This is a genomic window from Mucilaginibacter sp. AK015 (assembly GCF_014200785.1).
Lineage (GTDB): Bacteria > Bacteroidota > Bacteroidia > Sphingobacteriales > Sphingobacteriaceae > Mucilaginibacter.
Genome location: NZ_JACHCV010000004.1, coordinates 57,672 through 115,342, shown reverse-complemented (window position 1 = coordinate 115,342; position 57,671 = coordinate 57,672). Strand labels below are relative to the sequence as shown.

General features: G+C 44.9%; 44 protein-coding genes (2 of these 44 cut by a window edge). 23 read left to right on the top strand and 21 right to left on the bottom strand.

Annotation, left to right across the window (positions count from 1 at the left end; genetic code table 11):
* Both HDC91_RS15440 and HDC91_RS15435 read right to left on the bottom strand, forming a co-directional pair.
* Window positions 1-1,132 carry the 5' portion of a S8 family serine peptidase gene (locus HDC91_RS15440; RefSeq protein WP_183553685.1) on the bottom strand. Its footprint begins 512 nt before the window's first position, so 1,132 of the gene's 1,644 nt are visible here — the first part of the coding sequence; its start codon is at window positions 1,130-1,132; its stop codon lies beyond the left edge, outside the window.
* Window positions 1,133-1,259: 127 nt separating this feature from the next.
* On the bottom strand, window positions 1,260-2,801 hold the full coding sequence (locus HDC91_RS15435) for an aldehyde dehydrogenase family protein (protein ID WP_183553684.1): 1,542 nt from the start codon (window positions 2,799-2,801) through the stop codon (window positions 1,260-1,262).
* 237 nt (window positions 2,802-3,038) lie between these two features.
* Here HDC91_RS15435 and HDC91_RS15430 point away from each other — a divergent pair, with 237 nt between their 5' ends.
* The 5 genes from HDC91_RS15430 to HDC91_RS15410 all read left to right on the top strand — a co-directional run bounded on the left by HDC91_RS15430 (window position 3,039) and on the right by HDC91_RS15410 (window position 8,526).
* Window positions 3,039-4,442, top strand: coding sequence for a lipopolysaccharide assembly protein LapB (locus tag HDC91_RS15430; protein ID WP_162429837.1), 1,404 nt, complete (start codon window positions 3,039-3,041; stop codon window positions 4,440-4,442).
* Window positions 4,443-4,834: 392 nt separating this feature from the next.
* A complete protein-coding gene (locus HDC91_RS15425; protein ID WP_183553682.1) occupies window positions 4,835-5,014 on the top strand; it encodes a hypothetical protein in 180 nt (59 codons plus the stop codon).
* Window positions 5,015-5,293: 279 nt separating this feature from the next.
* Window positions 5,294-7,249, top strand: a complete 1,956-nt coding sequence (locus HDC91_RS15420) for a sensor histidine kinase (protein ID WP_221262203.1) — start codon at window positions 5,294-5,296, stop codon at window positions 7,247-7,249.
* A gap of 1 nt (window position 7,250) precedes the next feature.
* Window positions 7,251-7,883 (top strand): response regulator transcription factor, encoded by a 633-nt coding sequence (locus HDC91_RS15415; RefSeq protein WP_183553678.1) that lies wholly within the window; start codon window positions 7,251-7,253, stop codon window positions 7,881-7,883.
* A gap of 115 nt (window positions 7,884-7,998) precedes the next feature.
* Entirely contained in the window at window positions 7,999-8,526 is a 528-nt protein-coding gene (locus tag HDC91_RS15410) for a hypothetical protein (RefSeq protein ID WP_162429833.1), read from the top strand.
* 51 nt (window positions 8,527-8,577) lie between these two features.
* On the opposite strand, the gene HDC91_RS15405 is transcribed toward HDC91_RS15410, so the two are convergent.
* The 9 genes from HDC91_RS15405 to HDC91_RS15365 all read right to left on the bottom strand — a co-directional run bounded on the left by HDC91_RS15405 (window position 8,578) and on the right by HDC91_RS15365 (window position 24,850).
* Window positions 8,578-9,375, bottom strand: a complete 798-nt coding sequence (locus HDC91_RS15405; protein WP_183553676.1) for a prolyl oligopeptidase family serine peptidase — start codon at window positions 9,373-9,375, stop codon at window positions 8,578-8,580.
* A 95-nt stretch (window positions 9,376-9,470) separates the two neighbouring features.
* Complete coding sequence (locus tag HDC91_RS15400) at window positions 9,471-10,856, bottom strand: glucoamylase family protein (protein ID WP_255476747.1); 1,386 nt, start codon at window positions 10,854-10,856, stop codon at window positions 9,471-9,473.
* Window positions 10,857-10,909: 53 nt separating this feature from the next.
* Window positions 10,910-12,586 carry a glucoamylase family protein gene (locus HDC91_RS15395; RefSeq protein ID WP_255476746.1) on the bottom strand — a complete coding sequence of 559 codons (1,677 nt, stop codon included), beginning with the start codon at window positions 12,584-12,586 and terminating at the stop codon, window positions 10,910-10,912.
* A gap of 91 nt (window positions 12,587-12,677) precedes the next feature.
* Complete coding sequence (locus HDC91_RS15390; protein WP_162429830.1) at window positions 12,678-13,508, bottom strand: LamG domain-containing protein; 831 nt, start codon at window positions 13,506-13,508, stop codon at window positions 12,678-12,680.
* Window positions 13,509-13,527: 19 nt separating this feature from the next.
* The gene (locus HDC91_RS15385) at window positions 13,528-15,015 is read right to left on the bottom strand and encodes a RagB/SusD family nutrient uptake outer membrane protein (RefSeq protein WP_183553674.1); all 1,488 of its coding nucleotides are present in this window, start codon (window positions 15,013-15,015) and stop codon (window positions 13,528-13,530) included.
* A gap of 17 nt (window positions 15,016-15,032) precedes the next feature.
* On the bottom strand, window positions 15,033-18,074 hold the full coding sequence (locus HDC91_RS15380; protein ID WP_183553672.1) for a TonB-dependent receptor: 3,042 nt from the start codon (window positions 18,072-18,074) through the stop codon (window positions 15,033-15,035).
* Between the two features lie 257 nt (window positions 18,075-18,331).
* Complete coding sequence (locus HDC91_RS15375) at window positions 18,332-21,217, bottom strand: triple tyrosine motif-containing protein (protein ID WP_183553670.1); 2,886 nt, start codon at window positions 21,215-21,217, stop codon at window positions 18,332-18,334.
* 69 nt (window positions 21,218-21,286) lie between these two features.
* Window positions 21,287-22,246, bottom strand: a complete 960-nt coding sequence (locus tag HDC91_RS15370; protein WP_183553668.1) for a rhodanese-related sulfurtransferase — start codon at window positions 22,244-22,246, stop codon at window positions 21,287-21,289.
* Between the two features lie 123 nt (window positions 22,247-22,369).
* Window positions 22,370-24,850, bottom strand: coding sequence for a DUF5686 family protein (locus tag HDC91_RS15365; protein ID WP_183553665.1), 2,481 nt, complete (start codon window positions 24,848-24,850; stop codon window positions 22,370-22,372).
* Between the two features lie 130 nt (window positions 24,851-24,980).
* Between HDC91_RS15365 and kbl the strand changes: the two genes are divergently transcribed.
* The 10 genes from kbl (at window position 24,981) to HDC91_RS15315 (ending at window position 34,930) form a co-directional block, all read left to right on the top strand.
* Window positions 24,981-26,171 carry a glycine C-acetyltransferase gene (gene kbl / locus HDC91_RS15360; protein WP_183553663.1) on the top strand — a complete coding sequence of 397 codons (1,191 nt, stop codon included), beginning with the start codon at window positions 24,981-24,983 and terminating at the stop codon, window positions 26,169-26,171.
* A 43-nt stretch (window positions 26,172-26,214) separates the two neighbouring features.
* Window positions 26,215-27,249 carry a phenylalanine--tRNA ligase subunit alpha gene (pheS, locus tag HDC91_RS15355; protein WP_183553661.1) on the top strand — a complete coding sequence of 345 codons (1,035 nt, stop codon included), beginning with the start codon at window positions 26,215-26,217 and terminating at the stop codon, window positions 27,247-27,249.
* Window positions 27,250-27,660 carry a hypothetical protein gene (locus HDC91_RS15350; RefSeq protein ID WP_183553659.1) on the top strand — a complete coding sequence of 137 codons (411 nt, stop codon included), beginning with the start codon at window positions 27,250-27,252 and terminating at the stop codon, window positions 27,658-27,660.
* Between the two features lie 3 nt (window positions 27,661-27,663).
* Window positions 27,664-28,245 carry a TetR/AcrR family transcriptional regulator gene (locus HDC91_RS15345; protein ID WP_162429822.1) on the top strand — a complete coding sequence of 194 codons (582 nt, stop codon included), beginning with the start codon at window positions 27,664-27,666 and terminating at the stop codon, window positions 28,243-28,245.
* A 65-nt stretch (window positions 28,246-28,310) separates the two neighbouring features.
* A complete protein-coding gene (locus HDC91_RS15340) occupies window positions 28,311-28,949 on the top strand; it encodes a hypothetical protein (RefSeq protein ID WP_183553657.1) in 639 nt (212 codons plus the stop codon).
* 44 nt (window positions 28,950-28,993) lie between these two features.
* Window positions 28,994-29,299: a transcriptional regulator gene (locus tag HDC91_RS15335; protein WP_183553655.1), complete on the top strand. Its 306-nt coding sequence runs from the start codon at window positions 28,994-28,996 to the stop codon at window positions 29,297-29,299.
* A 54-nt stretch (window positions 29,300-29,353) separates the two neighbouring features.
* Window positions 29,354-30,709, top strand: coding sequence for a cell envelope integrity protein CreD (gene creD / locus HDC91_RS15330; RefSeq protein ID WP_183553652.1), 1,356 nt, complete (start codon window positions 29,354-29,356; stop codon window positions 30,707-30,709).
* Between the two features lie 61 nt (window positions 30,710-30,770).
* Window positions 30,771-31,325, top strand: a complete 555-nt coding sequence (locus HDC91_RS15325; protein WP_255476744.1) for a ferritin-like domain-containing protein — start codon at window positions 30,771-30,773, stop codon at window positions 31,323-31,325.
* A 235-nt stretch (window positions 31,326-31,560) separates the two neighbouring features.
* Window positions 31,561-32,991, top strand: coding sequence for a 23S rRNA (uracil(1939)-C(5))-methyltransferase RlmD (rlmD, locus tag HDC91_RS15320; RefSeq protein WP_183553651.1), 1,431 nt, complete (start codon window positions 31,561-31,563; stop codon window positions 32,989-32,991).
* A gap of 148 nt (window positions 32,992-33,139) precedes the next feature.
* On the top strand, window positions 33,140-34,930 hold the full coding sequence (locus tag HDC91_RS15315) for an ATP-binding protein (protein ID WP_183553649.1): 1,791 nt from the start codon (window positions 33,140-33,142) through the stop codon (window positions 34,928-34,930).
* Here the strand turns inward: HDC91_RS15315 and HDC91_RS15310 are convergent.
* Window positions 34,927-35,904 carry an NAD-dependent epimerase/dehydratase family protein gene (locus HDC91_RS15310; protein WP_183553647.1) on the bottom strand — a complete coding sequence of 326 codons (978 nt, stop codon included), beginning with the start codon at window positions 35,902-35,904 and terminating at the stop codon, window positions 34,927-34,929. The genes HDC91_RS15315 and HDC91_RS15310 overlap by 4 nt on opposite strands.
* A gap of 155 nt (window positions 35,905-36,059) precedes the next feature.
* Here HDC91_RS15310 and HDC91_RS15305 point away from each other — a divergent pair, with 155 nt between their 5' ends.
* The 3 genes from HDC91_RS15305 to HDC91_RS15295 are packed head-to-tail and all read left to right on the top strand — an operon-like array spanning window position 36,060 to window position 39,647.
* Complete coding sequence (locus HDC91_RS15305) at window positions 36,060-37,241, top strand: formimidoylglutamase (RefSeq protein WP_183553645.1); 1,182 nt, start codon at window positions 36,060-36,062, stop codon at window positions 37,239-37,241.
* Window positions 37,242-37,293: 52 nt separating this feature from the next.
* The gene (locus HDC91_RS15300) at window positions 37,294-38,466 is read left to right on the top strand and encodes an AhpC/TSA family protein (protein ID WP_183553643.1); all 1,173 of its coding nucleotides are present in this window, start codon (window positions 37,294-37,296) and stop codon (window positions 38,464-38,466) included.
* A gap of 50 nt (window positions 38,467-38,516) precedes the next feature.
* Window positions 38,517-39,647 (top strand): TlpA disulfide reductase family protein, encoded by a 1,131-nt coding sequence (locus HDC91_RS15295; protein WP_183553642.1) that lies wholly within the window; start codon window positions 38,517-38,519, stop codon window positions 39,645-39,647.
* A 119-nt stretch (window positions 39,648-39,766) separates the two neighbouring features.
* Here the strand turns inward: HDC91_RS15295 and purD are convergent, their stop codons facing one another.
* Entirely contained in the window at window positions 39,767-41,041 is a 1,275-nt protein-coding gene (purD, locus tag HDC91_RS15290) for a phosphoribosylamine--glycine ligase (protein ID WP_183553640.1), read from the bottom strand.
* 390 nt (window positions 41,042-41,431) lie between these two features.
* Between purD and secA the strand changes: the two genes are divergently transcribed.
* The 3 genes from secA (at window position 41,432) to HDC91_RS15275 (ending at window position 46,534) form a co-directional block, all read left to right on the top strand.
* Window positions 41,432-44,740: a preprotein translocase subunit SecA gene (gene secA, locus HDC91_RS15285; RefSeq protein ID WP_183553638.1), complete on the top strand. Its 3,309-nt coding sequence runs from the start codon at window positions 41,432-41,434 to the stop codon at window positions 44,738-44,740.
* Window positions 44,741-44,889: 149 nt separating this feature from the next.
* Window positions 44,890-45,357: an SPOR domain-containing protein gene (locus HDC91_RS15280; protein ID WP_183553637.1), complete on the top strand. Its 468-nt coding sequence runs from the start codon at window positions 44,890-44,892 to the stop codon at window positions 45,355-45,357.
* Entirely contained in the window at window positions 45,350-46,534 is a 1,185-nt protein-coding gene (locus HDC91_RS15275) for a M20 family metallopeptidase (protein WP_183553635.1), read from the top strand. Before HDC91_RS15280 ends, HDC91_RS15275 begins: the two co-directional genes overlap by 8 nt.
* Before the next feature lie 73 nt (window positions 46,535-46,607).
* Here the strand turns inward: HDC91_RS15275 and HDC91_RS15270 are convergent, their stop codons facing one another.
* The 3 genes from HDC91_RS15270 to HDC91_RS15260 all read right to left on the bottom strand — a co-directional run bounded on the left by HDC91_RS15270 (window position 46,608) and on the right by HDC91_RS15260 (window position 49,242).
* Window positions 46,608-47,081, bottom strand: coding sequence for an SRPBCC family protein (locus tag HDC91_RS15270; protein ID WP_183553633.1), 474 nt, complete (start codon window positions 47,079-47,081; stop codon window positions 46,608-46,610).
* 98 nt (window positions 47,082-47,179) lie between these two features.
* On the bottom strand, window positions 47,180-48,616 hold the full coding sequence (gene asnS, locus HDC91_RS15265) for an asparagine--tRNA ligase (RefSeq protein ID WP_183553631.1): 1,437 nt from the start codon (window positions 48,614-48,616) through the stop codon (window positions 47,180-47,182).
* A 134-nt stretch (window positions 48,617-48,750) separates the two neighbouring features.
* A complete protein-coding gene (locus HDC91_RS15260) occupies window positions 48,751-49,242 on the bottom strand; it encodes a DUF6252 family protein (RefSeq protein WP_183553629.1) in 492 nt (163 codons plus the stop codon).
* Window positions 49,243-49,430: 188 nt separating this feature from the next.
* Here HDC91_RS15260 and HDC91_RS15255 point away from each other — a divergent pair, with 188 nt between their 5' ends.
* Entirely contained in the window at window positions 49,431-49,916 is a 486-nt protein-coding gene (locus tag HDC91_RS15255; protein ID WP_183553627.1) for a hypothetical protein, read from the top strand.
* Window positions 49,917-50,013: 97 nt separating this feature from the next.
* Here the strand turns inward: HDC91_RS15255 and ruvC are convergent, their stop codons facing one another.
* From ruvC to HDC91_RS15235, 4 genes are read right to left on the bottom strand one after another with little or no spacing between them, the layout of a single operon-like run.
* Window positions 50,014-50,610: a crossover junction endodeoxyribonuclease RuvC gene (gene ruvC / locus HDC91_RS15250; protein WP_183553625.1), complete on the bottom strand. Its 597-nt coding sequence runs from the start codon at window positions 50,608-50,610 to the stop codon at window positions 50,014-50,016.
* An 18-nt stretch (window positions 50,611-50,628) separates the two neighbouring features.
* Window positions 50,629-51,267, bottom strand: a complete 639-nt coding sequence (gene aat, locus HDC91_RS15245; RefSeq protein WP_183553623.1) for a leucyl/phenylalanyl-tRNA--protein transferase — start codon at window positions 51,265-51,267, stop codon at window positions 50,629-50,631.
* A 9-nt stretch (window positions 51,268-51,276) separates the two neighbouring features.
* Entirely contained in the window at window positions 51,277-53,217 is a 1,941-nt protein-coding gene (locus HDC91_RS15240; RefSeq protein WP_183553621.1) for a DUF3857 and transglutaminase domain-containing protein, read from the bottom strand.
* Window positions 53,217-55,151 carry a DUF3857 domain-containing protein gene (locus tag HDC91_RS15235; RefSeq protein ID WP_183553619.1) on the bottom strand — a complete coding sequence of 645 codons (1,935 nt, stop codon included), beginning with the start codon at window positions 55,149-55,151 and terminating at the stop codon, window positions 53,217-53,219. The genes HDC91_RS15240 and HDC91_RS15235 overlap by 1 nt, the downstream gene beginning before the upstream one ends.
* A 166-nt stretch (window positions 55,152-55,317) precedes the next feature.
* Here HDC91_RS15235 and HDC91_RS15230 point away from each other — a divergent pair, with 166 nt between their 5' ends.
* On the top strand, window positions 55,318-57,168 hold the full coding sequence (locus tag HDC91_RS15230) for a PAS domain-containing sensor histidine kinase (protein ID WP_183553617.1): 1,851 nt from the start codon (window positions 55,318-55,320) through the stop codon (window positions 57,166-57,168).
* Here the strand turns inward: HDC91_RS15230 and hisS are convergent, their stop codons facing one another.
* Window positions 57,169-57,671: the end of a histidine--tRNA ligase gene (hisS, locus tag HDC91_RS15225; protein ID WP_183553615.1), read on the bottom strand. Its footprint extends 931 nt past the window's final position; the window shows 503 of its 1,434 coding nt (coding positions 932-1,434); the start codon falls outside the window, past its right edge; it ends in the stop codon at window positions 57,169-57,171.

Below are 57,671 nucleotides of genomic sequence, written 5' to 3'. Positions count from 1 at the left end.
CGGCAGCATATTTAAAAGCTTCGTCAACCCAGGCCTTATGGGGCGATAATTTTTTACCAAAGCTCATGTTAATGATCTTTGCGCCGTTATCAACCGCGTAGTGTATAGCGTTAGCGATATCCTTATCATACTCGTCGCCATTTGGCACCGCTTTAATAGCCATTATCCTTACATTGTCGGCCACGCCGTCAATACCGTATTTGTTACCGCGTACAGCGCCAATAAGGCCAGCTACACCGGTACCGTGTTCGGCATCCGGAAATTTAAGCAGATTGCTGCCATACGGTTTGCCATCCCTTACGTCGGGGTTATCACCTACAATATTTTTGCGGGCGTCAAGGTCGGGGTTAATGTCGTTATTTAACTTTGCCAGGTATTCACTTAACTCTTTAATGATGCCGGCGTTAGTTTGGTCTCCGCCCTGCTGCTCAAAAACCGATATCCAAACCGCCTTGCTTTTGCTTACCGTATCGCTGGCAGTGGTAATTTTTGCCAGGTCGGCCTTTTTGAACGACGCGCCCGCGCTTAAGCTAAGTGCTTTTTTGATATAACCACTGGTGGCCATCAGGGCGTTCATTACCGGCTGTAGCTGCTGCGTTTCGGTTTTGGCTTTATTTACCGTGGCATCATGAGTAAGCTTTACTTTTTCCCAGTAGGCAAACTCTTTTTCGCTGCCGGCAGGGGCGGTGGTAAGGTTAATGTACTTATCCTTAAGCCGGTTATACTCTCGTACCTCCTCGGTAGTTTCGGTAAAATCACATTTGCCGCCCGGTCCGCCTAAAAAGTTCCAGCCGTGTATATCATCCACATAATCGTTCTTATCATCATCAATGCCGTTACCGGGTATCTCTTTTGTATTTACCCACAATACAGGCTTTAGGTCGGCCTGGGCGGTATCAATACCGCTATCAATAGTGGCAACAACTACAGTTTTGCTTTTTTTGCCTTTTACAAACTGATAAGCCTGGTTTAGGCTGATACCGAAATAACCATCGGTTTTAAGATCAAGCAAGTGCCAGTTTTTCGGCGGGTCGGCGGGTGCTTTTTGAGCTACCTGTGCTGTAGCGGTAAAGCCTGTTAATACGGCACCGCTTAGTAATAGTGCCGTAAGGGTTTTGCAAATTTTATACATATTTAATGGTCGTCTTTATAATTTAATATCGAACACCGAATGCCCAATACAGAATGATGAAGTTAAATTCGGCGTTCGATATTCTATATTCATTATTCGATATTATCACTGGTCGGTTTAATTGCTTTTACAGGTCAAATTTAATGCCCTGCGCTAATGGCAACGTTTTAGAATAGTTTATAGTATTGGTTTGGCGCCTCATATATACTTTCCATGCGTCCGATCCGCTCTCGCGCCCGCCGCCGGTTTCCTTTTCGCCGCCAAATGCGCCGCCTATCTCCGCGCCTGACGTACCGATGTTAACATTCGCTATACCGCAATCAGATCCCGAGTACGACAGGAACCTCTCGGCCTCGCGCAAATTAGTTGTCATAATAGCCGACGATAACCCCTGCGGCACACCATTCTGCAGCGCAATAGCCTCGTCTATATCCTTGTATTTTATCAGATACAATATCGGCGCGAATGTTTCGTGCTGTACAATTTTAAAATGATTTTCAACCTCTGCAATGCATGGCTTTACATAACAGCCGGATGAGTAAGCCGCACCCTCCAGCTTACCGCCTTCAACAACAAACCTTCCGCCTTCGGCCTTGCATTTCTCTATAGAATCGAGATACGAGGCTACCGCGTCCTGATCGATCAGCGGGCCCATGTGGTTGTTCTCATCCAGCGGATCGCCAATTTTTATCTGGCTGTAGGCGTTAACTAACTTTTGTTTAAAAGCCTCGTAAACGCTCTCGTGAATGATCAGTCTGCGGGTGCTGGTACAGCGTTGCCCGGCAGTGCCTACCGCGCCAAACACCGCGCCAATAAGCGACATATCCAGGTCGGCATTTTCTGTGATGATGATGGCGTTATTGCCCCCAAGCTCTAACAGGCTTTTGCCCAACCGCGCGCCAACCGCAGCGCCAACTGCCTTGCCCATACGGGTAGAGCCGGTAGCCGATACCAGCGGCACACGGGTATCGTTGCTCATCAGCTCGCCAATACTGCGGTCGCCTATAACCAGGCAGCTTACGCCTTCATCAATATTATTACGCTTAAAAACTTCCTGTGCAATATGCTGGCAGGCAATAGCCGTTAAAGGTGTTTTTTCGGAGGGTTTCCAAACGCAAACATCGCCGCAAACCCAGGCCAGCATGGCGTTCCAGCTCCATACCGCTACCGGGAAGTTAAATGCCGATATCACGCCAACAATTCCTAAGGGGTGGTATTGCTCGTACATACGGTGTTCGGGCCGTTCGCTGTGCATAGTTAAACCATAAAGCTGCCGGCTAAGCCCAACGGCAAAATCGCAAATATCTATCATCTCCTGCACCTCGCCGTAGCCTTCCTGCAGGCTTTTGCCCATTTCGTACGATACCAGGGTGCCAAGTTGCTTTTTATTTTCGCGCAGCGATTCGCCTATCTGGCGTACTATCTCGCCGCGTTTTGGGGCGGGGATGGTGCGCCATGTTTTAAAAGCCCTGGCGGCCGTTTCAACCACGGCATTATACTCGTCCGCGGTAGCATATTTTACCGATGCTATTTTTTTGCCATCGGTTGGCGATACAATGTTTGCAGTAACTGCGTTAGCGCTGCTACCCCACTGATTGCCAGTACTAAACGCATGGTTTATGTCGTTTATATGTAAATGATCAAGAATATCCTTTATAGGTAAGCTCATAATTGGTACTTTTGTCAAAGGTAAAAATCTTTAGGGCAATTATATTCAACTCATCCCTTGCCGGCTAAAATGCTTTACATTTATTATCAGCCACTTGTATAAACGCTTGTTTAATAATGTTTGTATGTTGAAAACTTAATTGCTTTGAGGATGCTTATTATTGTAATTTGAACTCATGTTTAAGCCTTGCGGATAAACATCCGCAGGGATAATATGGTGTTCTGCAAATAAACTTGAATGGAAGAGGAATTTGATTTTGGTTTTACCGAAGATCCAAAGTTTTCGGTAGAACGGTACGAAGAGATGATTCGCAATCATGACCAGTACTTTTTTGACGCGCAGGCGTTTGAGAACATTATAGACTACTACATAGAAAAGAACGATCCGGCCAAAGCCCTGCAGGTATCCGAGTACGCGCGCAACCAGCACCCTTTTGCCGCGGTGTTCCTGATAAAACAGGCCCAGTTACTGGTAGTTTCAAATCGTGCATCAGAGGCATTTGCCGCGCTTGATAAGGCTGCCATGCTTGAGGCAAGCGACGCGGATATTTACATCATCCGCGGTAACCTGTACGAGAGTATGGAACGCAATGCCGAAGCCTTAGAGAACTACGAAAAGGCGCTTGACCTTGCCGAGGAGACCGACGAGATATTGTTGCATATTGCCTACGTTTACCAAAACATGGGCGATTATGATACCGCCATAACCTACCTTAAGCTTTGCCTTAAACAGAACATGGAAAACCAGGACGCCCTGTACGAACTGGCCTTTTGTTATGATGTGTTAGATAACCAGGAAGAAAGTGTTCAGTTTTATCAGCAATATATAGATAACGAACCATACAGCTATGCCGCTTGGTATAACCTGGGCAACGCCTACACTAAGTTAAGCCTGTTTGAGAAAGCTATCGACGCGTATGATTACGCCATTTTAATAAAAGACAGCTTTGCATCGGCATACTTTAACAAAGGTAACGCGCTGGTTAACCTGGAGAAATATGCCGAGGCCATTGAGGTTTACCGCCAGACGTTTGAATACGAGCAGCCCAATGCCGATACTTATTGCGCTATTGGCGAATGCTATGAAAAGCTGGAGCAAATGGACGAGGCGAGATCGTTCTACAAAAAATCGGTTAAGATGGACCCAAAGCTGGCCGATGCCTGGTTTGGTATCGGGGTGACCCTTGATTTTGAGGAACGTTATTTTGAGGCCCTGCACTTTTACAAAAAAGCTTTGGACCTTGATATTGCCAACGCCGATTATTGGTTTGCCATTGCCGATGCCGAATATAAATTGGGCCATTTGCCCGAGGCCGAAAACGCATACGAGAAAGTAGTTGAGCTGAACCCGCTTGATGTGGATGCCTGGCTTGATTACTCATCTATCCTGTATGAGCAAAAGCGCCTGGTTGATGCCATTGAAGTGATATCGCAAGCCATTAAAAATAATCCGGATGCGGCAGAACTTTACTACCGCATGGTAGCTTATTTGTTTGCCAAAGGCGAATACAACGAGGCGCTTAACTACCTGGAAATGGCCCTGGCATCCGACCCCGAAAAACACTATATTTTGTTTGATTACCTGCCGCAATTACAGGAAAACAAGGTAATTATCGATATTATAAACAGGTACACCAAGTAGGGAGTAGTGAATGCTGAATAGTTAGACGGAGTTAAAATAAACTAATTATAATCAATCAAATACCAAAGCCGGACCGATGCATGTCCGGCTTTTTGATGAATAATAATCCCCTTCTTAGGTGACGAAAGCTCTGCATCCCGTAGTAATGGTGATAGAATACATGCTGTTAGTTAACAGGTTACTACGCAAGCGGTTAATACAAATTTCGAAATGATAAATTGGTGGCACCACCTTGTCAGTAGCTGTTTTTTTAAAACATTGACTTTCAGGTGTTCATGAATGTTCACAGTGTTCACGTGCGCCGAACGTGAACACTTTTGCCTTTTTTTCCCGCTTAAAGTTAAAAACAAGCATGATCTCCATCTGTTAAGCTTTAAACGCAAAGCAACCTCATGAATACTCCCAATAGCCCCGCGCCCGGCAATAAATTCCCTTTAGAGGGGGAAACCGGCGATCCCAAAGTAAATGCCGCCGAACAGGATGTGATCACCAATAAGGATGATACCGAAAAGGTAACCAATAAAGATGGCGCTGTTGCCGATATGGATGGCATCACCGAAACCCTTAGCTAAAGCGAGCCCTCAGCCGGGCTGAATGCCGATAACCAGATCACCAATAACGATAGCGCAGCCACCGACGAGCTTGAACCCGATGAGCAGTTTTAACCGGTTATTGAAATGATTCCACAGCAGCCCTTAGGGCTGCTGTTTTTATTTGTTATTGGCCGGTAACCACCAATAAGTGCCTATATCCCGCAGGTATAAATACGTGATTTACGGTATTTTTCAGAAACGTGCAGAAACTACTTTTATAGCTTTCTCTTAAAGTAAATCTTCAGGTTTTTGGCTAATATGTATAAATTAAAAGCTGCGTTACTACTGCTGCTTAGCATTATGCTCAGTAACGCTTTCGCGCAGGATAAGGTCCGGGTTGATTCGTTGACCAGGGTACTCAAAACCGCTAAATCCGATACCGTTAAAGCCAAGGCATACTATAACCTGATGATGGAGTATGTTGATGCTGATAGCGCCCTGGCCATCAAATATGCTAACCAGGGGATGGCACTCGCGGCCAAAAGCCATGCCGATAAGGTATTAGGCAATATTCAGAATAACCTCGGCGCATTCTATAATTTCAGGGGCGAGCGCCGGATAAGCGATTCGCTTATAAACCTGGCGCTTAAAATCCGTTTGCGCATAAAAGATAGTCTTGGCGCAGCCTACTCGCTCATGAACCTGGGGCACAATAACTACGATCAGAATAACTACGCAGCCGCCCTACGTTACTACACCCAGGCCGCCCGTATTCGCGAAAAGATACATGACAAAAAAGGGCTGGCCGGTTCGTATATATGGATCGGTAACGTGTATTACGAAGGTATCGTCAACTATCCGCGGGCATTAGAATACCATGGTAAGGCCCTGGCCATTTACAAAGAAATAAATGATGAGCTTGGCCAAAGCTACGCCTACTCTAACATGGCCAATGTATATATGGAGCAAAAGGATTACAACCGGTCTTTAAAGTATAATCTGCTTTCGCTTAAATTAAAGTTAAAACTAAATAATGTGCGGGGTATTGGCGTGCTGTACAACAATATCGGCAACATGTATTTTTACAGCGGTAAGGCCGATAAAGCCTTGCCGTACTATTATAAATCGTTAAAGATACGAGAAAGCCAGGACGATAAGGTAGGCGTAGGTACGTCGTATGTGAACATAGCCAATGTTTACTTAGGACGAAATGACCTGCCTAAGGCCGAAGACCTGCTGCTTAAAGCTATTAAGGTCGCTCAAGAAATTAATTTTAAGGCCGCGCTGCGCGATGGTTACTTGTCGCTGTTTACTGTTTATAACCTTAAAAAGGATTATCCTAAGGCTATTGAATACTTTAAGCTGCATACAGATTATAAAGATTCGACGATGAACGAGGCTTCGGCAAAGCAAATTGCCGAGATACAAACCAAATACGAAACCGAGAAGAAAGAGGAGCGCATAAATTTGCTCAATAAACAAACGCAGATACAACAATTAAAAATTGATAAGCGCAATACAACTATATTTATAATATGCTGTATATTTATTGTGATTGTGGCTTTTGGTTACCTATTTTATAACCGTTATCGTTTAAAGCAGGCGGCTATTTTGCAGGCCGAAGTTATGAAGCAGCAAGACATGGCTACCAAGGGTATCATAGCGGCTGAAGAAAATGAGCGCAGGCGGATAGCCGGCGACTTGCACGATGGGGTGGGCCAGCTATTATCAGCTACGCGAATGAATTTAGATACCTTGCTGGAACGATTGAAGCTATCTGATACAGAAAACCGCGAACTGGCCGACAAAACTATGGCCATGGTTGACGAAAGCTGCAAAGAGGTACGCACCATCGCTCACCAGATGATGCCGAACGTGCTGCTTAAACTGGGCTTAACATCCGCCCTGCGCGATTTTGTAAATAAGATAGACTCGCACAGGTTAAAAATAATGCTTGATGTATCCGGCCTGCAAAACAGGCTCGACAGCAGCGTGGAAATAGTGCTTTACAGGGTTGTACAAGAAACCGTAAATAATGTAATTAAGCACGCAAAAGCTTCATTGCTGGATATCCAGCTGCAAATGGAAGGGCACGAAGTATCAGTGACCATTGAGGATAACGGACGGGGATTTGATACAACTGACAGAGAAAAATTTGAAGGCATCGGGTTAAAAAATATTATTACCCGGGTTGAATATTTAAAGGGCACGGTTGATATTTCGTCATCGCCGGGCAAAGGTACACTGGTTGCTATTTTAATACCCCTAAACTGACATGGAAGCTGAAAAAAGGATTTTTATTGTTGATGATCACCAGATGGTTATTGATGGCCTGAGATTGATAATTGATACCATTAACGGATTTACAATAGTAGGCGAAAGCACCAGCGCAACCCAGGCCCTCGATTGCCTTACCGGCCTCAACACAGATATTTTACTTACCGATGTGAGCATGCCCGAAATGAGCGGTATCGAGCTTACCCGCCTGGTAAAAAAGAAATTTCCCAATATTAAAATAATTGCCCTGTCAATGTTCAGCGAAAGCCAGGTGGTGGCCGAAATGATAGATGCCGGTATATCGGGCTACATTCTAAAAAATACGGGCAAGCAGGAACTGATTGAAGCCCTAAACAAGGTATCATACGGGCAAAATTATTTTGGCCAGGATATTACCCTGCAACTCATGAAATCTTTTAAACGCAACCAGGACGAATCATCGCGTCTTACCGATCGGGAGATAGAGATCATACGAATGATAGAGCAGGATTTTGGCAACAAGCAGATCGCTGATATGCTTTTTATAAGCGAGCGCACAGTAGAGACCCACCGAAAGAACATCCTTCGGAAAACCAACACTCAAACGGTGGTGGGCCTACTAAAATATGCCTACGAACGCAAAATAATTTAAACATTTTTACAGTATTTTGCGGCTAATACGTAGTAAAATATGCCATTTTAACGTGATTGTGCGCGATTAAGGTATTTACCAACTTTGTCAATAACAAATAACTAAAAACAAAGTGATGAAAAAACTTAAGCATGCATTTATATTAACAATGCTAATTGCCGTAACCGCGGTTTCATGTAAGAAAGATGATGATGTAAAGGCATCAACAGGCTCGGTAACTGTAACCGCGGCTAATTATGGGTTCGATGGTGTTAACGGATCGAACTTTAAAAGCACCAAGGCAGCAATTGTACAGGTGGGCAACCTGTGGACACTTACCGCGATCAGAGACGGTGGTAACGAATCGATAACAATTGTATTGGGTAATGTTACCGCAGCAGGCACTTTTGATCTGGATGAGGACAACACAGATGGCAACGGCGCGGTGTTGTTAAAAGATTATACCAAAACAGCTGATCCCTTACTGAATTACAGCACTGGTTACAGCGCTACAGGCGGCATGAAAGGCGGGGGCCAGGTGAAAATTACCAAACTGACCGATACCGAAGCCGAAGGAGAGTTTTATATAGTTGCGCATACACAAGCCGGCAAAGAGGCTTTTGTAGAGCAGGGAAAATTTACAGGTAAAGTAACCAAACAATAAACCTCAACTAAATCTTAGCGAAAAAGGCCCCGAACCCCGGGGCCTTTTTTGTTATTTACTGTGCGAGAAAAGCCAGGGTATCAGTTGCGGTTCGGCAAAAGCGTCGTCCCAGCTGTTATGGTCGTCGTTTGGATAAACGGTAAACTTGGGGTCGCCGCCGGCGGCCTTAATAGCATCAACCATTACCTGCGAATGATCAAACGGCACCACGCTATCTTTTGCCCCATGAAATATCCACAGGGGCACTTTTTTAGCATATTTTTCGGCATTGTTTGTATTGTCTCCTCCGCAAATAGTAAAGGCGGCCGCAAATATCTTTGGCTTGCGCCTTAATATTTCAAATGTGCCCATACCGCCCATTGAAAGCCCGCCAACGTAAACCTGCTTATCATTAACATAGGGTTTATCAAGCAATTGGTCTACCAGGCCAAGCAGTGCGTTCATTGCCCGCGTTGGCTCGCCCCCCTCCTGAAAACGGAATATCCTTTTGCCCGAAGTGGTGTCGATATTTACATTTGACCAGTAACTGTCTTTCGGGCATTGCGGATAAACCACAATAGCCGGATAGTTCTGTCTTATCGTATCATTCAAAAATAACTTAGGGCCGTAAGCCAGCTGTGCTTCGTTATCGCTTCCGCGTTCACCTGCGCCGTGTAACACTAAAATAAGCGGGTATTTTTGCGTAGGATTGAATTTTTTGGGAAATAAAATGCGATAAGGCAGGGTGTCGGTTTTATGAACAAACAAGCCCCGGTCAAACGCCGAATTGGTTTGCGCCTGTACAAAAAAAGGCAATCCCAGGTACATGATACCCAGCATTGCCAGTATGGTTAATTTTTTTAAAGTCATATTATACGTTTAGTTCGGTGTGTGCCTATTAAACGTAAAATAACGAGTTTATATTTAGCCTGGATGAAATAATTGCATAAACAGCTGACAGTCAGTTATTTTTTTGCGAACGCCGGGCTCTGAAAATCCAGCTTTTTCAACCCTTGCTGAATTTCGGGGCAACCCATAAACAGGTTCCATAACAAGCCCGAACGGTAGTTTTCTATCATTACAACAATAGGCCCCTGATCGATAGCCAGGTACGATTTTGCATACCAGTTATGCGATTCGCTGAAGGCATCGGTAAAACCATATTCGCCCCATATTTTATCGCCCAGGTCGTAATAAAAATGGCGCAGCGCCTGCATAGAATACTCCGGCGTGTAAGGGAATGCCGATAGGGCGGCTGTTGGGGTTATCACGCCCAGGTCATTATTAGGTGCGTGCGCATTGTAGCCTTCGTAATTATCACTGGCGGTAAGGCCCCAGCAGTTTTCGCCATAGCCCTTAAACTTTTTAGGGTTATCAATGCAATACGCCCTGTTAATAAGGGTGTGGTTTACGTTTTGCTCCCAATAATCGGCGTATCGGTCTTTCAGCCCTTTGGGGTTTAAGCCCAGGAACGAATACTGCGAAAAAAACAGCGGCCCGCCATATGGGAAGCCCAATGGCAGTTTATAGCCGTAATAGGTATGCCCGTTCTTAAAAAAGTCGCTTTGTGCCCAGCCGCGGTGATAAACATCGGCGCTTACGGGGTAACGATCGGCTGATGCAGCCAGGATATAGGTGATCAGGCATTCGTTAAAGCCACGGATAGGGAAGTTCATCGCCCAGCCATTATTCGGGCTCCAGTGCCAGTAAAGGTTATCGCGGCCATCCCTGGTGTACCAATCCCACTCTACTTCGCCCCATATCCAGCTGATTACATCGCGTATGCGGCGTTCTTTTGCTGTGTTGGCGGCGTAGTATTGCTTGGCACATAAAAGGCCCTGAAGCAGGTATGCGGTTTCTACCAGGTCGCCGCCATCGTCTTTACGGCCAAAGCGTATGGTTTTACCGGTTGCACCGTTCATCCAGTGGGGAAACACCCCGTGATAAGCGTCGGCCCTGAACAAAAACTCTACTATTTTGAGCATCCGGTCTACAGACTGCTCATGGGTTATAAATTTACGATGGTCGGCTGCTATCATGGCCATAATGCCAAAACCCGTGCCGCCGGTGGTTACTACTTCGTCGCCATAATCAAAAGACCGGTTGCTGCGTTCGCGGGCAAGGCCACTAACCGGGTGGCCAAAATCCCAAAAGTAACGGAATGTTTGGCGCTGAACCACGTCTAAAAGGGCGCTGTCGCTCAGGTTTTTTATAATGCCCACCGGTTTTATCGCTCCGTCCATAACCGGCGCTTTTTTTTCGGGCGGATGGTTAAAGCCGCGTTTTTGCGCCATACCATTAATAGTAATAGTGGCTAAAAGTATAAAAGCTGATAAAAATATTTTTTTCATTAGTTAATAGATAAATGATGCTGCAGCGTATGCAACCATTAATAATCAGGAGATTACAAGGATGGCCCTGTAAATCCTAAGCCCTTCATCCCTGTTTTAATTTCGGGGCAGCTCATAAATAAATTCCACAACAGGCCGCTCCTGTAATTTTCTATCATTACAATTATCGGCCCCTGGTCAATAGCCAGATACGAATTTGCAAACCAGGGATTGTTGAGATCAAAGGCATCGTAAAACCCGTATTCGCCCCATAGTTTATCGCCCAGTTTGTAATAGAAGAAGCGAAGCGCTGCCATTGATTGTGATGGTGTATACGGCAGGGATGATATTGCTGCGGTGGGCGCTATAACGCCAACATCGTTTGTTGGAGAGCTTGCCGTATAACCGCTTTCAATATCGCTTGCAGTTAATCCCCAGCAATCAGCACTATAGCCGTAATAGTTTTTAGGGTTGGCAACGCAGTACTTATAATTGATAAGGCTGTGCGCTTTGTTTTGTTCTTCATAGTTGGCGTAGGCGTCTTCCAGTCCGTTGGGGTTAATTCCCAGGAAAGAATAATGTGCAAAGAACAACGGGCCACCTTGCGCGGGCCCTAAGGGAAGCTTTACCCCATAATAGGTATTGCCGTTCTTCATGCTGCCGTTGCCGGCCCAGCCATTATCGTAAACAGCTTTAGGTACCCCGTGTGTTGTTGATGATGCGGCCAGCACATAAGCTATCAGCCCTTCGTTCCAGCCGCTTATTTTCATGTTGATGGCCCAGCCGTTGCTTGGGCTCCAATGCCAGTATAAAACGTTTTGGTTGCCTTGCCTGAACCAGTCCCACTCTACGTTGTTCCAAAGGGTATTGATATCGGCGCGTAAGGTGCTTTCGTCCGTCCCGGCGCCGTTAAAATATTGGCGGGCGGTTAGTAGCCCCTGCATCAGGTACGAAGTTTCTATCAGGTCGGCGCCGTTGTCCTGAGCGCTAAAGGGCTGCACTGCTCCCGTAGCGCCGTTTAACCAGTGCGGAAAAGCCCCATGAAAGGTTGCGGCCTTCGTTTTTAAAAAGCCTACTATTTTTTGCATGCGTGCCAGGCCGTTCGCCCGGGTTATAAACCCGCGGTTAACACCAGCCACTAAAGCCATAATGCCAAAGCCCGAACCACCTGTGGTAACCACATCACCAGATGTATTCCGCTCGCGGGCGAGGCCGCTAACCGGATGGCCAAAATCATAAAAATATTTAAGCGTTTGCTTTTGCACCAGATCTAACAGTTGGTTATCAGATATGGCAGTGAATTTATCGGTAGAATCGATGCCGGTAGTAAGGTTAATGGTAAACGCAGATTGTAAGCTGCCGCCTTTGGCAGATTTAAGGCCCGTACTTACATCTACAGTGTATCGGGTAATAACATCCAGCGTGGGTTTTATAACAACCGTATTGTCGTCATCTTCGTAGGTGGCCGCATAGGTAACCGCCGCGCCTGCTTTACCCTTAATGGTTATTGAGGCAGGTACTGTTGTTTTATTCAACGCTGTTGAAAACGTGATCTTGATAACCGGCTTTTGGTTTACGTTGGTGTAAGTAAACCCATTGTTAAGGCCGTTGATCTTCAACCCACTGAAACTGAATGATGCAGGCGTTACGGGCTTAACCGGATCGGGGGTTGGGGTGTTGCCGCCTTTACTGCATGCAAATAACACAAGTAACAAGCTTATCCCCGCAAAAATCTTTAAATCTCTCATCATCTACGTTTAACTATGCAATAGCGTACAACTAAATTCCAAAAAAAGAGGCTGCCCGGCTATTAGCCGAACAACCTCATACTCAATCAAATGTTTACTTTCCTCGATTCTCCAGTTTAACAATAGTACCAACCTGGTCAGGGGTAAGCGCTTTGTTATATATGCGCACCTCGTCAAGCTGCCCAACAAGGTAGCTTGCCCAGTCCTGCTTTCCGGTTGCAGATGTCAGGCTTGGATCTGTTTGAAACTGTACGGTTCCGAATACCATTTTGCCTAAATTGGTGAAGTTGATATCGCCAAAGCCGTCAACTTTTTGCGTGGCTAATTTTGAGCCATTGGCATAAACAATAAAGGTTGATGTTTCGGCCGAATAGCTAACCGCCAGGTTTATCCATTTATCCCATGGCTTAACAACGGCGTAGTTTCCTAACCAGGCTTCTTTTGCACCGTTCCTAACGTGAATTTTCAGGTTGCCGCTTTCGGCAGTACCACCGTTTTCAAAAAACATGGTCATGTTGCCCCAAAACTCAGATGTGTTAGACATATCAACCACCCCTACTATGCCATTGGCATTTATGGGGGTATGCACCCAGCTCATTATAGTAAAGCTGTGCATATTTTTTACGGCCGCAGATGGTTCTACTAAAACGTATGAACTTAGAGCACCCTGCATAGCCTGGCCCTTAACCCCTTTGGCGAAAGCAGTACCTACGCCGGTTGCTTCGGTGTTTGATACGCTGTCGATAAGACTGCCGTTAAACGACCAATACCCTACCAGGCTTTCTGACGCTACCTGGTTAGCTGCGGTAAAGCCGCCAATACTTAAAGGTGGCGCATAGGTTGAAGGGTCGAACTTTTTTTGACATGATGACAACCCTACACTTACCAGCGCGGCTGTAACTATATAAATATTTAATTTTTTCATCTCCGTTGTTGTTTAAAAATCAATAGCCCGGGTTTTGAACAAGTACGCCAGAGCTCTGATCAATTTCTGATTGAGGTATTGGCCACACTTCGTTTTTATTGGCGGTCCATCCTTTAGGGCCAAAAATTTCAGCAGCCCGACCCTGACGGATCACATCGAAATAACGGTCGAACTCCATTGCAAGCTCTACATGTCTTTCATGCCAGATAGCCAGGCGCAAAGCATCTTTATCGGTAGTAGTAACCTTTGGCAATACAGCATTATTGCCTCCCCTTGCCCGTGCCCTAACTAATTCAAGGTCTGCTAAAGCTGTGGTAGCGTCGCCCAATTCGTTAGCCGCTTCAGCATTCATCAGTAAAACCTCGGCATAGCGTAAAACCCTTATGTTTTGTTGTGCACCTTCGTTGTAACCGCTAACATACATGCTAAAGGGGACATAAGACTTTTGGTTATACCTGGGGTTTGGGGCAGTGGGCGAAATTGCATCGCCTTCGGGAGTGGTTTCGCCGGCAAATATAATGGTTGCATCCTTACGCGGATCGCCCGGCTCATAAGCATCTTCAAGGCTTTTTGTGGGGATATTGAAACCCCAACCGCCGCCGGTTTGGCCCCTTACACCCTGAACCTGCGAATACTGGGAATTAGAAGCGTCGGGATTACCTGGTATTAAGGAAGCCTGTATCTCAAAAATCGATTCGGAATTATTCTCATTAGGAACCCTGAACAACTGTTCGTAATTAGGGAATAAGCTATAGCCCAAACCTTTAACCTGGTTGGTCAACGATAAAACATCGGCCCATTTTTGCTGATACATGGCAACTTTTGCATGTAAGGCCAATGCGGCGCCTTTAGTTGCACGCCCCACATCGTTGCCGGCATATGACTGCGGTAAACCGGCGGCGGCGTCTGTAAGGTCCTGCTCTATGGCTGCATAAACCTCGGCTTTGGGCGATTGCGGTAAATTATATTCGCTGGCATCTTTTGGCAAGTGCAAGCGCAGCGGCACATTGCCGAATGCACGCACAAGCCTGAAATAAGCGTACGCCCTAACGAATTTTGATTCGGCTATGTAGCGGTTTTTTAAGGTAGCATCCATATCAATGGTATCAATATGGTCCAATACCTGGTTACAAAGGTTAATGGTTTGATATCTGCCGTTCCAGAAGTCAGAAAGCTGGCCCTGGGTAGAGGTTACCTTGAACTGATCATACATGTTCATGAACGGCACAGAGCCGTCGGACGGGTCACTACCGGTTTCGGTATCATCAGACCCGAGGCTTTCTAACGCGATAGGTGCAAAGGCAACTTCTGTCCAGCCACGCAAGTTGGCATAGATAGAGTTTACAGCCTTGGTTGCATCGTCGCCGGTTTTCCAGAACTGGGTTGCCGCAGGCTGCCCCTGGGGCGGTACTTCTAAAAAGCTCTTTTTACAGCCTGTAACTGCTACTAAGGAAGCTAAGGCTAAAGCCATCGCGTTCCTGGCGTTTATATATTGATAAATTTTCATTTTGTTCTGATAATAAATTAAAAAGTAACATTAACACCAAAGTTGTAAGTAGCATACAGCGGGTACACGTTCACGTCTACTCCGGCTCTTGTGGGGCCACCACCAACTTCGGGGCTAAAGCCCTTATAGCTAAAAAAGTTGAAGGCGTTTTGCGCGTTGGCATACAACCTTACTTTGGCTATCTTAAGGCTGTTGGTAATTGCAGATGGAAGTGTATAACCCAACTGCAGGTTCCTGATCCTGAAATAGCTGCCATCCTCTACATAAAAAGAGTTTGAGCGGTTGTTTTGCCCGCCTGCTATGAAAGCTGACGGATAAGTATTTGAAGTACCTTCGCCATGCCAGCGATTGTTATAGAAATCCTGACTGAAGTTTTCTGTACCAAAACGAAGGCCAACGTTAGCATTATAGATCTGCACACCCGCCACTCCCTGGAAATCGGCGGTCAGATCAAACGATTTGTAGGCGAAATAGGTGTTAAAGCCGTATGTAAATTTAGGGTTAGGGTTACCCAGTACTACACGGTCCTTATCGTCAATTATACCATCGCCGTTGGTGTCCTGGTATTTAAAGTTTCCGGCTATCGCTTCCGGTTGAATCTTACCGCCCGCCTTATTTTTATAAGCGGCAACTTCGGCATCAGTTTGGAATATCCCTACCACTTTTAAACCATAAAACTGGCCAATTGGCTCGCCAACTACAGTACGGGTATTAAAGTTGTTAGACCCCGGTGTGCTTACCGCCTGGTAAATGGGGTTTCTGCCTGATGATACTTCTAATACCTTATTGTCATTTATACCGAGGTTACCACCTATGCTATAAGAAAAGTCGCTTCCTATTTTATCTTTCCAGCTTAAAAGGAACTCAAAGCCCTGGTTTTGGAATGTGGCCTGGTTACCAATTATCGAGCTGCCGCTGGTACCTAATGAACCTAAGATGGGAATATCGAATATTGCTTTTTCGGTTTTTTTGTTATAAAAATCCACCTCGGCAAATAACCTGTCGTTTAGTAACGACGCCTCGATACCTACGTCTGTACCAACGCCGCGTTCCCAATATGTAACCGGCGGGGTAATGGTATTTACGTTTGCGCCGGGGGCTGTATAACCATCAGGGCCTACGTATATAAACTGTGGTGTTTGGGTAACAGTGGTGATAGACAAGTTAGCAGGAACAGACATGTTACCTATTTTACCCCAGCTGCCGCGAAGTTTTAAACTGTTAAATACGTGCTGGTCTTTCATAAAGCTTTCTTCAGAAATTACCCAGCCTGCGCCAACAGAAGGGAAATAACCCCATTTATTTGGATCAGAGAATTTGGAAGAACCATCAGCACGCATGGTAGCGTTTAAAAGGTATTTATTTTTGAAAGAGTAATTTACCCTTGCAAAATACGAGCTTACCGTATTATAGAACGGATATCCGCCACCCGCATCAATATCTTTCAGGTTGTAGTTTTTCCCTTGCGATAGATAATAGCCGTTACCATTATCCGGAACATCTGTTGCCGAAGCAATGGTTTGATTATACCTGTATGATTGCGCGCCCTGGCCTACTAACACTTTAAGGTTATGATCGCCAAAGGTGTTGTCGTAGGTTAAGGTGTTTTCTATGATCCAGTTACGGGTTTTATTATCTGTTAAAGTAAGCAAGCTGTTACTGTTTTGCTGCGCTAACGTAGCCTGGTAAACCGGGGCATAATTAACAACTTGACCCTGGCCGAAATCGCCGCCTACACTGGTATGAAACGTAAAGTGATTAGCAAATTTAAGATCGGCGTAGGCGCTACCGTTAAGCCTGTAGTTTTTTGATCGTTGGCTAAAAAAGTCAAGCGTAACCTGCGGGTTGAACATCGCAGAACTTGTAACATTAAAATCATTCGGGTCGCCGTAGGTGCCGTCGGCATATCTAACCGGTGTAATAGGTACCGCAGCAAATATCTGGTGGAAAATTGAGCCGTCTATATCATGCGAGTTGTTCATTGAGCCGGCCACAGTATAGCCTATCTTCAATGCTTTCGAGATATCAAAATCGTTCTTTATCCTCATGGTGTACCGGTCAAAACTATTGGTTTCAACTGTGCCTTGCTGTTTAAGGTAACCAAATGATACACTGTAGGTTGATTTTTCGCCACCACCGTTTATAGATAGGTTATGGTTGTTTATAAGGCCGCTCCGCAATACCTGTTGTGCCCAATCTGTTGTGCCAAAACTGTTAGGGTCAGCATAACGCGGGGTTACACCGCTTCGCTCGTCCAGTTCGTTAACCAACGTAGCGTATTCAGGGCCTGTTGCCATTTTAAAGTCGTTTGTAACAACCTGTGTTCCTATAAAGCCATCGTAGCTGATTTTAGCCCCCGAATTTTTGGTGCCTTTTTTGGTAGTAATTAAGATTACACCATTAGCAGCACGTATGCCGTAAATAGCTTCGGATGATGCGTCTTTTAAAACGCTGATACTTTCGATGTCATTAGGGTTTAAGAAGCTGATATCTTCATTCCATACACCATCAACAACATATAACGGATTTGCATTACCATAAATAGTCCCGGCTCCCCTTATGCGCACAGTTGGCGAAGCGCCAGGCGCTCCGGAGTTGGTTATCTGCACACCTGCTACCTTGCCCTGTAGCGAACTAATGGGGTTAATAGAAGATTGCTTAGAAATTTCCGAGCCCTTAATTTGCGCCACCGAGCCGGTAACATCAATTTTGCGTTGGGTGCCGTAACCTACAACCACTACGCCCTGCAACTCGTTGGTTGTGGGTTGCAGTTTGATATCTAAGGTTGTTTGGCCGGTTATTGCAATATCCTGGGTGGTGTAACCTATATAGGATACCTGCAAGGTAGCATTAGACGCCGCGCTTAACTGGAACGCGCCGTTAACATCTGTTTGGGTGCCTGTTGTTGTACCCTTTACGCCAACGGTTACGCCAATAAGCGCTTCGCCGGTTTTGGCATCGGTAACCTTACCTTTTATGGTAACGTTTTGTGCAAACACAGCGGTCGACAAAAAAGTGAACAATAGCAATAACCCTGAGATTGAGTAAATTCTCTTCATAGTGGTTAATTAATTTTAAAGTACTGGTTAATTGGTTTTTGTAGCCTCGAAGTTGTGCAGATATTACAATTTAAGCAAATAATGTAACTCTACATTAATACATCAGCACCAAATTACTTTCACAAAATTTTTAAGAAGATTATTTAACGTGCTGAAATACTGATGTTTAATATCGCATAGTGTAACGCCTACATACTACAAAAGCAAGGCGAAGAAGGATGCACAACTTTTTAATTATGAGAGGAAATGATGTAGTATTATAGCTCGATGAGAAACTCTACCAGGTTTTTATCGTGTGCCAAATTTAGCTTTTTACGTAATCTGTACCGACGTATCTCCACGCCTCTCAGCGATATGTTTAATAATGATGCCATTTCCTTGCTACTCATGTTCATGCGTAAGTAAGCGCAAAGTTTCAAATCATTTGGTACCAGGTCGGGGTGGTCATGTTTCAACTTCTTAAAGAAGTTTTCGTGTGCCTCGTTAAAGCTATTTTCAAAAACGTTCCAGTCACGATCGTCGCTCATCCCCTGATCTATAACTTTATGGATCTTTTTTAGTTGGTCTTCCGACAGTTTTTTCCCCGTGCTATCTTTAAAATTATTGATCTCGTCGCTTATTTTTTGTAGCAATTCATTCTTGTACACAATGTTCATGGCTGAGTTGGCCAGTTCGCGGCTTTTACTTGCCAGGTCGGCCTGTAATTGCTCGTTTTTAATGGTAACAATGCGTTGCTGGCTTGCTATGGCCTCACGGCGTAAAAACTCTTCTTTTTCACGTTGTAGTTTTTCCTGTATCTCTTGCCTGTGGCGTTTCAGTTTTAAACGGTAATAATATCTGATAGCGTAATAGAGCAATATAATTAACAACACATACACTGCTATAGCCAATTTACCGGCATACCAGGGCGGCAGTATCTCGAAAGTAAAAGTTGTTACCTCAGATATGTTTGCATCATTAATTTTTGCCCGCACTTTAAAATGATAGGTCCCCTGGCTTAAATTTGTAAATTCTTTCTGCGTTTGAGTAGTCCATTCGCTCCATTGCCGGGAGTACCCTTCAAGATAATACTGGTATTTTATTTTAGATTGTTTATAATATGGCAGCGAGTACGCTATGCGGACATTGTTTTTATTGTATGGGATGGTGATCTCATTCTCAGCGCTGTTCATATCGGTAATTACCGACGTTTTATCCGTAATATTTTCTACCTGGCGTATCAAAACCGGTGGCAGCTTTATCATTGGCTGGCGCGATGCATCCGCATCATTTAAAATCACGAAGCCGTCGTCAACACTTATCAGGTATATCTGGTTGTTTATCAGGTTTATGTTTTCATAGTTTTGCACCATTTGGCCGTTAAGCATGCTAAAACGGTTCGAATCGATAGTGAGCCGGCCCGGTACAGAAAGATCCGCAAGGGCCACCCGCCCATGATTAATAAACCAGTATTTTTTGCCTATGGCAGCTATTACCTTGTTTGATGATGCAAATGTGTTTAACTTTTTATTAAGCTGCTGGTATTTGTAAAACCGGTCGGTTATATCATCGTAAATATAAAAGCCCGAATCTGATGAGAACACGATACGGTTATCAAGGTTAAATACCCCCACATTATAGCTATCTGGTAAACCCGACCGCTTGTCGTAATATTTTTGCGATATCACTTTTTTACTGTCAGCACTTAATGTAACCTTATAAATGCCTTTATAGGCGTGGCTTACCCATATCTGGCCTTTGTTGTCTTGCTCAACATAGCGCGATGGCTCGCCAAAGCCTTCCACCTTGTGATCGAACGCCCAGTTGCCCCCGGCATCCTTACGGTAAATGATAAGCCCCGTGTAAGTGCCCTGTATAAGTCGGTCGGTGTTGAATTTTTTAATGGTCCAGCCACCGCTTAAGGATGTTATTTTTGTGATAGAGCTGCCATTTACCTGGAAGGTGCCGTCGTTATGGCCGCAAAGCAGCCGGCCGTCCTGCAAAGAAAGTTCCCAAACCTGCCCTTGCGAGCCGGGTATAAGCTTAAAATCAAATGGTTGGAGCAGTTGTTTGGAACCGGTATTAGCCCACTCGCTGTAAAATAGACCCTGATTAGTGCCCAGGTATATTTTGTCATTGAAAATTATGCTGGAGTAAACCGTTCCGAACTTGCCGGTTTTGTCAAAATAGAAATAAAGGGGCGAATTTATTTCGATGCGGTCGATGCCATTATCAAGCCCGGCCCACAGGTTTTGCTCGGCATCTACATATAAACTTAATACCGTGTTGTTTTGCAGCCCGCTCGATTTATTGATGTGTTGAATTACGTTGCCCGCGGTATCAATAATAATTACGCCATTTAAAATTGTGCCATACGCAATGTATTTGCCCGGGATAACGGTGCCGTTATTTAACTGAAAGGTTTTCAAGAAATCGTTTGCCTGGTTGGCCCAGGGCTTTATACTGCTGCCGTCATAAATAAATAAGCCGTTTTTGGCAGTGCCAATTAAATATTTACCTTTTTGAAAAGGCAGCACAGATAACACCCGGCTGCCTAATATATTGCTGCCGGCTATATACGTAAGCCTGTCGCCTTTAAGCTCAAACAGACCGGCATCAACCTGTTCAACAAAGTAGCGACTGCCGGTTTTAAACAAAAACAGGAATGGTTTAGGTGCTTTTACTACATTTATTTTACCCTGCGTATAAATGTAAATGGAGCCGAAAGATTGAAATATGACCTTATCATTGTCGATATATATCTTCCAGGTTTCTTCTTTTACAGGTTGAAATTGTTTTGGAACAAGGCTGATAAGCGAGTGATATTTAAGAAAACCTTTTTTGTTGTTCTCCCAATAACCAAATTCGCCAAACCCACCCGAGTATATCTTGCCTTTGCCATCGGCCGCTACCGATCGTACGATAAGACCGTTTGGCATGCGGTTGAGCTGCCAGTACTTACCATCGAACGATAGCAGGCCTTCATCGTTGCCAAAGTACATAATGCCATGCTCATCGCGCGTTACCGACCAATTTTGATTGCCCGATTGATACTGCGCTTTGGTATAGTTTTGCACATAAGGCACACCAATGCTTTTTATATCGGCAGGGTGAGCCCATATACTGGTAAATAAGAATATTGCGAACAGGAAATGTTTACGCATGTTAAGTGGCCCGGTGTATTTGTACGAAAATACAATTTGCCGCTGAATAAACAGTGTGGTGCCTGCCAACTATTCTGCCACCTGTACAGTGCCCTTTTTTGCTGTGTTGATGGGTTGCGGCACTTTTACATAATAGCCTGTGCCGTCGTAAATGCGCCTGCGCGGGTGTGCCTGGCAGGCATCGCTGCAGCAGCCATCCATCTTTAGGCCGCACTCATCGCACTGGGTAAAATGCTCGTTGCATTCGGGGTTGGCGCAGTTGATCATTTTAGGGGTGGTTTTACCGCAATTACGGCAGGTTGATATCACCACCGGGTTAACGCTGTTTACATCAACCGAAAGGCGGTTATCAAACACGTAGCATTTGCCTTCAAAATCCTGGCCGCCGGTTTCCTTACCATATTTTATAATACCGCCGTGTAACTGGTAAACATCGCTAAATCCTTCGTGCAGCAACAGGGCCGATGCCTTTTCGCATTTTATGCCTCCGGTACAATAGGTAAGTATCTTTTTATCTTTGTATTGGGCCAATTCGTTTATCATGGCGGGGAAATCGCGGAAGTTCTCGATGTCCAGTGTCACGGCATTCCTGAATTTGCCAAGTGAGTGTTCGTAATTGGAGCGCACATCCAGTATCACCACATCATCGCGATCTTTCATGGCCAAAAATTCTTTCGGCTCCAAATGTTTGCCCGTTTGTTTTTGCGGGTTGATGATATTTGGGTCGCGCAGGCCTGAGTGCACTATCTCTGATTTATAACGGCAATGCATCTTCACAAACGAAGGCTCAGCCACCTCATCTATTTTAAAGTCTATACCTGCGAAACGCTCATCAGCATGCAAGGTATCCATATAGATTTTGCACGACTCTTCGGTTCCCGATACGGTACCGTTCAAACCTTCGTCGGCAACAATGATGCGCCCGGTTAAACCTAAGCTTTTACAAAATTTTAAATGATCGGCCGCAAACTGCTCGCCATCGGCTATTGTAGAATAACAATAGTAAAGTAGTGTGTTGTATTTTGCCATAACATTCATTGATACCGCTGCAAACGGTGTTAAATGAGGCGCAAATGTAGTAAAAAGTTCCAAGTCCAAAGTCGAAAGTATGTAAGATTAACTTTTGACTTTGAACTTTAGACTTTCAACTCTCTATCTTATTCCGTAAAATATCCTGAAGCCCTGCAGGTATTTTTTGTTGCCTGCATACGATATACCGTAGTCTACCCGGAAGATCAGGCGTTGAACGCCAACATAAAATTCACGGTAATTAGGGTTTTCCTTTGTTGTTAAAAAATTGGCGCCAATTACTTCTTCGAGTTTTAGCTTGCGGACAAACGGCACCTTACTTAATATTGCCCCGGCAAAATTATGCTGGTAATGCGCCTCGAAGAATGCACCGCCTGTGCTGAACTGATAAAAAGGAAGGAAATGAAAACTGCCTATGTACGTTGGATCAAAGGTAGTGCCCTGGTTACCCAAAAAATGATAAAAATCCATGTAGTATAATCTTCGCCTGTTAAAATAATCGCCCCCTACTAATTTAAACGACGAAAATCCGCTGAGGCCAATGCGCAGGTTGTTTTGCGATATATCCGCCGATGCAAAATCGTAATTCACATCCGATCCAAACACGCCATTTATCCCCTTTCGGTAATTAATGGTTAGGGTAGGATATTTTGATGGCAGGTTAAACTTACCTGTTGGCCTGGTGATGTATTGCTGATCGAACGTAAAGGTAACCGAAGTGCTGAACGTTAGCGCCTGGTTCTTGGGGAATAAGAAAGTACGGTCTGTAGGTGGTACCGAATCAGGCACAAGGGGGTTATTAGATGTGTAATCTTTATTTTTTACATCCCGTATATGCCCAAAGGCGGTGTTGTACAATTGTGTACGGCTGGCGTAGTTTAAACCGGCAGTCCATAATACGCCGTTCCACAATTCGCGCTGATAGCCAAAGCCGCCATATTTAGAGCGATAGTATTTTACGTAGTTGTTTTCGTACAGTAAGGTGCTTAAAGTATTAAAATATAAGGACCGTGTACCAACGTTATTCAGGTCAAGCACATCGCTTCCTAAGTCTGTATAAAGTTTGGCATTATGGAATGGGTCATTTAAATATTCTGCATGCACATTTGCACTGAAAAGTTTATTTGAAAACCCATAACGCAGGGCCGGGGTAATGCTGTACGAATGCCAGTCGTCTATAATGTGGGTGTACCGTACTTTAGCATTAATTCCAAACCCTTCAACCGTATTGTAATAAAACGTTTGCAGAAACGGGAAAACATGAAGCGAATCGCGCTCGTCGCGGCTACTGGCATCATATCCAAATATCAGATATCCGGGGTAGTTTATGCCATTCTTCTCGTGCTGCAGCGAATCCAAATACCTGTCGGTTTTTTTGTAAGCTGCAATGCTGTCTTTCTTTTCATAGTCGCGTTTTTCCAGCCGCGTTAATGGTAACAGGCGATGCGTATCCCAATAACCCGAAGATTTGCTGTTGGCAGCAGTATCTATGCGTAATATTTCACCGTTAAAAAATCCGTCAGGAAATTTTGGATTAATTTTATAATTGTTAAAAATCCCCTCATAATAGCCGCCAAACTTAAAGCCTAATACAGACCCTTTGAAGTTAAATTGCACAGCGGCAGGCATCCAAACACTGTCGGTAATCGGGATGTATTGCTGGCTTATACGCATGGTATCAACCAGGTTAAGGCTGCTCATGGTATTGGTCAGGTAAAGGTCGGCGCTATAAATACGCCATTCACCCTGCACTATATATATGTTTCCCTGAAAATACATGCCATGCGCACGCTTTGGTATAATTTCTATCTTATCAATGGTAAGCCCGTTTTGCACAGAACTACCCACTAACCTGTAATCATAATAACTAAACGCATCAGAAGCAAGTGGTGAAATGTACCCACGGGTGCTTAAGCCATTGATCTTAAATACATCGTTGTAAAAATTAACCTGCAGGTCTGATCCTTTGCTGTAGTTGAAAGCCGTATTTACACCCGCCTCTCGTGAAGCTATCGTGATTTCTTTGATCTTATTTGGCCTTTCGAAATTAAAAGCCGACAATAATTCAGACTGGTAAAGTATTCCCCGCCCGTTGGAGTCGAGGTCTAAAGCCTGGGTAACCGCTTTGCTTGTTAACGATTTTGGCGAGCTTAACAGCCGTTGTACCGCTTTAATATATACCGAGCAGGAGTAGCTGTTCACTTCTTCCAGGTGTTGCCTGCGCTTGGCAATAGCCATACGCATTATGGTGTCGCCGGGGTCCAGGTTTTGTTTCCATTTATCAGATACCGCGCTGAATTTAAAAACCTCGTTGGCAAGCTGTACGTTGTGTACCTCGTCGTGGTCGGTAATTGTAATGCTTTCGGTTTGTTGTGTAAAGCCGGTAAAACGGTAAGTAACATTATAGGTACCCGGGCTTAGCTTAAATTGATAACGGCCCTCTTCATTTGCCGTTGTTCCGTAAGTAGAGTTGCGAATATATACCGATGTAAAACCCACAGGTTCGCTTTTAGGCCCGGTAATAAGTCCCGATAATACATATTGCTGCGCCGAAGTGCTTAACGACACAAGAATAAGTATAATAACAGGTAGGTATCTTCTCATACAAGGAATTTTACGTTTAATAGCATCTGAGGGTAAAATGTTTGATGCTACACGTAATTTATATAAAATGTTTTGCATAACCGTTCAATTACAGGTTATTGTTTAATTTTGGGCTTTAAAAATTGTAATTATGTATAAAACATTGCAGCCGGTTTTACAGCAGGAACTTGCCGATATTGAAAGTGCCGGTTTATATAAACGCGAGAGAATCATTACTTCGCCGCAGGGCGCGGATATTACCGTACAAGGCGGTAAAGAAGTTATAAATTTTTGCGCTAACAATTATCTGGGGCTTTCGGCTCATCCAAAGGTTATTGCGGCGGCCAAAGCCACTATGGATACGCACGGCTACGGCTTGTCGTCGGTACGTTTTATCTGCGGCACTCAGGATATACATAAACAACTCGAGCAAAAAATATCCGAATTTTTAGGTACGGAAGATGCTATACTATACGCTGCCGCTTTTGATGCGAATGGGGGCGTTTTTGAACCGCTTTTTAACGATCAGGATGCCATTATATCCGACGAATTGAACCATGCCTCTATCATTGATGGTGTGCGCCTTTGTAAAGCACAACGCAAACGTTACAAACATGATGACATGGCCGACCTGGAAGAGCAGTTGAAAGCTACGCAAGATCTTCGCCACCGCATTATTGTTACCGACGGCGCTTTCTCTATGGATGGCACCATCGCGCAGCTTGATAAAATTTGCGCCCTTGCCGAACAGTATAATGCATTGGTGATGATAGACGAAAGCCACTGCAGCGGCTTTATGGGTAAAACCGGCCGCGGCACGCATGAGCACCACAATGTTATGGGGAAAATAGATATTATTACCGGCACATTGGGTAAAGCATTAGGCGGTGCATCTGGCGGGTTTACATCCGGCCGTAAAGAAATTATTGATATGCTGCGCCAGCGCTCGCGCCCGTACCTGTTCAGTAATACTTTGGCCCCGGCCATTACAGGTGCATCAATAGCTGTATTGGATATGCTGAGCGAAACCACCGACCTGCGCGATAAGCTGGAGAGCAATACCAGATACTTCCGCGAAAAAATGACCGCCGCCGGTTTTGATATCAAACCAGGCGTTCACCCTATTGTACCGGTGATGCTGTATGATGCCAAACTGGCCCAGGAGTTTGCCGCCAAAATGCTGGAAGAAGGCATCTACGTGATCGGCTTTTACTACCCGGTTGTGCCGCAGGGTAAAGCACGTATCCGGGTGCAGATTTCGGCCGCCCACGATGTTGCACATTTGGACAAGGCTATAGCCGCGTTTACCAAGGTAGGTAAGGAATTGGCGGTGATTAAGTAGTTCCATCGTATATTTGTAATTACATTTTTTGAGAGATAAGTTAATGCAATCTAAAATAGACCAATATACTGCCGAGATAAAGGCGTTTACAGCGGCTAAGGCTGATGAACTGGAAGCGTTCCGTATAAAATATTTAGGTACCAAAGGGTTGATAAAGGACCTGTTCGAAGAGTTTAAAACCGTTGGCCCCGAAGAGAAACGCACTTTTGGTAAAGTACTTAACCAGTTTAAGCAATTTGCCGAAAGCAAGTATAACGAAATCAAGGAATCATTAGACTCCGGGCCTAAGACTCAAGACTTAGAACTTGACCTTACGCTGCCAGGCGATGGTTTTGAGGTTGGCTCCCGCCATCCGCTTTCGCTGGTACGTAACGAGATCATCGACATTTTTAAACGCCTGGGCTTTGTTGTAGCCGAAGGACCAGAAATTGAGGACGACTGGCATAACTTTTCGGCGCTTAACTTCCCCGAGGAGCACCCCGCAAGGGACATGCAGGACACCTTCTTTATCCGCAAGGGCGAAGGTAAGGAGGATATTGCTTTACGTACGCACACCTCATCGGTACAGGTGCGCATGATGGAGAACGGCAAACCGCCGTTCCGCGCCATTATGCCCGGCCGTGTTTACCGTAACGAGGCTATCTCTGCCCGCGCGCACTGCTTTTTCCACCAGGTGGAAGGTTTGTATGTGGACGAGAACGTATCGTTCTCTGACCTTAAGCAAACGCTGTATCATTTTGTGCAGGAGCTTTATGGCGAGGGCACTAAAGTGCGTTTCCGCCCGTCATACTTCCCGTTCACCGAGCCATCGGCCGAAATGGATATCTCCTGTACCATTTGCAAAGGCTCGGGCTGCAATATGTGTAAGTACAGCGGCTGGGTAGAGATATTGGGCTGCGGCATGGTCGACCCTAACGTTTTAGAGAATTGCGGTATCGACAGTAAAAAATACACCGGCTTTGCGTTTGGTATGGGCATAGAGCGTATCACCAATTTAAAATATGTGATACGCGATCTGCGTTTATTTTCTGAGAACGATGTGCGCTTCCTGAAACAATTTACAACAGATATTATATAAATGAGGACCCTCCCGGCATTGCTTATGATTTGCCTGCTTTTTTTAGGCTGCGGCAAAATGGAGAATGTAGTGCCGCGCGTACCGGTAAACGTTAAAATAGTAAAAACAGACCCTAACTATACCTCGCTGAATGCCATTGGCGGCCATGCCTATGTTAAGGGCGGAGTGGCGGGTATAGTTATTTACCGGCAGGTAGATGGTTCGTACGTAGCGTATGACCGCTGCAGCAGTTACCAGCCCGAAAAATTATGCGCCATTACGGTTGATGATACCGGCTTTACCGCCACCGACCCATGCAGCGGGTCGAAGTTTTCGTTGTCTGATGGCAGCCCGGTAAAAGCACCTGCTACCAAATATCTCAGGTCGTACGTTGTAAATACCACGCAATTTGAGATATTTGTTTCAAATTGACCCATGGAAGCCGATAAAATCAAAGATAGCATTAAGCGGGCAGCGCAGGATCTGTTCCGCAAATTCGGTTACCACAAAACCAGTGTGAACGAGATTGCCAAACGGGCTAAGATCGCGAAGGCTACTATATACAAGTATTTTGACAGTAAGGAAGCGCTTCTGCACGTTCTACTGATGGATTATATTAAGGTGAGTGTTGATGAATTGATAAACACTAACACCCCTGATATGGATGAGGAAGCACATTTGAGCAACCTGATCATGAAAACCTGCCGGCTATCATACACTGTTTGTAATGAGTTTATCGGCTGGGACTTTATCCGCGAGAGCACCAACTCGCAGGATTTTTTAAAGAACTTATCTAACGAACTGGAAGAACTGCTGGTGCACTCTTTTACCCAACTGGCGGGCATCCGCAAACACGAAACCTATCAACAGCGCATCCGTTTCCTCATCAAATGCAGCAAAAGCATTGTATTCAGCTTCGCGTTCACCTCGGTAAGCGATAGTGATGTCCGTAAAAATTTTGTATCGTTTCAGAAGGAAATATTGCCCTACCTGGTAAAGGCCGCAATTCAGGTTTAACTTTTTGACAATATATTTGGAAGTTCCCTTTTTAATAACTTACTTTGAATAACAAAGTACTTTAAGTGAAAGAAAACGAAATACAAGACGAGCTTACCTCTATCCGCAGCATGATGGAGCGCTCCTCAAAATTCATTTCGCTCAGCGGCCTTAGTGGTGTGCTGGCGGGTATTTACGCGTTAATTGGTGCCGGGCTTGCCTATAGTATCATTTATGGCTCCGGCGGTTTTTATAATTATCGCGAGTATTTAATTACTGATCTGGGCCGTTCCGCCGCCGACTTATATACCTTAATACTTATCGCTTTGGTTGTGCTGATAGCATCCATAGCAACCTGTGTGGTGCTTACCATGCGTAACGCCAGAAAGAAAAATCAACCCATGTGGGGCAACAGCAGCCGGCAGCTATTATTTAACATGGCAGTACCCCTGATAGCGGGCGGCGCGTTAATACTTATTTTAATAAGCCGTGGCTATGTAGGCATTGTAGCGTCAGCAACGTTAATATTTTACGGCCTGGCACTCATAAATGCAAGTAATTTTACTTTTAAGGATGTTAAGTACTTAGGCATTTGCGAAATTGTATTAGGTTTGTTTGCCGCATTACTACCGGGCTATGGTTTGCTTTTTTGGGCCGTAGGGTTTGGTATATTGCACATTGTTTACGGCAGCATTATGTACTTAAAATATGATAGTAAATCTTAAGTTGTTATAGGCTTAATTTTTACGGTATATTAAAAATAATATTGGTGAAAGTTCCATTTGAAAAACTTGATAAGGCGTTTGAGAACAGGCTGCGTTTGCAAATAATGAGTGTGCTGATGGTTAACGACCGGTACGATTTCAATTCGCTAAAGGAGCTGCTGGATACCACCGATGGTAACCTGGCATCGCACCTGAAGGCTTTAGAAAAAGAAGAATATATTACTGTGCATAAATCATTTTTAGGGCGCAAGCCTAATACTAATTACGAGGCAAGTGATAAGGGCAAGCAAGCCTTTAAGCAGCACCTTAACGCTTTAGAGCAGATCATAAAAAATCAGAAATTGTTATAGCTATATTTTTTTATTCAATCACTTTGTAATTCAAAGTACTTTTAATAAATCCAAATGATACAAGAACAACCGTCGGCCTTAAAAGGCGTTATGAATTGGCTCAAGGAGTCGATCACTGTTAAATTAGTTTTTATTGGCTTTTTAATTTTGGTGCTGCTTATCCCATCATCATTAATTGACAGCCTTATCCGCGAGCGCGCCGAACGACAGGATGAAATGGCGAAGAACATAGCCGATACCTGGTCGGGCAGCCAAACCATAAAAGGCCCCGTGCTGGTTATACCTTATCGCAAAACCATAAAATATACTGATAGTGATAAAAAAGAAACTACGCGGGATGTAATAGAGAATTTATACATCCTGCCGGAAAATTTAAAGGTAAAAGCCGATATAAGGCCCGAGAAATTACACCGGGGAATGTTCGAAACTGTGGTTTACAATTCGTCCATAAAAATTACAGGTAACTTTGGCAAGGCCGAACTGGGCAGCCTCTCGTTAGTGCCCGAACAATTGCTGCTGGATAAGGCAAGGCTGGAGTTTAGCATATCAGACCTGAAAGGCCTTAAAAATAATCCGATGGTAACTGCTGCCGGCCAGCAGCTCAATGCCGAGCCATCTTTTAACGCCCACCCTTTATTTAACGGCGGCCTGCAGGCTAACCTAAATTTAACCAATGTTGCAAACGGCGCCTTTACTTTTGATTACACGCTGGATCTGAAAGGCAGCCAGGAACTGCACTTTTTGCATCTTGGTAAAACCACCGATGTTGAAGTGGCAGGCAACTGGTCGTCGCCAAGTTTCGACGGGCGGTACCTGCCAGATACCCGTACAGTAGATACCAGCGGTTTTCACGCAAAATGGCGCATGCTGTATTACAACCGCCCGTATCCGCAGCAATGGGTGGTTGATAACAACTTGCTTACCGACGAAAGTAAGCTTGCTGATGCATCATTTGGCGTTAAACTGCGCCTGCCGGTTGACCAATACCAGAAGATAACCCGTACCAGTAAGTACGCCATACTTATCGTGCTGTTAACATTTGTGTCGTTGTTCCTCACCGAGGTTATCCGTAAGCAAAGGATCCATCCGTTCAACTACATACTGATAGGCGCTGCCATGATCATTTATTACACCTTGTTGCTTTCGTTCTCTGAGCAGGTTGGTTATAATATGGCCTATCTTATAGCGTCCATAGCCACAATTGGGCTGGTATCGGCTTTCATCGCCTCGCTACTCAAAAATAAGGGCGCGGCCGCGCTATTTGCGCTGATACTATCCATCATCTACGTCTTTATTTTCATCATCATACAATTAGAAGACCTGGCACTAATGATAGGCAGTATAGCACTCTTCATCATTACGGGGCTGCTCATGTATTTCTCCCGCAAGATCAACTGGGACAAACAGTAATAATTAAAGAGGCGCGATACTTCGCGCCTCTTTTTCTAAAAACGCTAAACATTAAAAAACTATGCATACAAGTGATTATTGGATAAGGCATTTCAAGGAAAACGCCCGCCATAAAAGAGTGAACTGGACCCTGGCGCCGACCATAACGCAAGACGAGATAGCCACCGTACTTCCATCGTTACAGGCCTGGCAGTTGGGTGAAACATCCGAAGGCGAACACCTGATAGCGGCCTCGACGCGGTATGCATACCGACTGGGCGACCCTGATTATGTTGATGCTGTTAAACTTTTTATAAAAGAGGAGCAAAAGCACGGGTATAACCTGGGCAGGTACATCGACAAAATTGGACAAAAGCGTATAAAACATAACTGGGGCGATACGCTGTTCCGCAAGGTGCGTTATTTTAATACCAGCATGGAAATATGGACGCTGGCGGTTATTGTTGTAGAGAGCACCGCGCAAATATTTTACCAGGCGCTTAAACATGCCACCGGCTGTCGTCTGCTTAAAGAGATATGTACAGATATCTTAATTGACGAAGCTCCGCATATCGTTTTCCAAACCGAGCGGCTGGCTATCATATTTGAGGGGAAGTCGGCATTTTCAAAGGCTTGACGCAAGGTTGCCTACAAATACTTTTTTCAGGCAACATCAAGCCTGGTATGGTTTGCACATAAAAAGCTGTTTATGGCCGGCGGTATCACATTTGAAATGTATGTGAATAAGATGCAATATAAATACAGCAAAACACTTAAAATAATAACAGCACCTGTAGTAATGGAAATTGCCTGAAACTTCAGTCAAAACCCGCGTTCTGAAAATTATAAAATAGGTTTACCTTTGCAGCCTGATGAGTAGATCTGCAAAAAAACCTAAGTTCTTTGAGAACGTAAGCGTAATTGACATTGCCGAAGAAGGCAAAGGGGTTGGCAAGGCCGAAGATTTTGTGCTGTTTATTGAAAAAGCCGTTCCCGGCGATGTGGCAGATGTAGAGGTTTACCGCAGCAAAAAAAGCTTCGGCGAAGCCAAGATCATTAAACTCATTAAACCATCAGAATACCGTGTGCCGGCATTTTGCGAACACTTTGGTACCTGCGGCGGCTGTAAATGGCAGCACATGACCTATCAGGCGCAGCTAAAATTTAAACAAAAGGCGGTGCACGATGCGCTAACCCGCATTGCCAAAATAGATGTGGGGCACATGGAGGCGATTGTACCATCACCGGCCGACCGCTATTATCGCAATAAACTGGAGTACACCTTCAGCAACAAACGCTGGCTTTACGATGGTGAGAACCGCGAAGATGAAACCCTGGATATGAACGCCCTGGGTTTCCATATCCCCGGCCGATTTGATAAGATATTGAATATTAACCATTGCTACCTGCAGGCCGAGCCATCAAACGATCTGCGTAATAGCATTAATGCATTTGCCAAACAAAACGGCATTAGCTACTACGATGTGCGCCAGCATACCGGCGCTTTGCGTAACCTCATTATCCGCACCTCGTCAACCGGCGAAATTATGGTTATCGTCGTTTTTGCTCACGCGGACCAGGAGCAGGTAAACCTGTTGATGAACTATGTTGATGCCGCGTTCCCGCAGATAACATCGCTGTTATACATCCTCAACCAAAAAATGAACGACACTATTTTTGATCAGGAGGTTGTAGCATGGAAAGGCCCCGAGTTTATCCACGAGGAGATGCCCGCTGCCAATGGGGCTGTGGTGCGCTTTAGGGTTGGGCCGAAATCCTTTTATCAAACAAACTCGATACAGGCCCTGCGCCTGTACGAAATAACCCGCGATTTTGCAGCCTTTAGTGGCAACGAACTGGTTTACGATCTCTACACCGGGGCCGGGACCATTGCGAACTTTATTGCCGGACATGTGCGCGAGGTGATTGGGGTAGAGTATGTGCCATCGGCTATTGAAGATGCAAAGGTAAACTCACAGATAAATAATATTACTAATACCAAATTTTACGCCGGTGATATGAAAGACGTGTTGGTGCACGATTTTGTTGCTGCACATGGCAAGCCCGATGTGATCATCACCGACCCGCCACGTGCAGGCATGCATGCAGAAGTGGTTGCCCGGCTAATGGAAATCGAGGCCGGCAAAATTGTGTACGTGAGCTGCAATGCCGCTACCCAGGCCCGGGATATATTGGTGCTGAAAGAGAAGTATGATATAGTGAGGATACAACCTGTAGATATGTTTCCGCACACACAGCATGTAGAGAATGTAGTGTTGCTAAAGCTAAGAACAGCACTATAGGTTAATTAAATTACCGTTCAGTTTAATCGAACGGTTTTTCATCATAAAATAACTCGTTATATACATTTAACAGTACTGTAGGGCAATATTTATTAAAATGTTTTGGTAAATTAGCTTCATAAGCAAACCTATATTAATTGCTGTTACAATGGATATTTCTGTGCCTTTTTTTAATTTCTCGATAAAAAAGGTATTGGCCTTGCAACCCGACAATCTAAAGCGGGCAAGGATAAAAATAGTGTGTACCATTTTATTGCTTAGCCTGCTAAAGATAGCCATAATACTGCCTTTAGTTTATCACGGCATTCAACCAGCACATCTTTACCGCATAATTATTGTATTTGTTTTATACGCCGGTTTGCTTAAATATTTGCTGTACCGCCCTGATGATATCGACGTTATAGCCCATTTGATGATATTGATAGGGCTGGTGGGCATTTGGGTAAACCTCATTGTCATTCGTCAAAGCCTTAACCTGGTTACATTACAGTTTGTATTTATGATAACGTTTGTGGGGTATTATCTCATCAATAGCCGTCATGCCATTGTATACAGCTTTTTTGCTATCGCCCCGGTTATGTACTACCTGCTGATTACCGACAGGAGTAAATGGTACCTGGATGGCATAAGCCGCGAACTGCCCTCGCCGGGCTTTGAAATAATTGTTGTTTTGAACTTTATAACCATTGTACTTATCCATTACCTTTTTTACCGTGCCTTTCGGGATAATGTGGCCGAAAAAGAAATTTTGAACAAACAGCTGCAGGCTACTATTGCCGAAACAAAAGCGCTTGCCGAATCGCGGTCGGTATTTCTTTCAACCATGTCGCATGAGTTGCGTACGCCATTAAACGCCGTTATTGGCATGACCAGCCTTATCAAAGACACAGCCACTCCAGAGCAAACGGAGAACCTTGATATACTGGAGTTTTCGGCGGTTAGCTTGTTGACATTAGTTAACGATATATTAGATTACAACAAAGGAGAAAATGATAAAATAGTATTAGAGGCCATACCCGTACACCTGCCGGTTTTACTGCATAAGGTGTGCTCTGGCTTGCAGCAAAAGGCATCTGAAAAGGGCTTCCATCTGATATTAGATGTTGATCCCCGGCTTAAAGAGCATTGGGTGGTTACTGATCCCACCCGTCTTACGCAAATTATCTATAACCTGGCGGGGAATGCTATTAAGTTTACCGAGTCGGGCCAGGTGAGTGTTAACGCTACCGTAAACCATAAAGACGAAGATCACCTAACCATTAACTTCTCGGTGGCCGATACTGGCATTGGCATCCCTGCCGACAGGCAAGGGGTAATATTTGATCCTTTTATGCAGGCATCAGCAGATACTACGCGCCACTACGGCGGTACCGGCCTGGGATTAGCTATAGTTAAACGTTTGCTGGGCCTTTTTAACAGCGCCATTGAATTAACAAGCCAGGAAAATAAAGGCTCGGTATTTTCATTTACTATTAAATTTGAACTGTATAAGGGCAATGTCAACCCCATATCACTGCATACAGTAATGAATACCAGCCTTGAGGGATTGAACGTGCTGATTGCCGAAGATAACCGCGTTAACGCCCAGTTATTAGTAAAGCTGTTAACTAAATGGCAAATAAATGCGGTAATTGCCAACAACGGGCAAGAGGCGATAGATAAATTGTCGGCACAAAACTTTGATGTGGTGCTGATGGATTTACATATGCCATTAATGGATGGCTACCAGGCCACACAAGCTATACGGTTATTAACCGATAGCAGCAAAGCACAGGTACCAATAATTGCATTGACGGCCTCCGTCTCGCATAATATACACGATAAAATAAAAGAGGCCGGCATGCACGATTATTTGTCGAAACCATTTCAGGCTGCTGCATTATATCAAAAACTGGAAGCTTTAAATGCGGCGAAGCAGGGTAAGGTATTAGCAGGTTAGTGAAGTTTTATTTTTAAAGCCAAACAAACTTCCTTTATCGTTTCGCTTACCGGTTTAAATTCAAAACCTATCGCCTTTCTTATTTTGGTGTTATCAAACTCGCGCGTTACTGATGCCGCACGGGCGCTGGTTTTGTCAAGGGCCGGGGCTTTACCCGTTACCGCTGCCCATGTGGCCGTAGCCCGCCAGGCCATTTCCATCATCCAAGGTTTAGCCAGAGTGGTAGGGGCAGGCACGCCCATGCAGGTGGCTATTTCCTCAAAAAGCTGCTTGTAGGGGCGGTTTTCGGCATTGATAATGTAACGTTCACCACTAATGTTGGTTTCCATCAGTGCTATCATGCATTTTGCCACATCCTGCACATCAACAAAACCAATAGTGCCGCGGGTGTAAAATTTAAGGCCCTTGCGCACGGTCTCAAATATCTGTCCGCTGCCGGCTGTGCCGGCGCTTGCCCCAATAATAATGGTGGGATTTACAATAACGGCGTCCAGGCCTTCGGCGATGCCCCGCCAAACTTCCATTTCACTTTCCAATTTAGATATAGCATAACCATCGGTTTCCGTGGTTGAATCAAGGTGATGGTTCTCGGTGATAAGTTCGCCGGGCTTGGCATCGCCTACCGCTGCTACAGAACTCGTATGCACCATGCGGATACCCTTTTCGTTGCAAAGATCAACAAGTGTAGCCGTTCCCCGTACGTTGGTGCGTATCATGGGTGCTTTATCGGCTTGCTTTAAAGATACAAAAGCGGCGCAATTATAAACCTGGGTGATGTCTTCAAGGGCAAGTTCAAGTGCGGCTTCGTCCATCAGGTCGGCATTAACCCATTCAATTTTAGCTGCGTATGGTGCCAATAGCCTGGGACGGGTTGAAGATTCCCTTTTGGTACACCGGATACTATTTCCGCGCAGCACAAGTTCTTTCGCTAATTCCGCCCCTAAAAATCCTGTTGCACCCGTTACTAAAATCATATTTGCAAATCTGCAATTAGAAATGCGGATGTGCAAATATGCAGACGTACTGACAAAAAAATAAAAAATGATGTTTGATATTAAAAATTGGATAACGACACGTCCAAAAATATCTGCACATTTGCACATCAGCATATTTTGCACATCAATAAACAATGTCTTTAGCCGATTTTTTTACACCTATCGATCTTAAAAAGATCACGCCAAGAAACGGATATTTCACCAGTCAGCTGGGCGATAAGATCGAGCACTATTCGGTTGACTTTCCGGATCTGGAACAAAAAACCGATATCGCTATTATTGGAGTGCTTGATGATAGAAATGCTGTAAACAACCCCGGTTGTGCCTTGGCCCCAGATTATGTCCGCGAGAAACTTTACCAGCTTCACGAGGGCAGCTATACCACCAGGATAGCCGACCTGGGTAACATCGCCCGCGGCGAAACAGTTGTAGATACTTATTACGCGTTAAAAACCGTTGTTGAGGAACTGATAAAAAAAGACATTACTCCGCTGATCATAGGCGGTGGGCAGGATCTTACCTACGCCCAGTACCTTGGGTACGAAAGTCTTGAACAAAAAGTGGATATGCTGGTGGTTGATTCGCAGTTTGACCTGGAAGACGATAGTTTCAGTGAAACCATTGAAACTACTTCTGCATCTTATCTGAATAAAATTTTCCTGCACGAGCCAAATTACCTGTTTAACTACAGCAATATGGGTTATCAAACCTATTTTGCCAGCCAGGATAGTTTGCGTGTTATGGATAAACTTTATTTTGATGTGCACCGCCTTGGCGAGCTTACCCAAAACATAGCGGTAGCCGAGCCCATCATCCGCAATGCTAACATGATAAGCTTTGATATGGGTGCCATTCGCTCATCAGATGCGGCGGGCAATGCCAACGCGAAACCAAACGGCTTTTATGGCGAAGAAGCTTGCCAGATATGCCGTTACGCAGGTTTTAATGATAAACTTACGTCAATAGGTTTCTACGAATTTAACCCGGCGTATGACAGTAACGGGCAAACCGCCATGCTGCTTTCGCAGATGATATGGTACTTCATCGATGGCTTTTATAACCGCAAACGGGATTTCCCGCTCAATCCAAAATCACAATACCTGATATACAAAACCAGCCTTAAACACGACGAACACGAACTGGTGTTTGTGAAAAGCAAAAAAAGCGACCGCTGGTGGATGCAGGTGCCTTACCCAACAGGCGGTTCTAAAAACGAACGGTTCCATTTAGTGCCCTGCCGGTATGACGACTATAAAACTGCGGTATCCGGCGAAATGCCCGATCTGTGGTGGCGCACCTATCAAAAACTGAACTAACCTGCAATTGATTAGGCATTTACCCGTTATAGATACTTTACCGATATTTTAAATGAAGAAATTGTTTTTTGCCTTATTGGCATTTTTCCCTGTGCTGGCCTTTGCTCAAAACGGAAAACCGTTTACCCTGCAAACCAAACTTACTGATATAAAAACGCCGGCTAAGGCTTACCTGGTTTACTACTCGGGAGCTGATAATATCATAGATTCCGCCAATGTTATTAACGGCGCGTTTAAGTTTGAAGGTGTGGTGATGGATCCGGTTATGGCATCACTGTTTATCGACCATAAAAACCAGGGATTTGATAAGTACAGCGAGGAGAACTTTCCTAATGGCAGGCCTTCAAAAACCGCTGATGGGCTAAACTTTTTTATTGAAAAAGGTGATATCACAATCACGGGAAAGGACTCTGTTGCGCACGCCGATATTATCGGGTCGCCCGTAAATGATGATAACAAAGCACTTAAGTCGCAACTGAATGTGATAGTGGACAAAGCAAAAAAACTAACCGCCGAGGCCCAAAATGCGCCCGCCGCGCAGCAACGTTCTGCGGCGTTTCAAAACAGCGTGCAAGCCAAATATAAAGTACTGCAAGCCGAGCAAAAAAGCGTTCTTAAAAATTTCATAACCGCTCATCCATCAAGCTATATCAGTTTGCTGGCTTTATCGGGCATAAGCGGCCCTACCCCACAGGTTGCCGAAATAGAGCCCTTGTTTAACCAGCTATCGGCTGATCTGCAAAATTCTGAAGGTGGTAAACAGTTAAAAATATCCATTGACGCATTGAAGCTAACCGATATAGGCGCTATTGCGCCTGACTTTACCCAAAATGATGTAAACGGCTTGCCGGTGCAATTGTCATCATTTCGGGGCAAATATGTGCTGATAGATTTTTGGGCGTCGTGGTGCGGCCCCTGCAGGCAGGAGAATCCCAACCTGGTAAAGTTATACAACAAGTATAAAGGCAAAAACTTTACAGTGCTTGGCGTATCGTTAGACAAGCCCGAGGACAAAAGCGCCTGGCTTGCAGCTATTAAAAACGACGGACTTACCTGGACACAAGTGTCTGACTTGAAATACTGGGGTAATTTAGCCGCTACTTTGTACGGCGTGCAGTCTATCCCGCAAAACTTTCTGATCGACCCGCAAGGGAAAATTGTAGCCAAGGGCCTGCGCGGCGATGATCTGGATATTGCATTGGAAAAGTTACTCGGTAAAATTTGATTTCGTGCAATTTAATTTGATATTAGGGCTTACAAATTGATAACGATATTATGAAAAAACTAATTGCAAGCGCGATGGCGCTTTTGCCAATGCTTGCTATGGCACAGGATGCCGCCTTTACCGTACAAGGCAAGGTTGGTACCTACAACGCTCCCGCCAAAGTTTACATACAATACCGCAACGCTGGAAAAACGGTTATGGATTCGGCTGTATTGAAAAACGGCGAATTTAAGTTTACGGGCATGGCGGCCGCCACACCCGGGCAGGGATATTTATTGCTAAACCCTAAAGGCAATAGCATAAACTCATCGCGCGATTATAAGGCCATTTATATTGAGCCGGGAACCATTACCGTGAACGGCAGTGATGAAATTGCAAAAGCATCGGTAAGCGGTACAAAGGCTAACGCCGAAAATGAACAATACCAGGCAGCTTTAAAACCGATAAATGATGCTTATACAGCGATGGAAGAAAAGCAAAAGGGTATTACCGACGAACAAAAAAAATCGCCTGTTTTTATGAGGGAGAGCTGGAAGGATGAAAAAGCCATAGAAACACAGGAAAAAGAAATAAACAAAAAATTTATACAAGAACACCCCGACTCGTACGTGAGTTTAAACGCTTTGCAAAGCTTTGTTTACAGCGCCGATTATGTAGATATTGAGCCGCTTTACAGCAATCTTTCCCCTGCAATAAAGGGATCAGAGGGGGGTAAGGCGTTCGGCGATCTGCTGCCCAGGCTTAAGAAAGTAGCCCTTGGCGCAACCGCCCCTGATATTGCCGAAGCTGATACTGCAGGCAAGGTTGTCAGCCTGGCCTCATTCCGCGGGAAATATGTATTGGTTGATTTTTGGGCATCGTGGTGTGGCCCGTGCCGCCGCGAAAATCCAAATGTTGTTCGCGCCTACAATCAGTATAAAACAAAAAACTTTACCATTTTGGGGGTGTCGCTTGATGGTAAAGGCGCTAAAGCGGCATGGATGGGTGCCATTTATAAGGACGGCCTGCAGTGGACACAGATATCCGACCTGCAAGGCTGGAAAAGCCGCCCCGCCGATACATACGCGGTACGCGCCATCCCTCAAAATTTTCTGATTGACCCTAACGGTAAGATCATTGGCAAAAACCTGAGAGGCCTGGACCTGGAAGATAAGCTTGCCGAATTGTTCGGGAAGATCTAATTGAGCCCGAAAGTCCGGAAGACAAAAAGTCCGAAAGATAAGCTGCTTAGCTTCTTCTTTCGGACTTTCTGTTTAACGACTATTTATCTTTCCGGACTTCCGGACATCCGACTTTCGGACTATAAAAGGTCAAACCCGATATCCTTACGAAAATATACCCCATCGTAATAAATCCGGGCGGCATCGGCTGTGGCCTGTTGCAGCGCATCGAACATATTATCCTGTAAGCTGGTAATGGCTAACACGCGGCCCCCGGTTGCCTTTACTTCGTCGCCATCAAGGCTGGTGCCTGCGTGGAATACATGCGAATCGCGAACATTTTCGATACCGGATATGGTTTTATTTTTCAGGTATTCGCCCGGATAGCCGCCGGCTACGCACACTACGGTAGCAGCGGTTTTATCAGCTATTATTAACTCTTTCTCGTTCAAATTGCCGTCGGCAACGCCAAGCAGCAGGTCTACAAAGTCACTCGCAATACGCGGCATAACGCTTTCCGTTTCAGGGTCGCCCATACGGCAGTTATATTCAATAACCCATGGCTCACCATAGGTATTCATTAACCCTATAAAAATAAATCCTTTATAGGGTATTCCTTCACGTTTCAGCCCCTCAATAGTAGGAATGATCACCCGCTGCTCTACCTTGTGCATAAATTCCGCATCAGCAAACGGCACCGGCGAAACCGAGCCCATTCCCCCGGTATTTAAACCGGTATCCCCTTCGCCAATGCGCTTATAGTCTTTCGCTTCGGGTAATATTTTGTAGTTGCTGCCATCGGTCATCACAAAAACCGACAGCTCTATTCCCTGTAAAAATTGTTCTATCACCACCTTTGAGCTGGCATCACCAAATTTAGCTTCGGTAAGCATTTCTAATAGTTCCTGGCGGGCTTCTTCAAGGGTAAGGCAAATTAAAACGCCCTTGCCTGCTGCCAGTCCGTCGGCTTTTAGTACAACGGGCAGGCCGGTGGTGGCCAAATAATCAAAACCTTCCTGCAAAGTATCGCGGGTAAACGTGCGCGATGCAGCAGTTGGTACGTTATTACGCTGCATAAATGCTTTTGAATAGTCTTTGCTGCCCTCTAATTGAGCGCCTTCCTGTTGAGGGCCAATTACCGGAATGTTCTTTAGCAGTTCATCAGCCAAAAAGAAATCGTGAATACCTTTTACAAGCGGTTCTTCGGGCCCTACGAGCACCATATCGATACTGTTTGCCAGGCAAAAAGCCTTTATGCCTTTAAAATCAGTAACCTTTAAGTTAACGTTAGTACCATACTGGCCGGTACCGGCATTGCCGGGCGCTATAAAAAGCTTGTCGCATTTCGGGCTTTGCGAAATTTTCCAGGCGAAGGCGCTTTCCCTTCCGCCCGAGCCAAGGAGCAGGATGTTCATACGGGCAAAGATAACAATTTGGTGTAATGGTTGATTGTGGTTGATTTGGTAAGGGGTTAAAGCTGAAAAATTACACCATATCAGGATTGAAAGAGTAAGGACCCCAGGTTTTACGTTATGATATAGCGATTTTAAACAGAAAACCGAAAGAACTCACGTTTGATGAAGGTAAATTTTTCGATGATTTTTGCCGATGCAAATGATCTTGAGGAAGAGGATAAAAATAACGAGAATTAATTATACCAAAATATCGATATCCTTATCATATCCCTATCAGCTTTCGCCTTTTGCCTTTCAGCTTTAACCTCAAAATCGTACCTTTGCATGTCAAAATGACTTTAAAATTGCACTGGCGCAATTATTGAGTTTGGTGCATTATATAAAAACAATATGTTAGATTTTTTCAGTAAGCTTTTTGGAAGCAAATCAGAACGTGACGTTAAAGGCCTTACGCCTATAGTTGAGAAGATAAAGGCTGCATACGCTAAGCTTGACCAGCTGAGCAACGATGAGCTTAGGGCTAAAACAGCAGAATTTAAAGAGACCATTGCAGCAGGTCTTGCCGGTATCGACAGCGAGATACAGGCCATAAAAACCCGTACCGAAACCGAACTGAATATGGAGGTAAGCGAAAAAGTTACCCTGTATACGCAGTTAGATAAGCTTGAAAAAGACCGCAATAAAGAGCTTGAGGATATATTAATGAATATTTTACCTGAAGCATTTGCCGTGGTAAAAGAAACAGCGCGCCGATTTGCTGAAAACCCAACCCTTGAAGTTACAGCGACCCAGTTTGATCGCGAGCTGGCCGCCAAAAAAAATAATGTCGTTATAAAAGGCGACAAGGCCGTTCACCATAACACCTGGCTGGCTGCGGGTAACGAGGTTACCTGGAATATGGTACACTACGACGTGCAGCTGATTGGTGGTATTGTATTGCACCAGGGTAAAATTGCCGAAATGGCAACCGGTGAAGGTAAAACGCTGGTAGCTACACTGCCTGCTTACCTTAATGCCATTGCAGGCCAGGGTGTGCACATTGTAACGGTTAATGATTACCTGGCACGCCGCGATAGCGAATGGATGGGGCCTTTATATGAGTTTCACGGCCTGGCGGTTGATTGTATTGATAAGCACGAGCCAAACTCTGAAGAGCGCCGTAAAGCATACTTAGCTGATATTACCTTTGGTACCAATAACGAATTTGGTTTTGACTATTTGCGTGACAATATGACACGCAGCCCCGAAGAGCTGGTGCAACGCAAATTACATTACGCCATGGTGGATGAGGTGGATTCGGTGTTGATTGATGACGCCCGTACGCCGCTGATCATCTCCGGGCCAATTCCGCGTGGCGATGAACACGAGTTTTATGAGCTTAAACCCCGTATAGAGCGCCTGGTGAACGCCCAAAAAGCATACGTTAACAGTGTTTTAAACGAGGCGAAAAAAGCGATAAATGATGGCGATACAAGCATTGATGGAGGCGGCTTGTCGTTATTACGCGCTCACCGTGCATTGCCAAAAAATAAGGCCCTTATCAAATTTTTAAGTGAAGGCGCAAACAGGCAGGTATTGCAAAAAACGGAAAACCATTACATGCAGGACCAGGGCAAGGAAATGCCCAAGGTTGATTCGGAACTGTTTTTTGTCATCGACGAAAAGCATAACTCGGTTGAACTTTCTGAAAAAGGTATCGAACTGATCACTGCATCGGGTGAGGACCCAAGCTTCTTTGTAATGCCCGATGTAGGTACTGAAATTGCGAATATTGAAAAGTCAGATCTCCCGGCCGAAGAAAAGATAGCCAAAAAGGACGAGCTGATGCGCGATTTCTCTATCAAATCAGAACGTATTCACTCGGTTAACCAACTACTAAAGGCATACACCTTATTCGAAAAAGATACCGAGTACATCCTTGACGATGGTAAAGTAAAAATAGTTGATGAGCAAACAGGCCGTGTTTTGGATGGCCGCCGTTACTCGGATGGGTTACATCAGGCTATCGAGGCTAAGGAGAATGTTAAGGTAGAAGATGCTACCCAAACATTTGCTACGGTAACCTTACAAAACTATTTCAGGATGTACCACAAACTTTGTGGTATGACCGGTACTGCCGTTACCGAAGCGGGCGAGTTTTGGGAAATATACAAGCTTGATGTGGTAGAAATACCAACCAATACCCCGATAAGCCGCGACGACAGGCAGGATCTTGTTTACCGCACCGTGCGCGAAAAATACAACGCCGTAGCCGAAGAGATAGTTAGCCTTACGCAGGCCGGCAGGCCGGTACTGGTGGGTACAACATCAGTAGAGATATCTGAATTACTGAGCCGTATGCTTAAGCTGCGCGGTATCAAGCACAATGTACTGAACGCTAAAATGCACCAGAAGGAGGCCGACATTGTGGCCGAAGCTGGCCAGGCGGGCACAGTAACCATTGCAACCAACATGGCCGGCCGTGGTACGGATATAAAATTAGGGCCGGGTGTGCAGGCTGCCGGTGGTTTAGCCATTGTGGGTACCGAGCGCCACGAATCGCGACGTGTCGACAGGCAGTTGCGTGGGCGTGCCGGAAGGCAGGGCGACCCGGGTTCGTCGCAGTTCTTTGTATCGCTTGAGGATAACCTGATGCGCTTATTTGGCTCAGAGCGTATCTCAAATCTGATGGTGCGAATGGGTATCGAGGAAGGTGAGGTGATACAGCATTCGATGATCTCGAAATCAATTGAGCGAGCACAAAAGAAAGTGGAAGAGAATAACTTTGGTATACGTAAACGCTTGCTGGAGTATGACGATGTCATGAACTCGCAGCGTACCGTTATTTATGCTAAGCGAAAGAACGCCCTGTTTGGAGACCGCCTTGACGTTGACCTGAGCAATACTGTTTATGATGTTATTGAAGATGTAGTAACCGAATATAAAGAGGCGAATAATTACGAAGGTTTCCAGATGGAGATCATCCGTTTATTCTCGATAGATACTGAAGTTAACGCGGAGGAGTTTTCGGCTACCAATATAAACACATTGGTTGAGAGCACATTTACCGAGGTAACCAACTTCTATAAACGCAAAGCAGAGGCGGTTGCGCAGCAGGCATACCCTGTGTTAAAGGATGTTTACGATACCCGCGGCCAATATGTAGAAAATATTGTAGTTCCTTTTTCTGATGGTATCCATGGCCTGCAGGTCTCGGTTCCGCTTAAAAAGGCAGTTGAGAATAACGGCTTAGAAGTATTCAAATCCTTCGAGAAAAACGTTACCCTTTATCTGATAGACGATGCGTGGAAAGAGCACCTGCGCGAAATGGATGAATTGAAGCAATCGGTACAAAACGCCGTTTACGAACAAAAAGACCCGTTGCTGGTTTACAAGTTCGAAGCCTTTGAGTTGTTCCGCCAGATGTTATCAAACGTGAACAAAGAGCTGGTTAGCTTCCTTTTCAGGGGGGGTATCCCGGTTCAGCAGGCGCCAGAGCAGGTACGCGAGGCAGCACCGCAGCCAAAGCTCGATCTAAGGAACATGCGTACGTCAAAACCGGAATTGGTTAGAGAAACCAATGGTATGCCGGTTGAAGATACACGCGAAATACAAAAGCCAACCCCCGTAAAAGTGGAGCAAAAGATAGGCAGAAATGACCCGTGCCCATGCGGCAGCGGCAAAAAATACAAAAACTGCCACGGCGTAGGGCAAAATTAATTAGCCTTGGCTTGGTTGTTGGTATGTCAGTTTGAGCTTGTAGGAACACTTAGCACGCTGATGGTTCAACGAGCTCAAACTGACAACACCCAATTTACCCACGCAGATGCGAGGCACGGGTCAATGACGGTTAAAAGAACACGATGAACATGAAAAAAGCAATATGTGGTAACCAAGCTCAATTTAGCCTTATCAAATGTTGCTTTTTTTGTGTAGCCATATTACTGCCGGCAATTGCCGCAGCACAAACACGCGGCAAGGTACAGGTGGTAGCCCCGTCCTTGTTTGATACCCTGTTAGCCAGGCGTGCCGATCTTAATAAAAGCAATGTTAGCGGCGCTGTGGGTTATACCTCGTCGTATGGTTATCGTGTGCAAATATACAGCGGCAGCAACCGCACCGCTGCTTATAACGCGCAAGCTAAATTTAACAGGGCGTTCCCCGAGATGCGCACTTATATTATTTACCGCGAACCGAATTTTAAAGTAAGGGCCGGCGATTTCAGGTCGCGAATTGAGGCCGAGCGAATGAAGGAGCAGCTAAAAACAATGTTCGCGGCAATGTTCATCGTATCCGAAAAGATCAATCCACCAAAAACGGTTATTCCTAATGATTAAAGAAAGAATTCGCGCTTTAGCAAAAGATATTTTTGATGATGTGGTAGCTAACCGCAGGCACTTGCACTCGCATCCCGAACTTTCTTTCCACGAGGTAGAAACATCCGTGTTTGTGGCAAATAAGCTGGAAGAACTTGGCCTGGAATACCATAAAATGGCTGATACAGGCCTGGTGGCATTGATAAAGGGTGATAAGCCCGGCAACCAGGTAGTGGCCCTGCGTGCGGATATGGACGCGCTGCCAATCACCGAAGCGAACGATGTCCCGTATAGATCGCAAAATCCGGGTGTAATGCACGCCTGCGGGCACGATGTGCACACTTCATCGTTATTGGGCGTGGCCAAAATACTGACAAGCTTAAAAAGCGAATTTGGTGGCACTGTAAAATTGATATTTCAACCGGCTGAAGAAAAGCTGCCTGGTGGTGCCAGCCTGATGATAAAGGAGGGGGTACTTGAAAACCCTAAGCCTGCTGCTGTTATTGGCCAGCATGTTATGCCGCTTATTGATGCGGGAAAGGTTGGTTTCCGTGCAGGCAAATACATGGCCTCAACTGATGAGCTTTACGTTACGGTAAAGGGTAAAGGCGGCCACGGCGCGCAGCCACAGCAAAACGTCGACCCGGTTATTATTACCGCGCATATTTTAACCGCGCTGCAAACCATTGTTAGCCGCTATGCCGACCCTAAGAGCCCATCGGTGCTGTCATTTGGTAAGGTAATTGCGAACGGCGCTACTAATGTTATACCCAATGAGGTGTATCTGGAAGGCACCTTCCGTACGATGGACGAAAAATGGCGCAGCGAAGCGCACATTAAAATGAAGAAAATGGCCGAAGGCATCGCCGAAAGTATGGGCGGCAGCTGCGAGTTTAATATTATGAAGGGTTACCCATTTCTTATCAACGAGGAAAAGTTAACTGCTGTAACCCGCGCCAATGCCGAGGATTACCTTGGTAAGGAAAACGTGCTCGACCTGGATATCTGGATGGCTGCAGAGGATTTTGCTTATTACTCGCAGGCTGCCGATAGTTGCTTTTACCGCCTGGGTACCCGTAACGAGGCCCGGGGCATTACCTCGTCGGTACATACCCCAACCTTTGACATAGAGGAAAGCGCACTGGAGTTGAGCACTGGCCTGATGGCTTATCTGGCAGTTAAGCAGTTGGGGAATTAGGTTGGTCCATGGACGATAGTCGATAGTCCACACGGAATGCATTTTTGCGGAGTAACGTACCATTTGACCATGTTTATTGGCTATCGGCTATGGTCTGTGCTTCCGCCTCTTTCTTAATTACCAGGTTACGCTTCACCAGCAAATTGGTCATATATTGTTTCAGAAACAACCAATCGGCAAGATTGCCAAATACACTTAAGGGCGATTTAAAAATAAACACATCCTTCATAAGTGTTTGATTATCATCGATTTTATCGAAATAATGCTCATGCCTGAAACTTTTGAAAGCACCCTCAACCATTTCGTCAACAAAGAAGTAGGGTGAGTTAAATTCCGTGATCTTAGAGGTAAGATTTTGCCATATGCCGAAGTGTTTTGCCCGCCAGGTAACGGTTTCGCCCAGTTCTATCAGTCCGCTGGTGCGGCCGGCGATGGCTTTTTCGCCGGTATGCGCGGTTGAAGCCATATGAATATCAATATCCCTTGATACATCAAAGCAGCATTGTATGGCGGCGTTAATGGTGGTAGATAATTCTATTTTTGGCATAATATTCCTGACCGAAGCTGCCAACAAAACGCAGGCAGATATGCTGTATTAACCGCAGTTTTTCAGAAAATTCCTTAAAAAATCTGAGAAATTTCCGGTTAAAACTCTGCGTTTTTCGGGAACCTTGGGAAAGGTATAACATCGCGGATATTACCCATGCCGGTAACAAACAGTACCAAACGCTCGAAGCCCAAACCAAAACCCGAATGCGGGCAGCCACCAAAACGGCGGGTATCCAGGTACCACCAAAGTTCCTCTTTAGGGATGCCTATCTCGTCCATACGCTGCTCCAGTTTATCAAGGCGTTCTTCGCGCTGCGAACCGCCAACGATCTCGCCTATGCCCGGGAAAAGGATGTCCATAGCGGCAACGGTTTTGCCGTCGTCGTTCTGGCGCATGTAGAACGATTTTATCTCTTTCGGATAATCCGTAAGGATAACCGGTTTTTTGAAGTGTTTCTCAACCAGGTAACGCTCATGTTCTGATTGCAGGTCGGTGCCCCAGCCCTCAACCAGATACTGGAACTTTTTCTTTTTGTTCGGGGTCGATTCTTTCAGGATATCGATAGCCTCGGTGTAAGTAAGGCGTTCAAAATCATTGTTCAAACAAAACTGCAGCTTTTCTAACAGGGTCATTTCAGAGCGTTCGTTTTGCGGCTTCTGTTTTTCTTCGTCAAGCAACCGCTGACTTAAAAATTCAAGATCCTCTTTGTTCTTATCAAGCACATAGCTAATCACATATTTAAGTAAAGCCTCGGCAAGGTCCGCATTGTCCTTTGCGTCGTAAAAAGCCATTTCGGGCTCTATCATCCAAAACTCGGCCAGGTGGCGGGTAGTGTTTGAATTTTCAGCACGGAAGGTAGGCCCGAAGGTATAAATGTCGCTTAAAGCCATTGCGCCCAGCTCGCCTTCCAACTGGCCCGATACCGTAAGATTAGTGGCACGGCCGAAGAAGTCCTGTTTAAAATCCACCTCGCCGGTCTCGGTTTTTGGCGGGTTGGCCAGGTCAAAGTTGGTTACGTGGAAGGTTTCGCCGGCACCCTCTGCATCACTGGCGGTAATTACAGGCGTATGCAGGTACACAAAGCCCCGCTCCTGGAAAAATGTATGTACGGCAAACGATAGCGTATTACGCACCCTGAATATGGCCCCGAAAGTATTGGTACGGAACCGCAGGTGCGCTATCTCGCGTAAAAATTCGAGGCTGTGTTTTTTAGGCTGCAGGGGATATTTTTCCGGGTCGCTGTCGCCAAGTATCTCTATGGATGTTGCTTTAACGTCAACACTCTGGCCTTTCCCCAATGATTCGACAAGCCTGCCGCTAACGCTAAGCGCGGCGCCGGTAGTAATGCGTTTTAATAAAGCAGGGTCGGTGTTTTCAAAATCAACAACTATTTGCAGGTTGCTATTTGTTGAGCCATCATTTAAAGCTATAAATTGATTGTTACGGAAGGTACGTACCCATCCTTTAACAGTTACATCAATATCGGTTTTACCGCTTTCAAGTAGTGCTTTAATTTTTGTACGAGCGCTCATATCATAAAAGTATATGCGGCAAAAATACAATTATTTGCTAAAAAGCCCTCCTAAATCTCCTTGCCGGCCGGCGGATTTAGAAAGGGCTTTTAATACTGGTGCTGTCACCTGCCTGCAGATAACGCGCCGGTTAATTAGTTGCGGGGCAGATAGATCAGGAACTGGCCTTTAGTGTACTTAACACTATCGGGGTAAGTGCTTGATGTAGCCGGAAAGGTGCGCTTAAGGTTTAAAGTAAACTTACCTTCTATCGCGTGGTTCACGCTATCAACATCGGTAACCTCGATAGAGCTGCCGTTTGCCAATCCAACACTGTAACGACTAACGGTATCGTTACCAATTAGCTGATAGTATTTGCCCTGGTTACCTGTTAAGGTATAAACGCCCTTGCCGGTGTATTTAACATGCATAATAATACCTGCAGTTCGGGTAATGCCGGCTATCGCGATAGAGTCGGTACCAATTTTTTTACTGCCCGGTTCTGCATAAACCTGTAACCCGGCCCTTTCAGCGGCAAAATAAGGCTGATAAGGTGGCGCGCAGCAATTGTCATCGTTTTTTATACATGCCGTTAGCAATAACGATACAGCTGCAATTGATGTAAATGTTAAGATGAACTTTTTCATATAGGAAGTATTTTGAATGTGTTTTATACTATACGTTAAAAAAATTGCAGGCGCTACAACGTGAATAATTTTTTTCAGACAAGAGTGATTGCCCGCATGATCTGTGAGGTGTGTAACAACCCTGTTATAACCGGTAGTTTGTTAAACTATGAGTGTTGGGGTACGTCATACATACAAAACATACGATTATGAAAAAGATAATAATTACTGCAGCGATATTTTTAAGCTGTATAGCATACAAATCAGCCGACGCGCAAATCAGTTTAAGCATCAATATTGGCAGTCAGCCCGAATGGGGCCCTGCAGGTTATGACCATGCCGATTATTACTACATGCCCGATATTGACACCTATTATGATGTTCCGGCCCATCAGTACATTTACCTGGAAAACAACACCTGGGTACGCAGGGCAAACTTACCGGTAAGGTACAGCAACTATAATGTGTATAAGGGATATAAAGTTGTGATAAACGAGCCAAGGCCATGGACCCGCGCCACTGTTTACCGCACCAAATATGCAAGCTACCGGGGCCATTCAGGTCAACACATCATCCGTGATAGCCGCGATGTAAAGTACCGTAACCATTGGGTGGGTAAAAGTAATAACCGCCCTGTACGGGTAGATCACCGGAAAGTTGTAAAAACTAAAAAGGTGACGCATAGAATGCACTAATGGATAGCGAACTCGTAATATCTGCAGGTAAAAGCATTGATAACCACAACAAGGGTGCGTGAGTGGATGCCGGAGCCGTAATATTGCCGTAAGCGCTTTACTTTTTTGAGATAATGCTTACCCTTGAAGCATTATCTTTTACGAAGGCCTCCCATCCCGAGTGGTTCTTTTTGCTGGTCACCTTGCCGCCGCGTGCTACTGTTATCTTTTGAAACGAGTGGCAAACGGCTACAGCCAGGCCATCGGTAGCATCTAAAAAATCGGGGGTTTCATTAAATTTAAGAATGGTTTGCAGCATGGCTGATACCTGCTCTTTGGTTGCGCTGCCGTTACCTGTAATAGATTGCTTAATTTTTCGGGGAGAATATTCGGTTATTGACACATTGCGGGATAACGCTGCCGCCATACACACGCCCTGTGCACGGCCAAGCTTCAGCATTACCTGTATATTTTTGCCGTAAAAGGGCGCTTCGATCGCCAGGCAATCGGGTTTGTAGTTATCAATTAGCGCCACAGTTTTTTCAAATATGCGCTGAAGCTTTAGCATGTGGTCGTCAATTTTATCCATCTTGACAACACCCAGGCTTATCAGTTCAATTTTAGGCCCCTTTTCAAGCACCAGGCCGTAGCCCATGATGGCCGTTCCGGGGTCGATGCCTAAAATTATGCGCTCTTTGTGAATTACCTGCTCCATGTATTACAAAACTAATATTTAGGCGCCGGTTTTATGCAGAACGGCCATATATTCTTCGCGGCTTATCATCCGGGCACCCATACTTTCCAAATGCCCGGTATATACCTGGCAATCTATCAGTTTATAGCTGGTGGTATTGCAAAGCCATGTAAGCGCCGTTTTTGAAGCATTGCTTACTTTACTGAACATACTTTCGCCACAAAACACGTTGCCCGCCTGTACACCGTATAAACCACCGGCCAATTCCTTGTTGTGCCATACCTCAATTGAATGTGCGTAACCCAGGGTATGCAGCGCAGCGTATGCGGCTTTCATATCTGCGGTTATCCAGGAGCCATCCTGCCCCTCGCGCTGTACCGACGAGCAAGCCGTTACAACCTCATTAAAACAGGTATTGGCAGTTACGCTGAATTTACCCGAACGAAGCACTTTTTTCATTGATTTTGAAAGCTTTAATTCCTGCGGGTATAAAACAAAACGTTCGTGCGGCGAATACCACAATATAGGCTCGTCATCGCTGTACCAGGGGAATATGCCGTTTTGATACGCCAACAGTAAACGCGCTGTTGACAGATCGCCGCCCACGGCCAGCAGGCCATCCTCTTCTGCCAGTTCCGGATCGGGGAACAGCAAACGTTCATCAAGCCTGAAAATCATGCGGCAAAATTAAGCCTTCTTACGTATTACCAGCTTTTTATTTTGGGCCTTAGCAATGTTATCCATGTATTGCTGCATCTCGGTATACTTTGCGGCCGGTATTACATGGTTTGTTAAAACAAATTTGCTGGTGCTTATTACCTGATTTTTGGTGGTGTCGTAAACGTAATTAACGTCAAAGCTGCCGTATGTAAATTTTAGGCTCTGATTTGCCGGCAAAGCTTCAACTTCAAAACTTTCGGGCAGGGTGATGATAGTTGTGCAATTTTTTAGCATGGGCTGATTAAAGTAATAATCCGACTTCCTGTTTTCTGCTACAGGCAGCGTATTGCCCCATATATCTATTGCACGCGGGCGATAGAACTGTTTATTGCCTGCCTTTACATCGCAAAACTTATCATACTCGATATCAAGGGCTACTTCTTTAACGCCATCCTTGTCAGTTAAAGGGTTATATTCAAAAACCGTTGGCTGTTTAATATTGAGCATGCGGATGAGGTATTCCTTTTGATCGTCAGCTTTCAAGGTGGCAATACCCAGGTAATCGTCGCGGTATTCGCCGGTGCTCGAAATTTTAACCCGGGCTTTGGCGCCGCCATCGGCATTTAATACAATCTGCACCTCGCTGTTCAGTTGATTATCTGCAGCACTGCTTTTTGGGGTGTTTACTAATTTGCCGCCGGTTTCGGTAATCAGCAGGGCCCGCCTGTTCTCGGTAAAAGGACCAAGCTTTCCGCATGCCTGAGTGCTGCTGGTACATTCCAGCCAGGTAGTATCACCCTTTAACGGTACACAAAGTATCACATGGTCAAACGAGTTGCGCGCAAAGCCGGGCTCTGCAGGTTCCGCATTAGCCCCGGAATTAATAATGGCGTAGTTAGACGGAATACCCACCGCCTTTAACAGCGCATACATGTAGTTAGACAATGCTTTACAATCGCCATATTTTTGCTTGTCTACAAAATCGGCGGCAAACGGTTTCATGCCGCCAATGCCCAGGCTTATGCTTACATAGCGCATGCTTTGCTGCATGTACTCATACAAAAACTTCACCTTTTCTTTATCGGTTTTTATACCGGCTGTCATTGTTCGTATCTCTTCGGCCCTTTGTGGGCCAAGTGTGCATACATCAGCATTTAAACCCTGTATCCATTTACCGAAGCTATCCCACGAACTGAAATCACCATCAAGGCCGTAAAATTCAAATTGATTGGCAGCAAAGTATATCCGCGGTAAAACCCTCCATGACCTGGCCCCCTCTTCGAGTTTAATGGCCTTTAAATTAGATACGTGCCACAAATAGCTATCAGTTTTATTATCTGTAGTTGCCTGCGGCTTTACCCTTATATTACGGTTAAGGTATCTAAACCCCGACCCTGTTTTAATTGCAATATGGCAGTAAGCATCCTGTACAGATTGCTCGGCGGATTGAATATACCACGATTCGATGTTCATAGAACTTCGGTACTTTGTTTCGGATATAATTTCAATGGTTGAAGGGTAGGTGGCAATGTTATGTGAAATCATCATCAGCCGCTCATCAGTAACTATGGAGCCGCTTACGGCCGAGCGATCATACATGTCGCTTTTGTGATATTTTTTTACCAAATTACCTTCGGCGTTATAAATACGCATCTCAAACGAGCCGATAGAATTGTATTTTTTGCTGTACTGTAATACCGCCTCTGCCTCGTCATTACCTTTCTCATTTAATACAGTAACTACCGAGTGTTCGTATACGGATATATCATCGGGCCCGTTAACGGTTATATCTTTCATCTTGTACCGTATTACCGAGTTGGCATCCTCTTTTAACGAGTCGGGGATGCCGGCAGCGGCGTAAAGCGCTTTTGGGATATTTTTATCCTGCGCGTACGACGAACTGCTTATCAAAATAAACGCAAGCGTTGTTACGCATAACACGTTTTTAACATTCAAGTATCGCATCATCAGGATTTTTTTAGAACAACCTGCTCGTTAAGCATCTCGTACATTTTTTTGTAGAACTCATGCAACTCCGGGTAATCCTCTTTAAAAAAGATAGATTTTTTCTGATCCACGTTAAAGCGGATCACTATATTACCGTCCTGTTCTGCCGCTATCCGCCTGAAGAAAATGGTTTTATCCGGCGTGGTCATGTTAATGCTTTTGGGTAATACGTCAACTTTATAGCCGGCAGGTACTTTAAAAGTGCAGTTTATGATATAATTACTGCGGTAGCCAAAGTCAATATCAGTGTAGCGGTTTTCACTTAGAAAAGGGTTGTTTTTTATGGAACTCAACATGTTAGGATTAAAGTAAATGTAGTTCCCGTCAGACCCGGTAAGGTCAAGATCAAAGTTTAATGTATGGGTTAGTGGCAGGGTGTCAATATCCATTCCTTCGAATTTCAGCGACGATACCTTAAGGTTATTATCGTCGTTTTGAATGTACTCGATAAATTTCTTTTCGCCATCTTTTTTGTACCGCGCCATAGCATCCACACGGTTGTAATCGAAGTTGCTTATAGCGGCAGTTCCCGTCATTTTGCCGTCGGCTTTTATCTCGCCGTTCAGCATCACCACCTGCCTTATCGGCTTTACATTCTGCAGAAAAAGCACATCGTAATCCTTCGCGTCTTTATTCATATAAAAACCAAATGAATTCAGGAAATTTGAAGGGATTTGGTTATAAATGTTGTATTTATTCGATGCATCGAGCACGTAAAATTTAGTGCTGTCAACCGGTACGTAGGCCACCGTGGTATTAAACTGGTAGTAATTTGGATAGCCCGGATTAACGCGCCCGTTTTTACGGGTGCTTGCTATCATCGGGTAAACTTTTACGCCGGATTTTTTTAATAAATGGTATAAGATCATGTTTATCTCGCCCGAGTTGCCCGACTTTTTGTCCCAGGCTTTTGATATGCCATCATCCGAATATTTGTCGTACAATTCGCTCCATTTCATATTCTTTTTAACCTCGTTAAATAAATAAGCTATCCGGTCATCATCATTAGGCAAGCTTTTGGCTTTGGTGATAAGCGCTTCTTCGCCTTCAATTTTATGGTTTAGCTGCCCGCCAAAATAAATGGACTCCATCAGCGTTTCGCCAACCTTTTTCCACGAATCGGAAAAAGTCATCACTCTTTGCCCCATTGACCTTATGGTCATTAACTGGAATAATATACGCTGATAGTTATCCTGACGCGAGCTCATAAAAGGCTCGTTCGGAATTGACGGAACATCTGCTAATGCCTTTGTAATTGAACCATCGCGATTGGTTTTGTTAACCGCATACGGCTGGCGCACAGTTTCCAGGTTTTTATAGTATAAAATGTCTGGCACGTTGGTAGTTAGTTCGCTGTAACGGGTAGGTATACTGGTTTGAAAATACCAGTCGGGGAAGTTGCCTATGTTATTGCTTACAATGGCATATTTGTATTCAATTACCGACCCGGGTTTAACGTTAGGTAACGAAAAAACTGTAGCTGTGCGCAGCCTGTCAACCTTTTCGGTGAATATTTGTTTTTTATCAACTTTGGTGATTTCGGGCGCACCGCTGGTAAGGTTAATGGTTTCGGCTTGTATGGCAGATATGTATTCAGACCGGTCGCCGCCGTAATACTCTATGCGTACGTTGGCATAGTCTTTACCGTTATCATTAAATATTTTAACACGTTTGTGTATCTCAGTTACAATATCATAATTATTGTTGAAGTAAACTTTGCTTTTATCGAACAGCACTTCGGCATTGGCTGCTTTTTCAAAGTCGCACGACGTCATTTGCAGGTCGGCTAAATCAATTTTACCGTAAGGTTGTGTAGTAGGAGCAGTTGTTTGAGTTTGAGCATTGGTTACAGAAACACCAATGATTAATAAGATAAGTGTAATAGTTTTGCGCATATAATTAGGTTTAGGGCGCACTAATATAGCGTTTTGTGCCGTATTTAGGCATATTGTTCAAAAAAATACGCTACATCAATTATTTATGATATGGCTAAGCCGTAACATTGTATTGTTGAATAATTGTATATTGCTTTACCGTTAGTATCACTGCAATACCCACTTAATGGAGAATATATATAAGATTATCCTTGAGGAAACCCTTGCGGGTTATTGGGATTGTTATCTGCAGGAAGATAAGGTGATTTTGAGTGCTGCTTTTAAAGCCATGTTTGGGTATCTTGACCACGAACTGCCAGACACTACCGAAACATGGGCCAAACTGATATTACCCGAAGATATGCCCCGGATGGACGCCTGCCTGAAGGCGCACTATGAAAGCCATGGCAAAAACCCCTTCAATATTGATGTAAGGTACAAGCATAAAAATGGCTCGATAGTTTGGATAAACACAACCGGCCGTGTTATTGAATGGGATGGGGATACACCCTTACGAATGGTGGGCTGCCATATTGATATTACCGATAAAAAAACCATTGAACAAACGCTTGAGATTAGCGAAGAAACGTTCAGGAACGCTTTTGAATACTCGCCTATAGGGGTAGTGCTGGTATCAATGGCGGGTAAGTTTATGAAGGTAAATAAAAGCATATGCGAAATGCTTGGCTACACGGCAGAGGAGCTGATGACCAAAACCTTTCAGGAGATCACCCATCCCGAAGACCTGGAGGCAGACCTTGCCTTACTGCAAAAAACCCTGAGTGGCGAAATACGAACCTACAATCTGGAAAAGCGGTACATCAAAAAGGATGGGAGTTTTATATGGATATTGCTGTTTGTGGCGCTGGTGCGCGATCAGGCCGGCGAACCTTTATATTTTGTATCGCAAATAAAAGATATTACGGAACGCAAAAAGGCCGAATCGCAGCTGAAGGAAAGCGAGCGGAGATGGATATTTGCATCAGAGGGTACCGGCGGTGGTATTTGGGATTTTGACCTGCGTAACAATACGATATTTCATTCCAAACAATGCCTGAGCATGATAGGCCTTGAAGAGCATGAATTTAGTAACGAGCCCGGGCAATGGACAAAGCGGGTGCATCCGGACGACAGGGAAAGGTATATTGCTGATGTGCGGGCTTATATAGAAGGCAAAACGGACATATACTCGAACCAGCACCGTGTTTTATGTAAAGATGGTACCTATAAATGGATACTTGACAGAGGGAAAGTTATAGAATATGATGAAAATAATAAGGCTGCGCGCATTATTGGTACACACATAGATATTACAGAGCAAAAACAACAGGAGCAGCATCTGCGCGAAACCCTGGAGGTGGTAAGCAGCCAAAATAACCGCCTGTTAAACTTTGCCTATATTGTATCGCATAACCTGCGCACCCATGCCAGTAATTTTAAGATGATAATGGATGTACTGGCCGACCCACACACCAGCGAGGAGGAGAAAGCTGAGCTATCCGGCCATTTAGCGAAGGTTTCTGAGCAGCTGAACGAAACCATCACTAACCTCAATGAGGTGGTGTCTATACAAACAAATGTAGATATCCAAAAGTCCGAGATTGACTTGCTTAGCTATTTTAACCGTGCTGTGGCGTTGCTAAGTAACGATATTAGCTTATGGCATATTCATATTGATAACCAGATACCGCCTGACTGTACCCTGGTATATAGCCCGGCTTATCTGGAAAGCATTATTTTGAACCTGGTAAGCAATGCAATCAAATACCGGTCGGCAACAGAGCACCCGGAAATTACATTTAAATATTTTAACGAACACGGCCGGCAGGGCTTTACTATAGCCGATAACGGCATAGGTATAGATATGGAGAAAAATGGCAACGACCTGTTTGGCATGTACAAAACCTTCAACGGTAACCGTGATGCCAAGGGAATGGGGCTTTTTATTACCAAAAACCAGGTAGAAGCCCTGGGTGGTAAAATTGAAGTTACAAGTCAGTTAGGCAAAGGCACAACCTTTAAGGTGTACTTAACCTGATCAGCTTTTTAGTTTTTTCAGGATATCATCAGCGGTTAATTTTTCCTGTTCGCCCGTTTCCATGTTTTTAAAAGTGAGTAAACCGCTTTGCATTTCGTCGCTGCCAATTAACACGGTATATGGGATATGCTTATTATTGGCATACTCCATTTGCTTTTTAATTTTAGCGCCCGCGGGATAAAGCTCGGCGTTGGTATTTTGGCTGCGCAGGCTCTGTAATAATGGCAGGCCATATTTTTCGCCCTGCTCATCAAAACAGCAAATAAGCACTTGTGTGCTTTGCTCTGCTGATTGCGGGAACAAGTTCAATTCTTCCAACACATCGTAAATACGGTCGGCACCAAATGAGATACCTGCGCCGGTAAGGCCTTTAAGGCCAAACATACCAGTCAGGTCATCGTAACGGCCACCGCCGCCAATGCTGCCCATGGCAACCTCATTAGTTTTCACCTCGAAAATAGCGCCGGTATAGTAGTTTAACCCACGGGCAAGCGTAATATCCA

Bases quoted from the DNA above. Each gene is read 5' to 3' on its own strand.
- HDC91_RS15435 (WP_183553684.1), bottom strand. From the start codon at position 2,801: ATGAGCTTACCTATAAAGGATATTCTTGATCATTTACATATAAACGAC.
- HDC91_RS15390 (WP_162429830.1), bottom strand. From the start codon at position 13,508: ATGAAAAAATTAAATATTTATATAGTTACAGCCGCGCTGGTAAGTGTA.
- HDC91_RS15395 (WP_255476746.1), bottom strand. From the start codon at position 12,586: ATGATGAGAGATTTAAAGATTTTTGCGGGGATAAGCTTGTTACTTGTG.
- HDC91_RS15380 (WP_183553672.1), bottom strand. From the start codon at position 18,074: ATGAAGAGAATTTACTCAATCTCAGGGTTATTGCTATTGTTCACTTTT.
- HDC91_RS15405 (WP_183553676.1), bottom strand. From the start codon at position 9,375: ATGACTTTAAAAAAATTAACCATACTGGCAATGCTGGGTATCATGTAC.
- HDC91_RS15260 (WP_183553629.1), bottom strand. From the start codon at position 49,242: ATGAAAAAGTTCATCTTAACATTTACATCAATTGCAGCTGTATCGTTA.
- pheS (WP_183553661.1), top strand. From the start codon at position 26,215: ATGCAATCTAAAATAGACCAATATACTGCCGAGATAAAGGCGTTTACA.
- aat (WP_183553623.1), bottom strand. From the start codon at position 51,267: ATGATTTTCAGGCTTGATGAACGTTTGCTGTTCCCCGATCCGGAACTG.
- HDC91_RS15430 (WP_162429837.1), top strand. From the start codon at position 3,039: ATGGAAGAGGAATTTGATTTTGGTTTTACCGAAGATCCAAAGTTTTCG.
- HDC91_RS15365 (WP_183553665.1), bottom strand. From the start codon at position 24,850: ATGAGAAGATACCTACCTGTTATTATACTTATTCTTGTGTCGTTAAGC.
- asnS (WP_183553631.1), bottom strand. From the start codon at position 48,616: ATGAGCGCTCGTACAAAAATTAAAGCACTACTTGAAAGCGGTAAAACC.
- HDC91_RS15305 (WP_183553645.1), top strand. From the start codon at position 36,060: ATGTCTTTAGCCGATTTTTTTACACCTATCGATCTTAAAAAGATCACG.
- HDC91_RS15350 (WP_183553659.1), top strand. From the start codon at position 27,250: ATGAGGACCCTCCCGGCATTGCTTATGATTTGCCTGCTTTTTTTAGGC.
- HDC91_RS15385 (WP_183553674.1), bottom strand. From the start codon at position 15,015: ATGAAAATTTATCAATATATAAACGCCAGGAACGCGATGGCTTTAGCC.
- HDC91_RS15425 (WP_183553682.1), top strand. From the start codon at position 4,835: ATGAATACTCCCAATAGCCCCGCGCCCGGCAATAAATTCCCTTTAGAG.
- HDC91_RS15275 (WP_183553635.1), top strand. From the start codon at position 45,350: ATGATTAAAGAAAGAATTCGCGCTTTAGCAAAAGATATTTTTGATGAT.
- HDC91_RS15315 (WP_183553649.1), top strand. From the start codon at position 33,140: ATGGATATTTCTGTGCCTTTTTTTAATTTCTCGATAAAAAAGGTATTG.
- HDC91_RS15300 (WP_183553643.1), top strand. From the start codon at position 37,294: ATGAAGAAATTGTTTTTTGCCTTATTGGCATTTTTCCCTGTGCTGGCC.
- creD (WP_183553652.1), top strand. From the start codon at position 29,354: ATGATACAAGAACAACCGTCGGCCTTAAAAGGCGTTATGAATTGGCTC.
- HDC91_RS15295 (WP_183553642.1), top strand. From the start codon at position 38,517: ATGAAAAAACTAATTGCAAGCGCGATGGCGCTTTTGCCAATGCTTGCT.
- HDC91_RS15375 (WP_183553670.1), bottom strand. From the start codon at position 21,217: ATGCGTAAACATTTCCTGTTCGCAATATTCTTATTTACCAGTATATGG.
- HDC91_RS15325 (WP_255476744.1), top strand. From the start codon at position 30,771: ATGCATACAAGTGATTATTGGATAAGGCATTTCAAGGAAAACGCCCGC.
- HDC91_RS15230 (WP_183553617.1), top strand. From the start codon at position 55,318: ATGGAGAATATATATAAGATTATCCTTGAGGAAACCCTTGCGGGTTAT.
- HDC91_RS15270 (WP_183553633.1), bottom strand. From the start codon at position 47,081: ATGCCAAAAATAGAATTATCTACCACCATTAACGCCGCCATACAATGC.
- HDC91_RS15240 (WP_183553621.1), bottom strand. From the start codon at position 53,217: ATGATGCGATACTTGAATGTTAAAAACGTGTTATGCGTAACAACGCTT.
- HDC91_RS15370 (WP_183553668.1), bottom strand. From the start codon at position 22,246: ATGGCAAAATACAACACACTACTTTACTATTGTTATTCTACAATAGCC.
- purD (WP_183553640.1), bottom strand. From the start codon at position 41,041: ATGAACATCCTGCTCCTTGGCTCGGGCGGAAGGGAAAGCGCCTTCGCC.
- ruvC (WP_183553625.1), bottom strand. From the start codon at position 50,610: ATGGAGCAGGTAATTCACAAAGAGCGCATAATTTTAGGCATCGACCCC.
- HDC91_RS15310 (WP_183553647.1), bottom strand. From the start codon at position 35,904: ATGATTTTAGTAACGGGTGCAACAGGATTTTTAGGGGCGGAATTAGCG.
- HDC91_RS15255 (WP_183553627.1), top strand. From the start codon at position 49,431: ATGAAAAAGATAATAATTACTGCAGCGATATTTTTAAGCTGTATAGCA.
- HDC91_RS15280 (WP_183553637.1), top strand. From the start codon at position 44,890: ATGAAAAAAGCAATATGTGGTAACCAAGCTCAATTTAGCCTTATCAAA.
- HDC91_RS15410 (WP_162429833.1), top strand. From the start codon at position 7,999: ATGAAAAAACTTAAGCATGCATTTATATTAACAATGCTAATTGCCGTA.
- kbl (WP_183553663.1), top strand. From the start codon at position 24,981: ATGTATAAAACATTGCAGCCGGTTTTACAGCAGGAACTTGCCGATATT.
- HDC91_RS15420 (WP_221262203.1), top strand. From the start codon at position 5,294: ATGTATAAATTAAAAGCTGCGTTACTACTGCTGCTTAGCATTATGCTC.
- HDC91_RS15345 (WP_162429822.1), top strand. From the start codon at position 27,664: ATGGAAGCCGATAAAATCAAAGATAGCATTAAGCGGGCAGCGCAGGAT.
- HDC91_RS15400 (WP_255476747.1), bottom strand. From the start codon at position 10,856: ATGAAAAAAATATTTTTATCAGCTTTTATACTTTTAGCCACTATTACT.
- HDC91_RS15235 (WP_183553619.1), bottom strand. From the start codon at position 55,151: ATGCGCAAAACTATTACACTTATCTTATTAATCATTGGTGTTTCTGTA.
- HDC91_RS15415 (WP_183553678.1), top strand. From the start codon at position 7,251: ATGGAAGCTGAAAAAAGGATTTTTATTGTTGATGATCACCAGATGGTT.
- secA (WP_183553638.1), top strand. From the start codon at position 41,432: ATGTTAGATTTTTTCAGTAAGCTTTTTGGAAGCAAATCAGAACGTGAC.
- rlmD (WP_183553651.1), top strand. From the start codon at position 31,561: ATGAGTAGATCTGCAAAAAAACCTAAGTTCTTTGAGAACGTAAGCGTA.